We start from the raw sequence: 57,671 nt of genomic DNA on the forward strand, positions 1-57,671 counted from the left end.
TCATCTGCTTCTATGTATAGCACCCTTACTTTCCTCTTTTCTTTTACTTCCCTTTTTACTTCTACTTCTCCTACCTGTCTTATTGCATTAAATACTGTCTGTCTACTTAGTTTCTCCGGACATGTTATTTTACTACTCTCCTCATAGGACATATTAATTGCGTTCTCCACCAGCTTTATCTTTACTTCTTTATCTACCTTCTCATGTTTGCTTATCCCTATAATTTCATCAAGTAAATATCTATATTCCCCATTCTTCTTAGATTTGTAATACGTTCTTGCATATTCTATTTCGCCTAGCATTGTTACAATCTTTTTCTTGTCTTTCCTTTCTACTACCCATCCCTTTTTCCTTTTTTCATCTTCTTTAATCGTTTTATCTAATTCTTCTAAAAAGTCCTTTATTATGTTTGCTCCTAATTCATCAGTCATTTTTTTAACTACATCAACAAGTTTTGTTAAATCCCATTCTTTTGATATAGTTTCTTCAACATTTTTTATTAATTTAGTAGTGAAATTTATTAAATGTTGTTGTATAATATTATTCAAAAGAGACACCCCCTTATTGGTTTGTGTGTTTTTTTTCACTTTTATTTTATCACAGGGGTTGTCTCTTTTAAATTTTTTGTCTTTTTTCGTCCTACAATAATTTTACACTATGTTTACAAAATGTCGAATAAAGTCTAAAATAATAGAGGTGTGGAAGTCATTACGTAAGGTTTATAATAAATCACCTCTAAGTATCCTCCGAAAAGGAGGATATTTTTTTTTATTTGTTTTATAATATAATTGAAAAGAAATTTGAGGTGATGGTATGGAAGCCTTAGAAAAATCCTATGGATTTGTTCTTAAGCATATTTTAAAAGCTGTAAATCCCATTAAAAAGAAGATAATTAAAACGGAATGTAAGGTCCACAAGTTTATAAATAATCAAGCTATAGAAATATTAAAAAATGATGGTAATGAAGAAGCTTATGATTTTCTATCTAAATATATGAGGGATATAAATTCAGGGGTTGTTTGGGCAGACCAGGATTTTAAAAGCAGCAATCATTTTTATAATCCTGAAAAAAATAGGGGCCTTTACGGTGCAAGCAACGCCCTAAAGGAGGCAACCTATTATTATACCAAGGCAATTAATTTATATAAGGAAGGGAAAATAAATGCTTCTGCCTTTTATCTTGGATCTTCTTGTCACATCATTCAGGATATGACGGTTCCTCAGCATGTCAATATTAAGCTCTTGGACAGCCATAGAAAATATGAGCTTTGGGTAATAAAGACATTTCTTATGCATGATTCCTTTAAAATTGAAAAAGGCGGGATATATTTAAATTCCATTAAGGATTTTATTGAAGAAAATGCGAAGATAGCAATAGAAGCCTATTTAAAATATAAACATTTACAGAATAAAGAAGAAAGATATTTTAAAATAACAGAAAAAATTTTAACCCAGGCACAGAAAACGACGGCAGGAATGATGTTGAAATATTTTAATGATGTGACTAAAATAAATAATATAAATTAGCAGAAGGAGGAAAGATATGCCAAAGATTACTTGGAAACCAGGGACTATGCTCTATCCTGTGCCTGCCGCCCTTATAACATCTAAATATGAGGATAAAGAGAATATAATTACAATATCCTGGATAGGAACCGTGTGTTCTGATCCTCCAATGCTTTCAATCTCGATAAGGCCTGAAAGATATAGTTATGAGCTTATTAAAAATTCAGGGGAATTTGTTGTCAATATCCCAAATAGGGACTTGGCCTATGCAACGGATTTCTGTGGGGTAAGGTCAGGAAGGGATGTAGATAAATTTGAATTTTTAAATCTAACAAAGGAAAAGTCAAGCGTAGTATCTGCCAGCATAATAAAGGAATGCCCTTTGGCGCTGGAGTGTAGGGTAAGGCAAATAATAGAACTTGGAAGCCATCACATGTTTATTGCTGAAGTTGTAGCCGTAAATGTAGAAGAAAAGTTAATAGATGAAACAGGGAAGCTGCACCTTGATAAGGCAAAACTTTTAATGTATAACCATGGTAAATATTGTGTAGCAGGAGAACACATTGGGAAGTTTGGCTTTTCGGTAGAAAAGAAAAAGAAAAAAAGGTGATATTATGGGGGATAAACAATATCTTATTGATATTAGCCGCAAGGAATTTAAGGGGGATATTTTGGATATAAGCTATGAAGGTGCAAATTTGATTATTCAAAATGTTAATGAGGAGTATGAAAAGGATTTTAAGACAGTTAAAGATATTAATGCTGAGCTTGGCAAGTTTGATACGGTGCTATTTTTTCTATCTATTAATAAATATGGAAGAAAAAATTTAAAAAGGCTTTTAAATAATCTTAAAAATAATCTTAATGATGAAGCAAGGATAATGATTTGGGATATTAATTATAGAAGAATATCTCCCTTTGATACATTAAAAATCAAGGTGATTAAAAAAAATAATAAAATAGAAACTTTAAGTGAAACCTTTAGATTTAAAATATTTTCTTTAAATTCAAAATATGTTGAAAAGATTCTGTTTAAAAATGGATACAAAATTTTAAAATTAGAAGATGATGGGATTCTATATTACATAGAGGCAACTTACGGAGGATAGAAATGAAGGTATTGTTGATTGCGTTAAATTCAAAGTATGTTCATTCAAATTTAGCAATAAGATATTTAAGGGCCTATGTAAATGAGTTTGATGTAGAAATATTTGAAGGAACAATTAATGAAAATCCGTTTAATTTAGCCCTTGAAATAGCAAGAAAAAAACCTGATGTAGTGGCCTTTTCCTGTTACATATGGAATATTGAAAATATCTTAAAGATATGCGGCATATTAAAGGAAATAAATAAAGATATAACTATAATATTAGGTGGGCCAGAGGTTTCATATGATCCAAAAAATATACTTCAGTTAAATGAGTATATTGATTACATAATATTTGGCGAAGGTGAAGAAACCTTCAAGGAACTTTTAGAGTATTTATCTAGACAGGGAAAGAGGAAGGATTTGAAGTCTATGAAGGGTCTGGCCTTTAGATTGGGTGAAGAGATAATTGTAAATGAAGAAAGGCCCTTGATTACAAATTTAGATACCATTCCTTTCCCGTATGATTTGGAAATTCCTTCAAAAATAGTATATTATGAAGCTTCAAGGGGATGTCCTTTTAGCTGCAAATATTGTCTTTCATCAACAATAAAGGGTGTCCGCTTTTTTAGTTTGGAAAGGATTAAAAGAGATTTAAAATATTTAATAGACAATGATGTTAAACTTGTTAAATTTGTAGACAGAACCTTTAATGCAAATAAAAGAATGGCTATTGAAATTTGGGAATTTCTAATTCAAAACTCAAAGGGAACAAAGTTTCATTTTGAAATAGCAGCGGATCTTTTGGATGAGGATTGCTTTGAAGTTTTAAAAAGGGCACCAAAGGATCTTTTTCAATTTGAGATAGGTGTGCAAACTACCAATGAAACTGTTTTAAAAAATATAAATAGGATAATGGATTTCGAAAGAGTAAAAAATAATGTAAAAAGGGTTATGAGTATGGGAAATATCCATTGTCATTTGGATCTTATTGTTGGACTTCCGGGAGAGGATTTTAGTTCCTTTAGAAGGTCCTTTGAGGATGTAATGGATATAAAACCGGATGTTTTGCAAATTGGTTTTTTAAAGGTGCTGAAGGGGTCACCGATTAGCTTTGAGGCAGAGGAGTATGGAATCAAATATTCACCCTATCCCCCTTATCAGGTATTAAAGACAAAGGATTTAAGTTTTGAAGAAGTTGTATTTCTTTTAAAATTTGAAGAGGTTTTTGAAACATTTTATAATTCCCATATATTTAATAATACAATCAGATACTTTTTAAACAAGTTAAATAGCTATGAATTTTTCAGTAAGCTTACTATCTTTTTAGAGGAAAATAATTTCTTTAAATTGAATTTTGATCTTAATGGAAAAACAAAGCTTTTGCTTGAATTTTTAAAAAAATATGAGGATGAGGATATAGTAAAGAGCCTTTTGATTCATGATTATTTGTTTACTACAAAGAAAGGGTATCTTCCAGAATTTTTTAAAAGTAATGATGAGATAAACATAAAAGATGTTTTAGCTGAGAATAAGGAAATTATATATGAAAAATTACGTGTTAAAGATTTCAAATCTGTTTTTGCTGTAAAGGTAAAGGTTGATATAAAGGAAGATTACATATATGGAAATTACATCCTTGTAATTAATTTACTAGATAAGCGATTTTTTTACATCAATATGTAATATTTAAAAATTACAAGAAAATTCGATAAATTAATACTTTAACAATCGATTTATGTAATTTTTTAAAAAATATCAATATTAATAAATTTCTCTATTAAAAAAAATTATAGTATAATGTAATTTGTAAATTATTTATTAATTTTTATCAAAATAAAAGGTGGTGATAACTTGGCACTTGAAGTTGTTAAGCAGGTGGCTGAAATTGAAAGGCAGGCTGATGAGATAATTAAATCAGCACAGCAGAAGGCAAATGGTATATTAAAGGCTGCAAAGGAAAAGTATGATTTATTGATCAAGGAAGCAAACCTTAAGGGTAATGAAATTTATAGGGAAACTATAAATAGGTTTGAGGAGGAAGGCAAAGAAGAGGCAAGGCCTATTTATGAGGAGGCAAATAGGACGATAGAAAATATAAAAAACATACCTAATGAAAAGATAGAAAAGGCAATTAATATGGTTATTGAGAGGATAGTGAATAGCCATGGCGATAGTTAAAATGAAAAAATTGAACTTAGCTTGTGCTAAGGAAGACAAGGAAAAAATATTAAAACTTCTGCAAAAATTAGGCGTAGTTCAGATAGTAGATTTAAAGGATAAACTAGAAGATACTGATTATGAAAAAGAAAAGCCCTCAAACGAAGTAGAATATGAATTTGCAAAAGTTAAGTTTACCTATGAATTCTTAAAGCAATATTCAGAGGAGAAAAAAGGAATTTTTACTCCTAAAAATGTATTAAGCTTTGAGGAATTTGAAAGGCTTGATTCCCATTTAGATTGGGAGGAATATTATAAGGCAGCAAAATTCATCGAGGAATCGATGAATACAAACAGGACAAAAAAAGGAAAAGTGTTGTCTTTGATCGATCAATATTCAAACTGGGTTAATCTTGACGTCTCAGAAGCTGAATTAAAATCGCTAAAAAATGTTGCTTATTTTATAGGGACGGTAAATAAAAAATATAAAGAACAGCTATTAATAGAGCTTAATGAGACCTTTAAAGAAATTTATATCGAAACAATATTTGAAAAGCAAAATGATGTAAATATATTAGTTCTTGCACATAAAGATAAGTTTAATGAAGTATCAGAAGTTCTTAAAAAATACGGGTTTGCAAAGACTAATTTAGAATTTGATAAAACACCAAAGGAAAAGATATTAGAGCTAAATAAAGAAATCGAAAGTTTAGAAGAAGAATATCAAAAGTTAATAGAAAGGGCAAAGGAAGCTGCAAAAAATATCGAAGATGTTGAAAAAATTTACGATTATTTCTATTCTAAACTTCAGCTTGAGCAGGCAAAATCAAAGCTTGTTTTAACCAAAAAGACAGCGGTTTTAACAGGATGGATTCCAGAAGACAAAGTTGATGTAGTAAAAGAAAATGTTCAAAATAAATTTAAACATGTATTCATTGAAGTTGAGGATGCAGAATTTGAAAATGCACCAGTTTTATTAAAAAACAACTGGCTGTCAGAACCCTTTGAGGTTGTAACTTCTATGTATGCACTACCAAAGCCAACAGAGATAGATCCAACACCAATTCTTACGCCGTTTTTCCTTTTATTCTTTGGAATGATGATGGCGGATGTTGGATATGGTATTTTGATGTTTTTGGTAGGAATTTTAGGCCTTAAGTTTACAAACATTGAGGGGGATCTTAAAAAGCTACTAAAGCTTATACTATATTGCAGCATTCCAACAATAGCATTTGGTTTGTTATATGGCAGTTTCTTTGGAGGAATAATTAAACTTAAACCACTATGGGTTGATCCTGTAAATGAACCTATGGAGATTTTAAAATGGTCTATAATTTTTGGTATAGTTCATCTTTATGTTGGGCTTGGAACAAAGGCATATATGTTGATTAAGAACGGAAAAGTTTTAGATGCCTTCTTTGATGTTGGAGCATGGTATTTACTACTTTCAGGGCTTATATGGATGTTCCTCGGCGGAGGAACTATAGCGAAGGTTCTTGCAATATTAGGCGCATTAATAATACTTCTAACCCATGGAAGAGAAAACAAAACCATAGTTGGTAAGTTTTTTGGTGGATTTTACTCATTATATGGTGTTACAGGATATTTAGGTGATGCTCTATCCTACTCGCGCCTTTTAGCTCTTGGTCTTGCATCGGGGCTAATTGGATGGTCCTTTAATCTTCTTATAAGCCTTTTAGGAAAAGGTGTAGTAGTTTATATCTTTGGACCACTGATATTTATAGCAGGACATACATTTAACTTTCTTATAGGAATTTTAGGAACGTATGTCCATACATCAAGATTGCAGTATCTTGAATTCTTCGGCAAATTCTATGAAGGTGGCGGAAAGGCCTTTGAGCCTTTAAAAATAAAAACAAAATTTATAAAAGTAGAATAAGGGAGGAGTTAATATGGAAAACTTTACAACATTCGTTGAATTTTTAAGAGCTTATGGTGGAGCAACTTTAGCATTATTAGGAGCTGCCCTTGCAGCATTAATGGCGGGCATTGGTTCAGCAAGAGGTGTTGGTATCGTAGGTCAAAGTGCTGCAGGCCTTATTACTGAAGATCCAGAAAAGTTTGGTCAATCACTTATATTACAGGTTATCCCAGGAACACAGGGATTTTATGGTTTTATTACAGCTCTAATTGTTCTTTCAAGAATAGGTTTATTAACAGGAGGATTAAAGCCTTTAACATTAGCTCAAGGATTTTATCTATTAATGGCATGCCTTCCAATGGCCTTTGTTGGATATAGTTCAGCAATATCACAGGGTAAGACTGCAGCGGCAGGTATCCAAATACTTGCAAAGAGACCAGAAAAGATGTTTAATGGTGTTATCTATGCCGTAATGGTTGAAACATATGCCGTAGTTGCTTTGATTACTTCAATATTGATGATCGTTAACATAAAGATATGAGGGAGTGCTTAAAATGGCCGGAATTGAAAATTTAAAGGAAAGGCTCTTATCTGATGCCAATGAAAAGGCAGCTAACATAGAAAATGAAGCATCTATGAAGGCGAATTCAACTTTAGAAGAAGCTAAAAGTAAGGCAGATAAAATAATTGAAGAGTTAAAGGAAAAAGCAGAAAGGGACGGAAGGGAAAGAAAGGAAAGAATAATTTCAAAGGCTAAAATGGAAGCAAGGGATATGGTATTAAAGGCAAAACAAGATGCCATTGATAATGTATTTAGACTTGTTGTTGAAAGAATTAATAACATGGATATTGCTTCATACAGAGATCTTTTTAAAAAGCTTATATTAAATAATGTGGAAACAGGAGATGAAGAAATAGTCCTTTCCGTTAAAGATAAGAATAAATTTGATCAAAACTTTTTGTTCGATATAAACAGGGAACTTATGTCAATGGGTAAGCTCGGCAATCTTAAATTTAGCCAGGAAACCCTAAATATAAGTTCAGGATTTATATTAAGAAGAAGGGGACTTGAGATAAACTGCACAATTGAAGCTTTAATTAGGAATTTAAGAGATGAGCTAGAGGCTGAACTAGCAAAACAACTTTTCTAGTTCCTCCATTTAACAAGATAGGAGGGGAAGCAATGGATTTAACTTATTTTGCACAGAGCATTGCAAGGGTTAAGGCTATGGAAACAAAAATGCTCGATAAGGCTAAATTTGAAGCCCTTATTGAGGCAAAGGATTTTAACGAAGCAGTAAGGATGCTTCAGGATACAGTGTATTCTAATTATGATATGAGGGATTTTGAAGTAGGATTAAAGAAGGCCTTAGAGGATCTTTATTCCGAAATGGGGAAAATAAGTCCTTCAAAGGAAGTTGTAGACTTTTTAGCGGCAAGATATGATGCTCATAATATTAAGACATTAATCAAGGCTAAATTCTCAAGCTTTGAGTATGAAAGGCTTCTTTATAACATTGGAACTATTCCTTTAGATTCTCTAAAGTTAATGATCAAGGATGAAAATTTTAGAGATCTTCCATCTACATTGAGAAATTGTATTGAAGGTGCAATTGGGGAATATAAAGCCAATAAAAATCCCCAAGGGATAGATATTACAATTGATAAAGGGATAATAAAATATATGTTTGAAATAGCTGAAAAATCAAAGCTTGAGTATTTGATAAAGATAATAAAGATTATAATAGACATGACTAATATAAAGGCCTTTATAAGAATAAGAGTTCAGGATAGAGAAAGGGAACTTTTTAGAAAAGTGTTTATCGAGGGTGGCAATATAGATATAGACCATTTCCTCAATAGTTTTAACGATTCCCTTGACTCCTTTGGTAACAAGATAATGCATACTGAACATTTTAAGTGGGTAAAGGGTGGTTTAGAGGAATATTTAAAAACAAACGATCTTGGAAGCCTTGAAAAGTATGGTGATAATTATTTGATCGACTTTATTAAAAATTCTAAGTTTGTCTCCTTTGGGCCGGATCCTCTTATAGCTTACATATTAGCAAAGGAGAACGAAATAAGGCTTTTGAGAATAGTTTTAACGGGCAAAAAGAACAACGTAGCACCCGACGTTATAAGGGAAAGGTTGCGTGATATTTATGTATAAGATTGGAGTTGTCGGGGAAAAGGATGCAGTTATAGCCTTTTTATCCCTTGGTATGACTGTTAAGGGGGTTGAAAATGCAAAGGAAGCCCAAATGGCAATCGATGGTATGGCAAGGGAGGGCTATGGTCTTATATTCGTAACAGAAACTATTGCCAAGGAAATAGATGAAACCATAGAAAGATATAAAAACAGCTTTTTACCTGCAGTTATATTAATTCCAGGCGTTCAAGGTAGTCTTGGAATTGGACTTCAAAAAATAAAAGACAATGTTGAAAAGGCTGTTGGAGTAGATATTTTATCAAAGAAGGAAGGTTGATAGTCTTGAAGGCGGGAAGGATTATAAAAGTTTCAGGACCATTAGTTGTTGCTGAAGGCATGGAGCATGCCAAGATGTTCGATGTTTGTAGAGTTGGTAATAAAAGACTTATAGGCGAAATAATAGAAATGCGTGGAGATAAGGCTTCAATTCAGGTTTACGAGGAAACATCAGGTCTTGGTATTGGCGAGCCTGTTGAAACTACTGGTGAGCCATTGAGTGTTGAACTTGGCCCTGGCCTTATCGAAGCGATGTTTGATGGAATTCAAAGGCCTCTTGATAAGATAATGCAGATGGCAGGAGATTTTATAACAAGGGGTATTGACGTTCCAGCCCTAGATAGGGAAAAGAAATGGCACTTTGTTCCTAAAAAATCAGTAGGAGACTATGTTCAACCTGGAGACATATTTGGAACTGTTCAAGAAACAACTTTAATAGAACATAGAATAATGGTTCCATATAATGTTGAGGGAGAAATTGTAGAGATATTAGAAGGAGATTTCACGGTTTTAGATACTGTTGCTAAGGTTAAAAACAAAGATGGCGAAATTGTAAATCTTACAATGATGCAAAAGTGGCCTGTAAGAAAGGGAAGACCATATAAATCAAAGATAACGCCAGAGGAACCACTAATTACTGGACAAAGAATAATAGATACCTTCTTCCCAGTTGCAAAGGGAGGAACAGCTTGTGTTCCAGGTCCCTTTGGAAGTGGAAAGACAGTAGTTCAGCACCAGCTTGCTAAATGGGCGGATGCGGAGATAGTTGTATACATCGGCTGCGGTGAACGTGGCAATGAGATGACTGATGTTTTAATGGAATTCCCAGAACTTAAGGACCCAAAATCAGGGGAGCCATTAATGAAAAGAACTGTTCTTATTGCTAACACATCAAACATGCCTGTTGCTGCAAGAGAGGCTTCTATTTATACTGGTATTACAATTGCAGAATACTTTAGAGATATGGGATATTCAGTTGCAATGATGGCAGATTCAACTTCAAGATGGGCAGAGGCTCTTAGAGAGATGTCAGGACGTCTTGAAGAAATGCCTGGTGAAGAAGGATATCCAGCTTACCTTGCATCCCGTGCAGCACAATTTTATGAAAGAGCAGGAAAGGTTTACTGCTTAGGATCAGATGAAAGAATAGGTGCCTTGACAGTTATAGGTGCAGTATCTCCTCCAGGTGGAGACCTTTCAGAACCTGTAACTCAGGCTACATTAAAAATAGTTAAGGTATTCTGGGGACTTGATGCAAATCTTGCCTATAGAAGACACTTCCCAGCTATAAACTGGCTTTTAAGTTATTCATTATACATGGAAAAAATCGCACCGTATATTGAAAGAATGGGCTTTGAAGGCTGGGGCGAGATGGTTAGAGAAGCCATGAAGATATTACAGGAAGAAGATGAATTGCAGGAAATCGTAAGACTTGTAGGTATAGATGCTTTATCAGAAAAGGATAGACTAACTTTAGAGGCAGCAAAGTCTTTAAGGGAGGACTATCTACATCAAAATGCCTTCCATGAGGTTGATACCTATACTTCACTAAATAAGCAATATAAAATGTTAAAACTAATTTTGGAATTCTACCATCAATCTCAAAGGGCATTAGATGCAGGGGTTTACCTTAGCAGGATATCAAACCTTCCCGTAAGAGAAAAAATAGCAAGAGCAAAGTATGTTCCAGAAAGTGAAATAAACAAGGTGGATGAAATATTCGTAGAACTTAAGGAGCAGATAGAAACTCTTATATCGGAGGGAGGGTTTGTAAATGCTTAGAGAGTATAGAACTATAAGGGAAGTTGCAGGACCATTGATGCTTGTTGATGAGGTTGAAGGAGCACTTTACGATGAAATAGTTGAAATTGAAACCCAAAGTGGAGAAATAAGAAGGGGAAAGGTTCTTGAAATAAATGGAAATAAAGCCTTGATTCAGCTGTTTGAAAGTTCTGCAGGTATAAATCTTCAGGGAAGTAAAGTAAGGTTTTTGGGTAAAACACTTGAGCTTGGCGTATCAATGGATATGCTTGGAAGAGTATTTGATGGTCTTGGAAGACCAAAAGATGGAGGACCTAAAATAATTCCTGAAAAGAAGCTTGACATTAATGGTAACCCATTAAACCCTGTTGCAAGGGACTATCCGTCAGAATTTATTCAAACGGGTATCTCAGCAATAGATGGACTTAACACCCTTGTTAGAGGGCAAAAGCTTCCCATATTCTCAGGTTCAGGTCTTCCCCATGCAAGGCTTGCAGCTCAAATTGCAAGACAGGCAAAGGTTCTAAGTGCTGATAGCAAATTTGCAGTTGTATTTGCTGCAATGGGTATAACATTTGAAGAGGCTGAATTCTTTATATCAGATTTTAAAAAGACTGGTGCTATAGACAGGGCAGTTCTTTTCATAAATCTTGCAAACGACCCACCAATCGAAAGAATTGCAACTCCAAGAATGGCACTAACTACGGCAGAGTATTTGGCCTTTGAAAAGGGAATGCACGTTCTTGTTATAATGACGGACATGACAAACTACTGTGAAGCCCTAAGAGAAATTTCAGCTGCAAGAAAGGAAGTTCCAGGACGCCGAGGATATCCAGGTTATCTATATACTGACCTTTCAACCCTTTATGAAAGGGCAGGAAAAATAAGGGGCAAGGAAGGTTCAATTACACAAATTCCAATCCTTACAATGCCAGAAGATGATAAGACTCACCCAATTCCTGACCTTACAGGATATATAACAGAGGGTCAGATAATTCTTAGCAGAGAGCTTTACAGAAAGGGTGTTAATCCTCCAATAGATGTTTTACCATCCCTATCAAGACTTAAGGACAAAGGAATTGGTAAAGGTAAGACGAGGGAAGACCATGCAGATACGATGAACCAGCTTTTTGCTGCCTATGCACAAGGTAAGCAGGCAAAGGAACTTGCAGTAATCCTTGGTGAGGCTGCACTTTCAGATACAGATAAGCTTTATGCTAAATTCGCTGAGGAATTTGAAAAAAGATATGTAAGCCAAGGGGAATATGAAAATAGAAGCATTGAAGAAACACTAACAATAGGATGGGAGCTCCTATCGATACTTCCAAGAACTGAGCTTAAGAGAATTAGAGAGGAATACATCGAAAAGTACTTGCCCAAAAAAGGGGATGAAATTTAATGAGATTAAATGTCAATCCAACGAGAATGGAGCTTAGCCGTCTTAAAAAGAGGTTAAAGGTTGCTGTAAGAGGTCATAAACTTTTAAAGGATAAACAGGATGAACTTATGAAAAAGTTTATTGACCTTATAAAGAAAAACAATGAATTGAGACTAAAGGTTGAGGAAGAACTTACGAAATCCCTTAAGGATTTTATGATGGCAAGGGCAGTAATGGGGACGGAAGCGTTAGAAGAGGCGATTGCAATGCCGGCTGAAACTATAAAGCTTGATGTAACAAAAAAGAATATAATGAGCGTTAATGTTCCCATTATGAACTTTGTAAGAGAAGGTAGCGAAAATGCAAGCATATATCCTTATGGTTTCTTTGCAACAACTGGGGAGCTTGATGCTGCTATTAAAAAATTATATGATATTATGCCGCATCTTTTAGAGCTTGCAGAGGTTGAAAAGTCCTGTCAGCTTATGGCAGATGAGATTGAAAAGACAAGAAGAAGGGTTAACGCCCTTGAATATGTTATGATTCCACAGCTTAAGGAAACAATAAAATATATTACAATGAAGCTTGATGAAAACGAGCGTGGAACTTTAACAAGACTTATGAAGATAAAGAGTATGATGCAAAAATAAAGGTGGCAAATTGCCACCTTTATTTTATCCGCCACCAATATATGGATAAAATCCAACTGTATCTCCATCCTTTAGTTTTGTGTTAAAATCAGCGTTTTGACCATTAATAGTGCAGTTGAAAACTTCATTTAAAGGCAAGGCTAATTTTTTTATTAAATCATTAACTGTTGCACCTTGAGGAATTTCAATTGTTAAAGTAGAACTACCTGCATATTTAGAGAGCATGGCAAATAATTTGACCGTAACCTTCATGCTTTCACTCCTTAGAACACGACGGACAATCCTTTTGTTTTTCTACATCGATTGTTTCAAAGATATCGTTTTCAATATCTATAAAATAAACTTTGTTTGAAATTTTGCTATTTACATAGTTGTAAATCAAATTAACTGCAAGTCCGGATAAAATTTTAGAAAGATGATTAAGGGCAAAATTGTCTTTATCAAGATTTTTTGATGTTATTATGTCCTTTATACAGTTTATGCAGTGATTTTTATAAGGCGAAACTAGTGTTACAATTCCTGATGTAGAGTTATGATGAACAAATACCATTACTTTTTTGTTTTTTAAACAATAATCATTGATTAAAAGGCTGGTATTAAAATTTGAAGTAGTGTCAACGATAACATTGCAGTCTGAGCAGTAGGCATGGATGTTATGTTCATCTATTCTATCTATGTATCCTTGTAAAAGAACCTCTGAATCTATCTTTTCTAATTTTTCAAAGGCAGCTTCGACCTTAAGGCGGCCAATGTCATTTTCGTCAAATATAGAATGGGTGAAAACATCGGCTTCATTGATTTCGGCATCGTCTATAAATGAAATATTTTTCATCCCCAATCTTGATAAGGAGTCGATTATTGAAGTCCCAACTGAACCGCATCCTATTACGCATATTTTAAAATCGTTACTTATTTTATCGTTCATCTAAAGACCCCCATTTATTCAATTTCAATTCCTTTATAATTAAAAAATGATCCTAAAAGTGGTAAAGAGGCTTTTAAACTAAGTTCAATCCTTTCGCCAATCTTTATCCCTTTTTGAATAAAAATCTTTATATCTTTATAATCAAACACATCATATTTTTCTTCATTTAAAACTACCTTTTTTGCCTCAATCCAAAGGCTTTTTACTTGAGGCCCACCTCATCCACAGCTAGTTTTGATTATTTTAATTTCCAGCTTACCACCTTTATTTAAAATGTAGTTATAAGTTTTATCGTTCATTACAATCTCCATAAAAAGCCTCCTTCCTTATTATTATTTTATCATTACATAATTTTTTTACAACATTAAATTATTTTAAAAGGCACCTCACGGTGCCTTCAGACTGTTGAAAAAGTTATTTTTGATAAGCCCTGTGAAGGATTTCCCTGGCATTCGCTCATTTCGCTAAGCAATTCTAAGCTTTTCTTTGTTTCCAAAAGTCCTACCCTCGTGAGCCGACATCCGTGTCGGCCACTCGGCTCTGCACGTCCGTGTGCAGAATTACGGACTTTTGAAAAGTCGAAAAGCAAGAATTGCTAAAGCTCATGAGAGATGCCTTTTCTAATCCTTCCAGGGCTCTTGCAAAGTCTGAAAACCAAAGAGGGTTTGTCTACAATCTGAAGGCACCTCACGGTGCCTTAGTTTTCTATTTTTTTGAATTCATTTATTGCAGCTTTTACAAGTTCAATATCATATCCCCAGGACTTTATTGCATGAATCTTGAAGGATGCTGTATATTTAGTAAGCTCCTGCATTAAAATTTCCTCCTCATAGCCACATCCGCTGCTTGCTAAATTAACAAATAGAATTTCTGATATGCTTTGAGATTTATAATAATCAAAGGAGAATTTTAAATCTTTAGATATTAATATTCCGCTTTCTATAAAACCATACTTTACAAGTCGATCCTTTAACTTTTCTGATGTATTTGTTTTATCATCATATATTAGTATTCCTTTAAATCTTTTAGGAAGGTTATTAATTTTATTAACATAATAGTTAATGAAGATATCTGAGGCGTAGATAGGTCTTGTAAATTTTATTGTTATTCCCCTATCCCTCAAAAATTCTAAATCTACTTCTTTATTTATTTTTGAGTCTATCTCCCTTGAGGTATAGTTGACTATATATATGGTTTTACATCCATCTTTAATGGCAGAATTAATTGCATCTTGAATTTTGGGAACATATCCTTCAAAGGCAATATAAAAGTAGTAGGGTTTATAATTAAGAAGAGATTTTTTAAGTTCTCTTGCCACCTTTAATAATTCATCATTTTTATAATTGGTTCCTATCTTATAGTAAAATCTTTTAATTTTGTAACAAAGAAAGGGTTTTGATAATAAATTTATATTCTTTAAAAAATAATTGGCATAAAAAGGAGTATATTTTTCCATTTCTCCTTCGCTATAGAAAATTACAGCCTTTTTTAGATTATCTAGGTTTGAAAAATTCGGATAAGAACTTTTTTTAGGCATAAATACAAAATAACTGCATAAAGCATAGGAGAAAAAGAAAAATATCATTGCGGCTGGAATATATTTTATATTTATAGTAAAATATTTTCTAGAGAAAACAAATATCAAAATTGAAAATACAAAAATTGCAAATAATAATGGATAATAGGATGTAGGTGATATCAAAATTAAAGTAAAAAGTATCCCCCATAAAATGGAAAATAGTAAAACAACCAAATTTTCACCCCCAAAAATAAACCTCAATTAATTATATGAGTTTGTTTATAAAATTTACTACAATGAGGACTGTAAAATATTAATATTTTAAATATTTAGGAGGTGCATTTATGCAGGCAGTAGAAATTAAAAAAGATGTTTATTGGGTTGGTGCTAAAAATCCAGATCTTAGAGTTTTTGATATCATAATGACAACAAAAAAGGGGACTACATATAATTCATATTTAATTGTTGATGAAAAAGTTGCGCTTATCGATACAGTTAAGGATGGATTTTTTGATGAATTTATAAACAGGATAAAATCTGTAATTGGCGACAGAAAAGTAGATTATTTAATAGTAAATCATACAGAGCCTGACCATAGCGGTTCTATAAAGTCGATTTTGAGTGAATATCCTGATATTAAAATATATGGTTCAAAGGCAGCTTTAATGTATATTAAGAATATAATAAACAGGGACTTCGATGGAACAGAAGCGAAAGATGAACTAAGTTTAGGAAAAAGAACATTAAAGTTTATCTCAGCCCCTTTTTTGCATTGGCCGGATACGATATTTACTTATGATGAATTTGATAAAATACTTTTTACCTGTGACTTCTTAGGATCCCATTATTGTGATGACAGTATTTTTGATGATGAGGTTGGAGATTTTTATGATGAGTTTAAATACTACTATGATGTTATAATGGGACCTTTCAAAAAGCATGTTTTATCTGCAATTGAAAAGATAAAGCCCCTTCAATTTGATCTAATTGGAACAAGTCATGGTCCGGTTTTAAGAAAGGATTTGCAAAAATATATAGATAAATACTATGAATGGAGTAAACCAGTTTTAGACATTCCAAAGGATAAATATGCCCTAATCGCCTATGTTTCTGCCTACGGATATACAAAGGAAATTGCGATGGCCATTAAAGAAGGATTAAAGGATGTAGGCTGTGAAGTTGATGTTCATGACATTACTGAACTTCCTTTAGAAAAGCTTGTTGAAAAGGCAGATAAAGCAAAGGCAGTTTTTGTTGGCTCACCAACTATAAACCAGGATGCAGTAAAACCCGTTTGGGATTTTCTTTCATTAGTAAGCCCCATAATCAATAGAGGCAAAATTGCCATGGCCTTTGGCTCCTATGGATGGAGCGGCGAAGGAGTTCAATTGATTACTGATAGGTTAAAGGGATTGAAGTTCAATGTAATTGAGCCAGGATTTAAAGTATGCTTTAAACCAAGTGAAGAGGACTTAAAAAGAGCAAGGGAAATTGGAAGAGAAATAGGAGAAAAGGTATAAGCACCCACAACGGGTGCTTTTATTTTTGTAAAATATTTTAACAATAAGTGAATAATAGAGAAAACTATTAATTTATCTAATAAAACTTTAGCTGTATAATTTGTGACAAAAAATTAAATTTATCAGAAAATTAAGAATATTGACTAATTTGCATAAAGATGCTATATTATTAATTAACAATGCTTTTGGAAAATATACTAATATTAGAAAATAGGAGGATAAAATGTTAAGCGATTTATATACTGAAGCGTGTGAAGATATGGAAGTAGGGAGATATGAAACTGCAGAGATAAAATTCGAAAAATTGTTACAATTGAATAAAAATGATTACAAAATTTTAAATAAATTGGGTGTTCTGTATACATATAAAGGGGAAAAAGAAAAGGCATTAACCTATTTTAACTTGTCTTTAGACAATAACAGTGAATATGCACCTGCATATGTTAATATTGCAAACATATATCAAGAAGAAGGTCAGATGGAATTAGCAGAGGAGTTTTATTTAAAAGCTATTGAAGTTGATCCTGATTATGCATTAGCATATTACAATTTGGGGGTTTTATATAAAAAAAATGGACAAATAGAATTATGGGTTAAAAATTTTAAACAATACAAAAGACTCTTAAAAAGAGAACAATATAACTACACAAATGTAAAAGAAACAAATGTAAATAAAAAGAAATTTTTAATTATATGGCCTATTCTTATGTTTTTAATTGCTTATGTTTTTTTAATGAGTTTAATGAAGTGAGTTATTACAAGTAAATTATTTGAACAGTATTGTAAATATAGCCAAAAGTCTAAAATTGCTTTTGGCTATTTAAATAAAATAAAAAAGGAGGGGAATCTATGAAAAAAGTTTTAAGTAGCCTACTTATGTTGGTTTTAGCTATTTGCTTTGTAGCTTATCCAATTGTAGGCGCAGCAAGCACTCAAAAAAAAGGCTCAACCCGTTAAGGAAGTTGAGTCAGCACTTAAAAAGGGCATTATAGTAGACTTTGGCCCAAACTATGTTGTAATTAAAGAAGCAGGTAAAAATCAAAGATATGCAGTTAATAACAAAACAAAGGTTTATTATCTAGGCAATTTATCAGATATTATGGAAGTAGCTAAAAAAGGTTTAAAGGTTTCATTTAAGGTCTGGCTCAAAAACAATGTTCCGCAATATCTAACGTATTTAGAAATTCCGGCTGCAGGACTAGAAGGACAAGGAATTATAGGAGTGTCATTGATTGACTTTAGAACTAATATAAGCGATGATTCAACTCCACCATCACTAGCTGCACCATCAATTGATGATAGAACTCAATTAGTTAATGGAAATGTTGTTAAAACAACTGATTTAAATCCGGAATTAGAAACACAATTTCAGTTTGTCGATTCGAAAAAATTAAGACTTGGAAGCATAACAGTTATTCCAGGAACATTGAAGGTAAAAGTTGAAGGAAAAGAATATAAACTTATTGATGAAAAGGAAGAATTTACAGCTGATGACCAATATAAGATGGTAGTTAGCAAAGGAGTTACAGATTTAGTATTTAAGGCAGATTTGCCAGCTAAAAATCAATCAGAAGCAGAGACTAAGGTAGAGGTAAGCTATAATAAAAAAGTTTATGAAATAAAAACTGCAGAGATAAACTCATTCCCTATTCATGAAGATGTTTATGTTGAATTGAATGGTAAAGAAACAAGTCTAGCAAAGGCACTTTATAGGGGAACATATTTCTACACCCTTGCAAACGATAATGGAGAAATAGTTTATATAAATGCATTCTACAAGGATGCTGAGGCAGTAGTTAGAAGTATTAAAGGCAACATTATGGAAGTTACTCTAATAAAATATGGAAAAGCTGCATTTGTTGATACAGTTATAATCGAGGATTGGGCAAACATTTCAGACTCAACTGGCGACGTATTAAATCTTAATGATTTAAGAGCTGGAGATAAGATTAAATTCTCAGTTGATCCAGATTCTGGCTATAAAGTTGTTGATATCATAAAAATTAAATAAAAGGGGGGGTAGAAAATGAAAAAAATAAAGCAAGTTATTACTTTACTTTTATTTACTGTAATAATCCTATCAAGCTTTGTTGGAGTAACAAAGGCAAAGTCTGAGCCAATGACAAAAGCAAACACTATTTATTATGCAACCTTCTCAGATCCAATTGATTTAAACCCAGCAATTTCAAGTGATAATGCATCAAGTGAAGTTACAGGCTTCTTGTTTAGAGCACTTTTAAAGAGGGATTGGTCAGGTAAGCTAATACCTGATATGGCAGAGGCTATGCCAACCATTTCAAATGATAATAAAACTATAACCTTTAAGCTCAGGAAAGGAATAAAATGGCATGATGGCACAGAATTAACCTCAGCTGATATTAAATTCTCTTATGAGTTTATTCTTGAACCAAAGGTTGCATCAGTTAGAAGATCCAACTTTATAAATATTGATACAATTGAAACACCAGACAAATATACTGTCGTATTTAAATTAAAGGAACCTGATTCAGCATTATTACCTAATTTTTCATACTATTACATTATTCCAAAGCATATTTGGGAGCCTGAATTACAGAAACTTTTAAACGGAACTTATAAATCAATTAAAGAAAGTAAATATAACAGAGAGCCAATAGGAAACGGACCATATATGTTTGTAGAATGGAAGACAGCAGAAAGAGTAGTATTAAAACGTAATCCAAACTTCTATGATCCACAACCCAAAATCGAGTATATTGTATTTACAATAACACCATCACAGGCAGTTGCGATGGTAAAGACTGAAACTGGTGAAGCTGATTATGTTGTAGTTCCAGAATCAGACGTTGCAAGAATGAGAACAAAATCTAACCTTAATACATTCGTTTACGACAGAGCATCCTTTGACTATATCGTTTATAATTTAAAACACCCGATATTCTCTGATAAGAGAGTAAGACAGGCTATTGCTCACGCATTAAATAAGGAAGCTATGGTAAAGGGTATATATAAAGGTGTTGCAAGCGTAGCTCATAGCTCATACCATCCAAAGCTTTGGGCTTATAATCCTAACGTTAAGCCACTTCAATACAATTTAAACAGAGCAAAGCAGCTTTTAGATCAAGCCGGCTGGAAGGTAGGAAAGGACGGAATAAGAGAAAAGAATGGTCAAAAATTACAGTTTGTTCTCATGACAAACAAAGGAAACATAATGAGAGAAAAGCTTGTAGTTTATATCCAAAATCAATTAAGATTAGTTGGAATAAAAGTTGAACCTAGAATAATTGAATGGAATACCTTCTTAAATAAGTATTACTATGCTGGCAAATATGATGCAGTTCTACTTGGATTTATTACTTCAATCGATGGTGATCAAACTGTTTTATTCCACAGCGATCCTGCAAAGGGAACCTTTAATAGAAATTTCTATAAAAATCCGCAAGTTGATAAACTTTTAGATGATGCAAGAAAAACATTTGATATTAATGAACAGAAAAAATTATATTGGAAGTTACAAGAAATTATAGCTGAAGATCAACCAATAACTTACATTGCATATAGAAAGAACGGATTATCCTTCAATAAGAGGGTAAAGAACGTTAAGGTTGTTGACTTGTTAGGAACCAATGATGGATACATGAGTTGGGAATTACAAAAGTAAAAGAAAATATGTTGTTTTAGTTTAACTATAGATATGGCAAGGTTTCTTGCCATATCTATATTAATGAGAAATGTGGAGGTGGACTATGCTAAAATACGTTGTAAAAAGAATTTTACAGGCTATACCGTTACTTTTCATAATTTCATTAATAACGTTTTTTATAATTAACCTAGCACCGGGCGACCCTATTTATATGTTTATTAATCCAGAGACAGCAAATCCTGTTGATGTAGAAGTTATAAGAAAATCATTAGGTTTGGACAAGCCTATATATATTAGGTATATATTGTGGTTAAAAAATGTTATCCAGGGTGATTTTGGTAAATCATTCCAACATGGCAGACCAGTTCTTGAAATGATTTTAGAAAGATTGCCAAATACTATAACTCTTGCAATTGTATCTACTATTATATCGTTTTTAGTATCAATACCAGTTGGTGTTTATTCAGCAATAAAAAGAAATTCAATTTTGGATTATATGTTTTCAACCTTTGCTTTTATAGGTATATCAATACCGTCTTTTTGGTTCGGACTAATGCTTATTTTATTGTTTAGTTTAAAATTAGGCTGGCTTCCTTCTGGCGGAATGAGGGCAAATTTTGAAGAGTTTGATCTTATTGATCGTTTAAGACACATAATTTTGCCAGCTCTTGTATTGGGTATGGCAAGTATGGCATCGCAAATGAGGCAAATGAGAAGTGCGATGCTTGAAGTTATAAGACAGGATTACATAAGGACTGCAAGAAGTAAAGGTCTTTCTGAAAGGGTAGTAATATTTAAACATGCTTTAAGAAACGCCCTTTTACCGATAATAACAATCATAGGCTTTATTATACCATGGCTCGTAAGCGGTGCAGTTGTTACAGAAACAATTTTTTCTTGGCCAGGTATAGGAAGGCTTTACATTCATGCTACATTTATGAGGGATTATCCTGTAATTATGGGGGTTACTATTATTTCTTCGGTAATGGTAGTAGTAGGTTCAATGGTAGCGGATATATTATATGCATTAGTGGATCCAAGAATAAAATATAACTAAGTGAGGGGATAGAGATGGCAGAAATAAAGCTTAATAATGAAAATAAAAGCGTTGAGCTTGCAGAAAGCTATGAATATAGCGATACCTTTTCAAAAAAGTTTCAAATATTTTGGAGAAGATTTAGAAAAAATAAGATGGCTGTTATAGGACTAACAATATTAATTATTTTATATTCATTAGCAATTTTTGCTCCCTTTATAGCACCTTATGATCCAGCTGGAACAGCGGATGACATTATGTATGTCGATGGTCCGCCAACATTTAGATCATATGTTGGTTATAATGTCAATGGGGAAGAGGTAGTATTTAAACCGAACTTCTTTGGAAGAGATGAGCTAGGAAGAGATGTATTCTCTCGATGCATATATGCAGGAAGAATTTCACTTACGGTTGGTTTTGTTTCAGTAAGTATATATGTTTTGATAGGAACTGTTTGGGGAGCAATTGCCGGCTATTACGGTGGCAAAGTTGATAACATAATGATGAGAATTGTTGATGCCATAATGTCCATTCCTACGATGATGCTTCTTATAACGGTAATGGCAATTTTTAAACCTAATCTTTATAATGTTATGATTGTTATCGGGTTAACGGGATGGACAGGTATCGCAAGATATGTAAGGGCGGAATTTTTAAGTTTAAAAAAGAGGGATTTTGTTGAGGCAGCAAGATGTATAGGAGCAAGTAATACAGCCATAATATTTAGACATATACTTCCAAACGCAATAGCCCCAGTTATAGTTGCAGCTACAATGGGTCTTGCATCAGCAATTTTAACAGAATCTACACTAAGCTTTTTTGGGTTAGGAGTTCAGCCACCGACGCCTTCATGGGGGAATATGCTTACTAACGCACAGGAATTAGAGACAATGGTATCAGCTCCTTGGAAGGCATTTTGGCCGGGGTTATTTATATTCCTCTCTGTATTATCCTTTAATTTCGTTGGTGATGGTCTAAGGGACGCATTAGATCCAAGATTAAAACAGTAAAAATAAGATTAGAGGTGTTGCTATGGAGAAGCTACTTGAAATTAAAAATCTTAGAACATATTTTTATACTGAAGATGGTGTAATTCCAGCTGTTGATGGAGTTGATTTTTATATAAAGCCGGGAGAAACATTAGGCGTTGTTGGTGAATCAGGATGTGGAAAAAGTATAACCTCCATGTCCATAATGAGGCTCATACCAAATCCTCCAGGAAAAATAATGGAGGGTAGCGAAATATGGTTTGATGGCGTTAATTTATTAAACTTACCAGAGAAGGAAATGAGAAGTATAAGAGGAAATAAAATCAGTATGATTTTCCAAGAGCCAATGACATCTTTAAATCCAGTTTACAAGGTTGGGGATCAAATAAGCGAGGCTCTTATACTACATCAAAAGATGTCAAAAAAGGATGCGTGGGAAAAGGCCATTGAGATGCTTAAATTGGTAAACATACCTTCACCGGAAAAGGTAGTAAATGAGTTTCCACACACTTTAAGTGGGGGTATGAGACAAAGAGTAATGATAGCTATGGCCCTTGCTTGTAATCCAAAGCTTTTGATTGCAGATGAACCTACCACAGCATTGGATGTTACAGTTCAAGCACAGATTCTTGATCTTATGAATGAATTAAAAAAGAAGGTTAATGCTGCTGTTATGATGATAACCCATAATTTGGGTGTAGTAGCAGAAACCTGCAATAGAGTAGTTGTAATGTATGCAGGACAGGTTGTAGAAGAGGGCGGCGTAGAAGAAATCTTTGAGAATCCATTACATCCATACACAAAAGGATTGCTAAACTCAATACCTGATGTAAATGGTAAAAAGGGCAAACTAGATGCTATCCCAGGAGTAGTTCCTAATCCATTAAATATGCCAAAAGGCTGTAGATTTGCACCAAGGTGTGATAAGGCAAAGGATATATGTTATAAAGAAAAACCAGAGATCATAAGACTTGGAGAAGAAAGATGTGTAAGATGCTTCTTATATGACGAAAAGGTAGGTGTTAGCAATGGATAAACTAGTTGAAGTATATGGTCTAAAAAAATATTTCCCAATGAAGGGGGGATTTTTTAATAGAACAGTTAATTATTTAAAGGCAGTTGATGGAGTGAGTTTTTTTATAAATAGAGGAGAAGTGCTAGGCGTAGTTGGAGAGTCAGGATGTGGTAAGTCCACCACAGGAAGGACAATATTAAAACTATTAGAACCTACCGATGGAAAGATAGTTTTTGATGGTGAAGATATAACAAAGCTTGAAGGTGAGGCTCTTCGAAAAAAAAGAAAGGAAATGCAGCTTATTTTTCAAGATCCATATTCCTCTTTAAATCCTAGGATGACGGTTGGTGAGATAATTGGCGAACCAATTACCATTCATGAAAAGGTGAGCCGTGCAGAAAAACTTGAAAGGGTTAAGGAATTATTAAATAAGGTTGGCTTAAGCCCTTACCATGTTAGAAGATATCCCCATGAGTTTAGTGGAGGACAAAGACAAAGAATAGGTATTGCAAGAGCTCTTGCCCTTAATCCAAAGTTTATAGTTGCAGATGAGTCGGTTTCAGCCCTTGACGTTTCGATACAGGCACAAGTTATAAATCTATTTGAAGAGTTAAAGGAAGAATTTAAGTTGACTTATATGTTTATTTCTCATGATTTAAGCGTTGTAAGACATATTTCAGATAGAATCTCTGTTATGTATCTTGGAAGAATGGTTGAAATGGCTGAAACTGAGGAACTATTTAATAATCCTATGCATCCTTATACACAGGCATTGCTATCAGCTGTTCCAATTCCCAATCCTAAACTTAAAAAAGATAGGATAATTTTACAAGGGGATGTTCCATCGCCTATAAATGCACCAAAGGGCTGTGTATTCCATACGAGATGTAGATATGCTATGGATGTATGTAAACATTTTGTTCCAGAATTTAAAGAAATCGAAGATGGTCATTTTGTTTCATGTTTTCTTTATGATAAATAGTATAAAAAATGAAAGGAATAAAATTGGACTAGATTGTGATACCCCTTTTAAGTGTTTAACTTTACAAGAGCCCCGGAAGGATTAGAAAAGGTATTGCTCATAAGTTAAAGTATTAGAATTATATAAGTTTATGAGGCAATACCACGAAAGTCCTTTATGGGGCTTTTGTTAATCAAACTTTTTCAACAGGCTGTTTATTTTTTGGTAAATATGAGATAATATAAGTAGATTAATGAAAGGGAGTGTTGATATGATAGACAGAGAAAAGATAATTGAGTTTTTAGAAAATGAAGGACTTAGCGAAATCGATGTTATCGATTATAAGGATGAAGACGTCTTAGTTTTAAACTTCTTCTATACCTTTGATGAGGCAGAGCTTGAAGCTGCAAAGCAGTTTGCAAACGATAATTACGAAGAGGATAATGAGGATGTATGGTATGAAGAATACTTCTTACCATACCTTACTGATATGGCAGCGGATAATATAAGGGACATCGTCGATGATTTAGGAGAAAAGTTTGGGGTTGAAGGTGAATTTGTTCTCTACGAAATGGATAGGGATTATCATAGCGAATGTGAATGCATTTTAGCCCTTGCTGAAAAGGGAAAGGATTTTGACATTGAAGACATTTTAGATGAATTAGAATAAGGCTGCACCTTATAATGTGCAGCCTTATTCTGAAAATTGAAGCTGATAAAGGTTATAATATAGGCCCTTCTTTTCCATTAACTCATCATGGCTTCCTATTTCCCTTATTCTTCCTTTATGCATTACTATTATTCTATCGCAATTTTTTATCGTAGATAATCTGTGGGCTACTATTATGGTTGTTCTGCCATCTGAAATCTTTTTAAGGGCATCCTGGATAAGCCCTTCAGTTTCGGTATCTATATTGGAGGTTGCTTCGTCCAGGACTAAGATTGAAGGATCAAATGCAAGGGCCCTTGCAAAGGCAATAAGCTGCCTTTGACCTTGTGAAAGGGTAGTTCCTCTTTCGTTGACTGGGCTTTCGTATTTTTGGGGCAATCTTTCAATGAACTTATCTGCGTTTACAAATTTGCAAACTTCTATTATTTTTTTATCAGTAATTCTGTTTTCACCAAGTCGTATATTACCTTTTATATCTCCTGTAAATAAAAATACGTCCTGCATAACTGTGGCTATATTTTTCCTTAAGGAATATTTATCATAATCCTTTATATTTATTCCATCTATCAAAATTTCTCCTTTTTGGACATCATATAGCCTGCTTATTAAATTGATTATGGATGTTTTACCAGCACCAGTATGTCCTACTATGGCAATTTTTTCTCCAGGTCTTATTTTAAAGCTTACATCTTTTAGAACATATTCGTCCTTTTTGTAGGCAAACCATACATTTTTGAATTCTATTTCACCTTTAAGCTTTTCAACTTTTATTGCATTTTCTGAATTTGGTATTTTTTCATTCGTATCTAGAAGTGAAAATATTCTTTCGGCGGATGCCATGGCTGATTGGAGTATATCGTATTTTTCGGTTATGTCGTATATTGGTTGGAAAAACTGCTGAACGTATGAAACAAAAACATATAAAACTCCAAAGGGAATAATTTCCTTTAAGACCATTTTACCACCAAACCATACTATTGCTGTTAAGGTCAATGTGGATAAAAAGTCTATGCTAGGCCTGAATATCCCAAAAATTATAATTTGATTTCTTGTTTCTTTGTAATAATCCTTGTTTACTTTTTCAAATTCATCAAAGGTTTTGTCTTCAATATTGAATATTTGGATGGTTTTCATACCTGATATATTTTCGGATAAAAATGCATTTATTTTAGCAAGCTTGGTCCTAACATTTCTATAGGCTTCCCTATCATATTTTCTAAATATAATAGTCAATATAATTATAATAGGAATAAAAAATAGCATAACAAGGGCTAATTTTGCGTTAAGTGTAAACATAGCAATTACTATTCCTGCTAATAGAAAAAAGTCCTTAACAAGATAAACTAAGACTGAGGTATACATTTCGTTTATGGTTTCAACATCATTTGTAACTCTTGTAACAAGGCGCCCGATGGGAGTTTTATCAAAAAATGAAAGGGACAACTCCTCAATGTGTTTAAAAAGTTTTTCCCTAATATTAAATATTATTTTTTGACTTGTTAGATTTAAAATATAAACCTGACCGTAATTAACAAAAAATAATATTAAAGAAACAATAAAAACATATAAAGCTGTTTTGATTATCCCCTTTAAATCATCCTGCCTTATATTTTTTAAATCATTAGATGTTAGCTTTTTTATTTCAAAGGAGTTATTATCCTGATATAATTTATCTTTGATTATAAAACTTTTAGAATAATCGACCTTCCCATAAGCTATGTAATAATCTGTCCCGTCATAAACCAAAGAGACAGTTTTGCCCTTTGGATGAATTCCCTTAAGTATCGTATTATCTTTTATAGTATAATAACTTTTATATCCATTTATATATTGATCAATTGCGTTTTTAATAAGGTATGGTCTTGATAGGTCTAAAAAGACGGCTATAAACATTAATAGAAAAACTAATGCCATTTCTTTTATATAAGGTCTTATGAATTTTAATAATCTTTTCATTAGGACGGAATCATATTCTTTTACAATCGAGTCCTCCAAATTGAATTTATCCATTATTCCGCCTCCTCTAACTTTTCTTCAATCTGCTGTTTTAAATATATTTTCTTATAAAGTCCATCATTTTCTATAAGTTGATTATGGTTCCCGCTCTCTACTATTCTGCCTTCATCTAACACGATTATGTTATCACAATCTTTAATAGCTGAAATTCTGTGTGAAATTACAATTGAAGTTTTTCCTTTCATTACTTCCTTTAAATTTTTTAAAATCCTATTTTCTGTTTTTGCGTCAACTGCTGAAAGACAGTCATCGAAGATAAGGATTTCAGGTTCTTTTATTAGCGCTCTTGCAATTGAAATTCTCTGCTTTTGACCTCCAGATAGGGTTATTCCCCTTTCGCCAACGATTGTTTTGTAACCATCGTTAAAACCTATTATATCCTCATGAACCTCTGCAATTTTGGCATATTTTATTACTTTATCATCGTCAGTCTCATAAAGTGGAAGGGCTATATTTTCTGCAACGCTTTTCGAAAATAAAAAGGATTCCTGAGGAACGAAACCAATTTTTTTTCTTAATATTGAGATTGGAATTTTATTTATGTCGTGCCCGTTTATAAATATTGTTCCATCTTGAACATTATAAAGCCTTATTAAAAGATTAACTAATGTGGATTTTCCACTTCCTGTTTTACCTATAATACCAAGGCTTTCACCTTTTCTTATATGGAGATTTATATTTTTAAGAGCTGGAGACTTAGAGCTTTCATATTGAAAGTTGAGATTATTTATTATTATATCTCCATCTAAAGAGGTAACATTATCAACGTTCTTATCATAAATTTCAATACTTTGATTTAAAACGTTTTCAATTCTTTCCAGGGAAGCATATCCCCTTTGAACTACATTTATGACCCAACCGATTGCCATCATTGGCCATACCAGGCTTCCAAGATACATATTAAAGGCTATAAAATCACCGATAGAAATTATGTTTAAAACAACATAAGAAGCTCCAACGGCAATTAAGATTACAAAGCTCAAATAGGCTAAAAGCTCAGTAAGGGGAAAAAGGATGCCCCAAACCTTAACAAGATTCATATTTGCTTTTAAATATTCCCTATTCTGTTCATTAAACTTTACATATTCATTTGCTTCTTGGGCAAAGGTCTTTATTACTCTAATTCCTGAAAAATTCTCTTGAACGACGTCAGTAAGTTTTGCAAAGACTTCCTGAACCTTTAAAAATCTTTTATGAATGAGTTTACCAAAGTTTGTAGCAACGATAGATACAAGAGGAAGAGGAATTAGTGATATTAAAGTTAGCTTAACATTGATGGACAGCATAATTGATAATGTTATTACCGTAAGGAAAATAGCATCAAACATCATTACTATTCCTTGACCTAAGGACATTCTAAAGGCGTTTAGATCATTTGTAGCAAGAGCCATTAGGTCACCTGTTTTGTTTTTGTTATAGAAATTTATAGAGAGTTTTTCAAGACGAGAGAAAAGCTTATTGCGCAGGTCATATTCTATTTTTCTTGATGTTCCAATAATAAAAATCCTCCAGAAAAATCTTGAAATGGCTATTATAATGGATAATACTATTATTAATAGGAGATTTTTTGCAACTGATATATTGGAAATACTTTTGTTTGCTATACCATCCGATAGTCTACCTAGAATTCGCGGAGGAATAAGCTGCAGAATATCCACAACAAATAGTGCTAAAATGCCAAGGATATATCTTCCTTTATATTTTTTCATATATTTTAACATCATTTTTAATTTTTTCAAATTTATCACCCCCATAAAAGGATTATATAATTATTTTAAGAAAATTTCAAATTTTTTGATTTGGAGGTTCAAAATGAAGGTTTTAGTGTTATTTGGAAGTCCTAGAAAAAAACATACTTATGAACTTACAAAGGCTTTTATAGAGGGATTAGAAAAAGATACTGAAGTTGAATTTATAGATACGCCAAAGCTTAATATATCTCATTGTATGGGATGTAATTATTGCTTAAAGGAAATGAAATGCTTTATAAAAGATGATATGGAGGATATTTTAAATAAAATCGAAGAGGCGGATATAATAGTCCTATCCTCGCCGGTTTACTTTGGAACAGTAACATCATACCTTAAGGTTTTAATCGATAGATGCCAGCCTCTTTATAATAAACGTTTTGTTTTAAAGGTGGAGGATAAGGTGAAAAAGAAGGGGTTTTTAATATTTACAGCTGGAGGAAAAAACAAAAGGATGATCGATTCTATGAATCTTGTCGCAAAATTTTTTATGCTCTCTTGTGGTGCTGAGCTTGTAGATACAATTTATTGTTTAAATACTGATGATAATGGTTTAGATAAGGAAGTTTTACAAAGAGCTCATATGAGTGCAAAGAGCATATTATGAATAAAAAATGGATTTTGTGGATATAATTACATGTAAAATGATTTTTAGGAGGGTTCCATGAAATCCAAAAGATTTTTTAAAAGCGAAATTAAGTTTTTATTGATTTTAATATTGATAATAATCCTTCCTATTATAATAGTAGGCGGAAGTAAATTAAGAAAGAGGGACTTTAAATACTATCTTTTAAATAAAGAATATGATAAATTATATTCCTTTATAAGATATCCATCCTTTACAAAAAAGGTCTTTGAAAAATATATGAGTTATAATTTCAGTGGTGATCTTGAAATTTTAGAGGATAAAAGGGCTAATGGCTATAGATTTATAACTGTTAAAACGGATAAGGGAGAAAAAATTATATCATTGTCTTTAGAGGATGGAAAAGAATACTGGTTTTTCAACGACTATGCAAATGATTTTTCCATTGAAGCACCTCTAAATGCTAAGGTTTTTATAGAAGATATGGTTTATATAAATACAACAGGAAGATTGAAGGTTGAAAAACTTCCTCTTGCCCTTTATGATGTAGAAGCAGTTCTTGAAAATTGCATTCCTTTTAGAAAAAAAATACTTGCAGGACAGAATTTTAAAATTGAGATGAAATTGAAGGAGGAAGCAATAAAGACATGCTTAAAATCCATCGAGGATTACTATAACTTTTATCAAAATAGCATAAATACATTAAAAGTCCAGGATATTTCCGTTTTGGATAAAAATAGCGGACTTTATAAAGAGGTTTTGGATGAAATTGCTTGGAACAAAGATTTAGGAAATAAGGTAAAGAAAAAAATATTAAGTTATGAACTAAAAGAGGCAATTTTGGAAAACGAAAACATAAAATTAAAAATAAAGGAAAAGTGGGAAATAAAAATAGACGATGGGAAAAAGCAGAGTCAAAAATCAGAGGAATATGAAAAATATTATATATTTCCTTATAGCAAACCCAACTTCATTTCCCAAATTATAACAAATAAATAATACTTTTCATGTTTAATATTACAATAATTACACACTCTATATTTAGAATAATTTGAAGGGAGTGTGTAATATGAGAGGAAGATTCATTAGTGGACTTGCGGCAGGAACTATTCTCGGTGCAATAGCAGGAATGATGATGGTTCCTCAAATGGACTATAGAAATAGAAGAAGGATAAATCGTGCAAGTAGAAGAGTAGAGGAGCTATTAAACGAATTAAGACAAAATTTAAGATGAAAAAGCAGGTTTTCCTGCTTTTTCTCTTTTTTTTATTTACTAAATAAGTCGACTTGTGTATAATTTATATAAATAAATTGTTAAAAAAGGGGATGTGCTATGGAAGTTTTAACCTTGGGGGAAAAAATAAAATTAAAAAGAAAAGAAAAAAATTTAACATTAAAGGAACTTGCTGGTGATAGAATAACTCCTGGACAAATAAGCCTTGTAGAATCTGGGAAATCAAATCCAAGCATTGAACTATTAGAATATCTTGCAGAAAGGTTAGAAACAGATATAGAGTATTTTTTAGAAAGCGAAGAAAAACAGGCATCAAGGATATGTGAGTTTTATTCAAATATATGTGAATCAGCGATAATATCTGAAAACTATTTAAGAGCAGAGGAGTTTATAGAAAAGGGACTTTTCTATGCACAAAAGTATAATCTTAATTATTATAAAGCAAAATTTGAATATTTTTATGCAAAGATTATGTTTAAGAAAAATGATTTAGAGGGAGCACAGCTTCACTGCTTAAATGCCAATAGCTTGTTTTTAAAATTGGATAATATAGATTATATAATAAAGAGCTTTTTGTTACTTGGACATATAAGCATTATGATGGGATATATAACTACTGCATTAAATTATTTTATTCAGGCAGATGGTATATTGAATGAACATAATCATATAGATGAAGTTTTAAAGGCAAATATACTTTACAATATCGCAATGTGCTACTATAAGTTAGGTAACAATGAACAGGCAATAGCCTTTGCTTCACTTGCAAAGGACAAGCTTGCAGCGTTAGAAGATAAAAGACAGTATGGAGAAACTTTAATGCTACTTAGTATATCCTATGCAAAGGAAAATAATTTAAACGAGGCGCTAAGATATGCAAAACTTGCAAAAAAGATATTTTCAATAATAGAGGCAAATAGGGAGATTTCTGATATAGAGATGAATTTAGGGATGCTTTTTTCACAAACAGGTGATGTCCAGCAATCCTTTGACCATTTAGAAAGGGCATTAAGGCTCAAAATGGAATATAAGGATGCGTCAGTATATGAGGCTTTATTTATATATTGCGATAATTATATAAAGCTAAAGGATTATAATAAGGCACTAGACCTAGTAAATAGAATTTTAAACGATGCTGGAGACAATGAGAAAATTAGAATAAAAGTATATGAATATTTATATCGAATATATGAAGCAAAGGAAGATTATAAAAATATTGAAATTTCACTGCTTGAAGCCGTTAAATATCTTGAGAATCTAGATTACAAAAAGGAACTTGCAGACTTCTATACTCTTCTTGGAAAGTTTTATATGAAATCAAACGAAAAGGAACTGGCATTGAATTTTATAAATAAAGGATTGGAAATTTACAAAGACTTAGGAATAATTTTGACGTAAACGGGTGGTGGGATCATGATTACTATTGGGGAAAAAATAAGAAAAAGAAGAAAGGAATTAGGTTATACATTAAAGGAAGTTGCAGGGGATAAAGTTACAATTGCCCAATTAAGTTCAATAGAGAACGGTAAGAGCAAACCAAGTAGAAAACTACTTGAATATTTAGCAGAAAAATTAAAAGTAGATGTTGAATATTTTACACTAAATGAAGTAGAAGTAACTCATAGGGATTTTAAAAAAATAATTAAAACTGCTTATAGCTTTTTTAATGAAGCAAAATATGATGAAGCTTTACGAACAATAGAAGATGCCAGATTGATTTTCAATAATCTATTGAACCATGATAGAGGAGATTATTATAAATTTATAGGGGAATGTTACTACAACAAAGGTGAATATGAAAATGCCTTTGAGAATTTCAATAAAGCGTTGATTAATTTTTCTAAAATTTCTGACTACGACAATATGGCAGATTCAAATATAAAAATAGCAAACAGTTTATATATGTCTAAAAAGTTTCAGATGGCCCTTGCTTACTATAAGAGTGCAGAAAATCTTATTCCATTTGTTAAAGATAATTCTATAATTGCAAGAATATACTATGATCTTTCATTATGTTATTATACATTGGATAGATTTAGATTTTCTAAGGAGTATCTTGATAAATGTTTAGATTTCATTAAGGAAAAGGATTTGTCTTCTAAAACAGATCTTATCCCATATATTAATATGATGGCGGGTATTATCGATCTTAAGGTTGAAAATGTAAGGGAGAGTCTTGAAAAGTTTCAGGAGGCCTTCGAAAAATATAAGCTTAATGGCGATATGGTTGGAATGGGAAGGGCTATGAACAATATAGGTATATGTTATATGGAACTTGAAGAATATGATAGGGCTCTTAGCTGCTTTAAGGAAGCCATAGATTATAAAATCATAGGTAACGATGAGGAAATGCTGGATCCTTATTTAAATATGATCGAAATTTATGAGAAAAAAGGGGACAGAGAAAATATTTTAACTGTATTAAATGATGCCGAATCCAATTTAATAAAATTAAACGATATATCAACATTAATAGATGTTTATATTTTAAAAATGGAATATTATATAAAAGAAAAAGATTTTGATAAAGCTGAAATATATGGCTTTTTAGCTCTTGATAATGCAGAAAGAATAAAAAATATAGACAAATTGAATAAAATATATATTGCTTTGTCAAAACTTTATAGAATGATAGGAAATGAAAACCTGTCTATTGAATATATGTTAAAGGTAAAAAAGTAGGCCATTGGCCTTAAGGAGGGATAATATGGATTTTAATGGGTTTGTTGCAGCTGATTTTGATTTTTTTAAAAAGAAGGATAAATTTACAAAGGAGGAGTATGATAAATTTAGAAATGAAATAAAGCTTCATTTTAGAAAGTTTTGCTATGAACTTCAAAAAATTTACCATAAAAATACCGATGGTGTTTTAGAAATTGATAAAGAATTTCATGGATTTTCTAAAAAAAGCGAAGAAATTGCGGCATATAACCTTGTTAAAGATGATATGAGAATAAAATTTTTTTTAAATAGTGAAAACGTTGGAACATGTTTAGAAATAAAAGATGATAATTTAAAGGATTTTTTAACTAAATATAAGGACGTTATAAAACAATTTCTGTTTTCTAATAAACATGCTTTTATAGAGCTTCAAAATTTGGGAAAAGGTGATAAAAAAACAAGGATTCTAGCCTTGGATTATAGCGAAAAGAATTACGAAGGTTTCATTATGGAATCTAGTAAATCCAAAACCCTATTGGTTGGCTTTATATACAACAAAAATGAAGCTATTAAATTAGGAAAGGATATTACAAAACACATACATGAAAATTACTATGAAATAAGCAAAATTAAGGATCTTATGTTGCAAAATAAATAGAAAAGTATATAATAAAGAAATATGGTGTTAATTATTTAACAAACCTACAGGAGGTAAAATTATGCCAAAAGTTCTAAGAGTTGTAGATAGGAGAAGGTGTATTGGTTGTTTATCATGTAGGCAGGCTTGTGCAAGATTAAGGGGAGATTATTCCCCTTCAAATGCAGCATTAGATGTCAAAACTGCTGGCGGAATGTCGGGAGAGTTTATTATAACTATTTGTATGTCATGTGAAGATCCTGCATGTATGGAAGCTTGTAAATTTGGAGCTCTAACAAAAAGAAACGGGGGAGGAGTTGTCTTTCATAAGGATAAATGCACGAAATGTGGTGCCTGTGCAAGGGCTTGTTCTGTAAGTGCTATTAGAATGGATAAGGAAGGGTATCCAATTATATGCACCCACTGTGGTTACTGCACAAGATATTGTCCCCATAGATGTATTGCAACGAAGGAGGTTTAACTATGCTGCATAAAGACTTTATAAGGGTTTTGTATATAGATCTTACTAATGAAGAATATAGGTTTGAAGAACGAAGGGACCTTTTTAAGTATTTAGGTGGAACAGGTGTTGCGGCAAAACTTTTAGAGGAAAATATCAAACCAGAGCTTGATCCCTTAGATCCAGCCCAACCTATTATTTTTGCAAATGGCCCCTTATCCTTTGTTATGCCAGTTTGCACAAAGGTTGTTGCAACGTTTTATTCACCACATACAAGGGAATATGGGGAAAGCCATGCTGGTGGACGTCTTGCAATGGCAATGAGATTTAACAATATTGATGCAATTGTTATTACCGGTAGAGCAAAGCACCCTGAATATCTTGTTATAGATGATAAGGTTCTTTTTAAAGATGCAAGGGCGATGTGGGGGCTTTCAGTTGAGGATACAGGTAAAATTTTAAGACAGCATACTTCAGGAAGCGGTATTAGAAGCTCCATGAGAATTGGACGTTCAGGAGAAAATTTGGTTTCCTATGCTGGGGTTAATGTTGATACCTATAGGCATTTTGGTAGGCTTGGACTTGGTGCAGTATTTGGATCAAAATTGTTAAAAGGTATAGTTATAATTGGGGATGAACCTGTTAAAATACCAAAGGAAAATATGAAAAAATATAGAGAAGTATATGACAGCATTTATGATACCGTAACAAAAACTGATGTTATGGAAAAATATCATGCTGTAGGAACAAGTATAAATGTCCTTCCATTAAATGAGATGAATTCACTTCCATCATTAAACTTACAAACCACAAGATACGAACATGCTGAAAATATTTCAGGCGAAAGATTTGCAAAGGAAGTATTAGTTAGAAAGGTTGCATGCTCAGGATGCCAAATAGGATGTATACATATAGGACAATTCAGAAGAGAGTTTGATGATGGTTATGAATATGAAACTGTTAATGTATCCTATGATCATGAATTGGTTTTCGCCCTTGGTAGTTTTGTTGGGCTCAAAAATCCTGAAGAGGTTTTACAGCTTATCGATGTTGTTGAAAGGGAAGGATTAGATGCAATTTCAACAGGAGTAGCTTTAGGATGGGCAACTGAAGCTTATAAGAGAGGGATAATCACAATTGATGATACATTAATGCCATTTGAATTTGGAGTGTTACAAAACTATATGGCAGCAGTTCATTATATTGCAACAGGTAAGAATGAATTTTATAAATCCCTTGGAAAGGGTGTTGATTTTGCTTCTAAAAAGTATGGCGGACAGGATTTTGCATGCCATCTTGGAGGAAATGAGATGCCAGGCTATCATACAGGATATGGTAGCATAGTTGGTTTTTCTGTAGGATCAAGACATTCACACCTTGATAATGCAGGTTATTCAATAGACCAGGCAAGAACTAAGGAAGAGGATATAGTTAAAAAGATATTTGAAGAGGAATTAGAAAGAAACATATTAACCAGCCTTGTTATATGTTTATTTGCAAGAAAGGTTTATAACAGGGATACGATAATCAAGGCATTAGATGCAGTAGGTATAACATTAACAAATTCAGAACTTACGGAAATTGCAAAGGAAATTTTAAGAACAAAATATAGAATTAAAGAAAAACTTGGTTATTCGCTTGACCAAATAAAGATACCTAAGAGATTTTTTAAAACTATTACTTTAAATGGAAAGCTTGATGAGGAAAAGGCAAACAATATGGTAAAGGAATATAAAGCCATGATAGATGAGCTAATGAAGTAGCAAAATAAAAATACACTCAAGTTAACGGGGATAAACTTGAGTGTATTTTTATTTTAACTGGTGCTGGTAAGGAGGATTATCTTAGAAAATTTTGTGAATTGTGTTGATAAATCTTACAGTTCCTGTTTTTGCCCTCATAACAACAGATTGGGTCTTTGCTGTATCATTTTGATAGAATACAACTCCCTTCAAAAGGTCACCATTGGTAACTCCAGTTGCTGCAAAATAGACCTCATCGCCTTTAACTATATCATCTATATATAATATTTTGCTAACATCCTCAATTCCCATTTTTATACATCTTTCTTTTTCAGCATCATTGGTTGGATAAAGCCTTGCTTGAAAATCACCACCAAGGCATTTTAACGCAGCTGCAGCTATAACACCCTCAGGAGCACCGCCAATTCCTACCATAATGTCTACACCAGTATCTTCAAACCCGGTTGCGATGGCTGCTGCAATATCTCCATCGGTTATAAGTTTCATTCTGGCACCGACTTTTCTAACTTCATCCATAAGATGATTATGCCTTTCTCTATCGAGCATTATAACTGTAACTTCATCTATATCTTTATTGAGAGCTTTAGCCACGTTTTTAATATTTTCACTTAAGGGAGCATCTAAGCTAACAACTCCCTTTGCCTTTGGACCAACTGCAATTTTTTCCATATACATATCCGGTGCATGAAGAAGATTTCCCTTTTCAGCAACAGCGACTACAGATAGAGCACCAGGTAACCCCTTAGCGATAAGATTTGTCCCATCTAAAGGATCTACGGCTATGTCAAGCTCTATGCTTGTGTCATCACCACAGCCTAATTTTTCGCCTATGTAGAGCATAGGAGCTTCATCCATTTCACCTTCACCTATAACAACAGTTCCCCTAACAGGCAAAAGGTCGAACATCCTTCTCATACCATCGACAGCAGCACCGTCTGCTGCGTTTTTGTCACCTCTTCCAAGGTAAATAGCAGACTTTAATGCTGCAGCTTCAGTAACTCTAATAAGTCCTAAGGCTAAATCTATATCTAACATCATTACCTCCTAAAATGATATACTATTTACACTAATATTATATACTAATTAAACATATAATGTCAATTTATTTATCATAAAAAATGAACAGATTATCGTAAAGATAATCTGTTCATTTAATTCTTCCATCCTAAAAATTTATTTTCCAGTGATGCTACAAGAATATACATTATATATGCTGCGATGGATAGGATTATTATGCTGAGCATAACCATATCAAGTTGAGCAACCTGACCACCAAAAACTATTAAAAACCCTAGTCCTTCCTTGGCTACTAAAAATTCACCAACTATTACTCCAACCCAGGAAAGACCAACATTTATCTTGAGGGCGGATATTATAGTTGGAACGCTGGAGGGTAATACAACATATCTTAAAATTTGAAATTTGGTTGCACCAAAGGTTTTTAAAAGTTTGATTTTATCCTCATCAACCTCTTTAAATCCTGCATGGACAGAAATTATAGTAACAATTAAAGAGATCATGAGGGCGATAATGATTATTGCTGGTCTTCCATTTCCTACCCAAAATATAATTATAGGACCAAGGGCTATTTTAGGCAGGGCGTTTAAAACAACAAGGTAGGGCTCTAATACTTTGCTAAGAAAATCCCACCACCAGAGAATAACAGCAAAAATTGTTCCTATAAGTGTGCCAAGAACAAATCCAATGATGGTTTCATAGCAGGTTACAAATATATGTCTAAAGAGCTCTCCATTTTGATAAAGTTTTATTAAGAATTTTATCATCCTTGTTGGCTGGCTTACTAAAAATGGATCGATTATCTTTAATCTTGCTGTTATTTCCCATTGTGCAAAGAATAAAACTAAAATTAGAATCTGAGTAAATATTATTAATGCCTTTCTTTTTTTCACATTCTTTAGGAATATTTCATGTTCCTTCGAATATTCTATTTTATTTTCATTCAACATGAATATCCAGCTCCTTCCATATAAGGTTGAAATAGTCCTTAAATTCAGGAGCTTCCCTAACCTTAATAGGAGTTCTATCTTTTATTGAAAATTTAATTTCCAATATATCCTTAATCCTTGCAGGCCTTTTAGATAAAACTACAACTCTGTCGCTAAGGCTGACTGCTTCAGAAATATCATGGGTAACCATTATTACTGTTTTACCTTCATTTTTAATAATTCTATAAATATCGTCGGATACTGCAAGTCTTGTTTGATAGTCAAGGGCGGCAAAGGGTTCATCTAAGAGCAATATATCAGGATTTAGGGCTAAAGTTCTTATGAGGGCAGCCCTTTGCCTCATTCCTCCAGATAATTGACGGGGATAATAGTTTTTAAAGCTTGAAAGGCCATATTTTTGAAGCATATATTCTACCATTTTTAAGTTATCTCCATTGAGCCTTTTTTGGATCTCAAGTCCAAGGACAATATTTTTATATATGGTTCTCCATTCAAATAGATAGTCCCTTTGAAACATATAGCCAATCTTATTTGAAGGTTTTGTTATTTCTTCATTGTCAATAAATATTTTCCCACTAGAAGGTTTAACAAGGCCTGCTATTACATTTAGAAATGTTGATTTTCCGCATCCCGATGGTCCTACAAGACATAAAAATTCGCCTTCTTTAACATCAAGATTTAAGTTTTTAATGGCCTCTGTTTCACCATCTAGGGTATGATAAATGACGCTAATGTCTTTAGCCCTTAGCTTTATCACTATTATCCCCTCCTGATATTACTATTTAATGTTTTCAAGTGCCTTTTCAGCAAATTCAGTGGTAACTATTTTTTCATAGGATGGACGCATTGGAATAAGCTCTCTATTATAGCTTTGAATTATATCCATTAATCTTGATAGAGCTTCCTCTTTTAATATTGGGTCCTTTGACCATGTGTCTTGAGCCTTATATCTTTCAACAACTGTAGTAAGAAGGTCTAAATCTGAGCCTGGGAAAAAGCTTATAACAGCTTCTGCAATTTCCTTAGAAGTATGCTTTTGAACCCAAATTTGTCCTTTATATATTGCGTTGGTGAACTTTTGAATTATTTCTGGATTTTTTTCCATATAAGATTTAGTTGCAAAGAAACAGGTGTATGGGATTTCACCGGATGCTTTACCTATTGAAGCTACTATATAACCGCCGCCTTCCTTTTGAAGCATACTTGCTGTTGGTTCAAATAGGGCAACATAATCCCCTGTCCCTGATTTAAAGGCCTGTGCAGTTGCGGTAAAGGCGATATTTGTTATGATGTTTACTTCTTTATGGGGAGTAAGACCATGGTTTCTGATTACATATTCTAAAGTCATCTCAGGAACTCCACCAGGTCTTCCGCCGATAATTGTTTTACCCTTTAGGTTTTCCCATTTAAAATCCTCTTCCTTTTGCCTTCCTACTAAGAAGGAACCGTCCCTTTTAGTAAGTTGTGCAAAAAGAATGGCATAGTCTTCCCTTCCTTGATTGTAAAGATATATAACTTGTTCAGGACCGCAAAAGCCTATGTCGGCATTTCCTGATAAAACCTGTTGCATTGTTTTGTCTGCACCTTGACCGGTTGAAAGTTCAATCTCTAAGCCTTCCTCTTCAAAAAATCCTTTGTTTATAGCAACATACATTGGTGCATAGAAGATGGATCTTACAACCTCGTTTAACCTGATCTTTGTAAGTTCCTGAGGCTTTTTTTGCCCACAGGAGGCAAAGATGAGAGTAAAACTTAATAAAATTGAAAGAAGGCTGAAAAGCTTTTTCATGTAACCCTCCGTAATTTATTTTTGATATTTTATAATATGAATAGAGTAGTTACTTTGACACAATAAAAAACCACCAAGGAAAAGTCTTGGTGGTTTTAAAACTTAACTATTTAATATATTTAAATCGATTTCCTTTTCGCTTGAAGCTACAACTAAGGCAGAAACCGATGCACCCGTAACGTTTGTCATAGTCCTTGCCATATCTACTATGACGTCAACTCCAAGGAGCATTGCAAGGCCTTCAATAGGCAAACCTAATGAGGCTAATACTACTGTTGCTGCTAAAGATGCCGTCCCAGGAACGCCAGCAATTCCTATCGATGATAATGTTGTAGTTGCAATTAAGATTAAATAATGATTGATAGATAAGTCTTTATTAAACATATTCGCAACGAATATCGCAACCAAAGCAGGATAAATTCCTCCACAAGCGTTCATCCCCGCAGTAGCTCCTATTGGCGCTACAAAATTAGCGATCTTTTCGGATATTCCTACACCTTCTGTTAAAGACTTTATTGTTACTGGTAAAGTTCCAAAGCTGCTTTGTGTTGAGAAGGCAACAACTTGGGCAGGATATATCTTTTTAAAGAACTTTAATGGATTTACTTTAGCAACAAAGGCTACAATTCCTGTATGGACAATTGCTATTTGCAGTAGGCAGGCTACATATACTGCTATAATAAATCTTATCAGAGGAAGAAGAGTAGCAATGCCGTATTGGGTAGAAATAGAAGCAATTAATCCATAAACTCCATAAGGTGTTAGTGAGATAACTATTTTAGTTAATCTTGAAATCACACGATTAAGTTGTATAAAGAATTCACGGACAATTTTTATTGAATCCATATTTTTTTCGCCTTCAATTGCTAAAGAAATTGCAATTAAAATTGAAAAAATTATTACAGGAATAATCTTTCCATTTGCCATTTCATTTACTGGATTTTTAGGAATCATATCTAGGAAAACTTGCGTAAATTTAGGTATTTCCCTTGCCTTAAATTCTGGAACATTGATAAAATTATACCCTGCTCCAATATTTAAGATATTTCCAACTAAAAGGCCTATGAAGGTTGCAATTGCTGTGGTTAACATTAAAATTGAGATAGCTTTAATAGCGATTCTTTTTAAATCATCTGTATTTGAAAATTTATTAATGCTTGTAATAATTGATGTAATAATAAGTGGTAAAACCAGCATTTTAATTAAGCTTATATATGTTTGTCCAATTAAACTAAATACGTTTTCTTCATTTTTTAGAACTATTCCCGAAATTAATCCTAATGTCAATGCTATTAATGATATAAGAGAAAAGGATACTTTTTGTTTTTTACAAATTTGATTATGCTAAAGGAAATTGTTGTTAATATCAAGGCAAATACAGTTGACATATTTATTAATACCTCCTTAAAGTTTTTATTTTTAACTGCGCGCAGTTTTTAACAATAAAAAAACCTTCTGCCTCTTAATCAGAGGCAGAAGGTTATCTTCCGCGGTTCCACTCTGCTTAGGGACAAAAAGCCCCTATCTCGTTTTCAGGTGCTAACACACCATATCTCTATAACGGGAGAACCCGTCACGGCCTACTATAAACTTCGACCTAACACTCATAGGGGCACTTCAGTTATACTATATCATAGGATTCTCTCAGCCAAGGAATCCCTCTCTGTATGACTTGTATAACCTACTTTCCCTAATCATCGTGTTTAAATCATACTATTTTACTCAATTTTATTTTAATTATAAATGGTATTTATTCTAAAATCAATAAATATTGATGTTTTGAATAAATAGACCGACATCTATAGAAAAAATAAATATGTTGGTTTAGTTTAGATATTTAACAAAAAGGTCTTTATTTTCCTATCTTGTTTGTTATGGTAAAATAATAAAAGCAAAATATAATGGTTAAAAATAGGAGGGTTGATATGAAGGTATTCAGATGGGTGTATGTAATTTTAGGTATATTAATTTTTTTATGTCTAGGGACTGTATATTCATGGAGTATATTTAGAAAACCCTTAGAGGAGGCTTTAAAACTATCATCAACACAAAGCGGATTACCTTTCATGGTGTTTCTTGCCTTTTATGCTCTTTTAATGCCCTTTGGTGGCAAATTAATCGATAGGTATCATCCTAGGAATGTTCTTATTTTCGGAGGAGTTTTAGTTGGCTTAGGTTGGATACTTTCCTCGTGGGCAAAGAATATTTGGTTTTTGGTTTTTACTTATGGTATTATTGCAGGAAGTGGTGTCGGAATAGCTTATGGTGTCCCAATTAGTGTTGTTTCCCGATGGTTTTATGACAAAAAGGGGCTTGCATTAGGAGTGTTGCTTTCAGGTTTTGGGCTTTCACCATTTATAACTGCTCCCATCGCTAAAAGACTTATAGACCTGAATGGAGTATTTACAACGTTTAAAATATTAGGTGTTGCCTTTTTAATTATTGTTATATTATTGGCATTGCCCTTTAAATTTCCAGATGAATTAAAAGTTGAAAAAATTGAAGACGGCATATCAATAACTCCAAAGGAAATGTTAAAAACTTCAAAATTTTATGCGCTGTGGTTTTGTTTTATGGTAGCAACACTAGTAGGTCTTATGATTATTGGGATAACAGGGCCGGTTGGAGAAGACATTATAAAAATTGATAGTAAAAAAATCGCCATCTTTATTTCAGTTTTTTCTGCATTTAATGGGATTGGAAGGCCCTCCTTTGGATGGCTAACTGATTTGTTAAGTCCCATTAGGGTTATTTCATTATCTTATGTTTTGATAATTTTGTCGGCTATTTTATTTATAATATTTAAAGAAGGTTCTGTTGTGCTATTTATTGTATCATTTGCTTTGTTTTGGATGAACTTTGGAGGATGGCTTGCTATAGCACCAGCATTAACATCAAAATTTTTTGGAAGTAGGTTTTATAGCCAAAATTATGGTATTGTTTTTACGGCTTATGGTTTTGGTGCTATAATAGGAAACTTATTGTCAGGAATGCTGAAGGATTTTTTAGGAAGTTACAAATATGTAGCTTATCCTATAATTGCATTTGTAATCATCGCTTTAATAGTTGCTAATGTTTATTTAAAAAGGGAGGACTAAGGGGATAAATGAAAAAATATATCGTTACAACTATTTATATATTTATATTCATGACTTTTATTGGTTTTTCTGAAAATATGAGGGGTCTTTTTATTCCGATATTTAAGGAAGAATTTAGGATAAACAATAGCATGATTGGAGTAATGCTAACGGTTTCATCATTAGCATATATAATTTTTCAATACATAGGAGGAATATTAATACAAAGGCACGGTCATAAAAGGATTTATTTATCGAGTTTGATTCTAATAATACTTTCATTTTTGATGATATGGAAATCGGGAAGTTTTTATATATTACTTTTGGCCATGTTTATATTTAATGTTGGGGTATCCCTATTTTCTATATCTACCAATTCTCTTATACCAGTTTTGTTTATAGGCTATCAGGCAATTCTAATGAATCTAACTCACTTTTGCTATGGGCTTGGAACTTCAGCAGGGCAAAGAACTGTTGGGATACTACTAAAAAGAGGGCTAAATTGGAGGGAAGCTTATCTTGGTAGTGCGCTAGTGTTTTTTATTCTTTTACTTATTTTCTTTTTTATTAAATTTCCGCAGGTTGATGTTGATAAAGCAGATAAAGGGGTTAAATTTTTAGATGCAATAAAGGACAAAAGGATTCTTTTATTTGTTGCGGCATTAGGCCTTTATGTTTTTTCTGAGCTTTCGGTTGCCAATTGGTTCGCTAATTTTATGATAACCGGATATTCCCTTGATGGTTTAACTGCATCCTACTATCTTTCTTTATTCTTCTTTATATTTACGATTGGAAGATTTTTAGGGGGATTTGTAGTAGAAAAGATAGGCCGTTTTAATGCATTATTTTTATATTTTTCAATGGCTACTATTTTATTTACCGTGGGACTTGTTTTAGGTGAAAAATATTTAATTTTGATTTCAGCTTCAGGCTTCTTTTTTTCAATAGGTTTTCCAACCATAGTTCTCCTTGTTAGCAATACCTTTCAAAAAAATAGAACATATATATTAGGATTGGTTATTGCCCTTACATCGACGGTAAATATGATATTAAATTTTCTTGTGGGTTTTTTGAATGACACCATTGGAGTTTATTATACATTCTTTTTGATTCCTATTGCTCTTTTAGTTTCTTTGACGATACTGATTTATATAAAATTAAAAGTTTGGGAAAATAGTTGAATATATAGATAAATGTGGTAATATTGAATTAGAGATGTTTTGGGGTGATGGGGATGAAGAAAAAATTATTACTGGGGTATTTAATTATTGCTGTTTTAGCTATTTTTATGCATTATAAAACTATTTATGACGAGATTATAAAGCCGCCGTCTGACAAATGGTCTAAGGAAGTAGAAATTTCTAAGGCAAAGTCAAAGAGCTATCCTAAAGTTTTAAAAATGGGAGAAAATTATTTAATTGCCTTTGATGATGGGCAAAATATAAATCTTGTTACTATAGATAAATTAGGTAATAAGATAAAAGAAAAAAGCATAGATGCAATGGATGAAATGGTAAGAAGTTTAAGCCTTATTACCGATGGAAAAAATATTTACTTAAGCTGGATAATTTCTAACTCAGGAGTTAAAAGTTTAATTCAGGCTAAGCTCGATGGCAATCTTAATGTTTTAAATACCAATCAATATTTTAATGTTTACGATAGTGCTCAAATTGGCGATAATGCTATTGCTATATCAACTATTGATAGAATTGAAATTTTAGATGTAAAAAATAATAAAAAATATACTATCAATGAAAACAGAGCAACTCATCTTGCTGGAGCGGAAGCAAACGGAAAAATTATGATTTCATATCTTATAGGTGAAAATGAATTCAAATATGCAACGATTGATGATGGAGAAGTAAAAGCCGAGTATATAGGAACTGTTGGTAAGGGCGTTTTTGATAGTTTTGGAGATGTAGCTTTATCCTTTGACAAAAATTATGGATATTTGCTTGTTGAGAACAAGGTTAAAGGACAATTTGGCAATATAATTGCTATAGTATTTAATTTAGATGGAAGCAATTATAATATATCAAAATTGAAAGTAGGATATATAAGATATCTTTATAACCCACAAACTGTATCGGCAGGTGAAGGGGCTGTTTTTGTAGCAGGGTCTGAAAGAAAGGTTGGGAAAAAGGATGAGCAGTATGACATAGTTGAATTTTTAATGGATGGAGAGGAGATTAAGGAATATAATTATATTTCAAAGACGTCAAAACCATCCATGATGCCCTATTATTATGATAATTATGTAGCCTTTGCAGAATATTTAGGTGATGGAGTATATAAGATAAATTTAACATCTAGCACAGATGAATTTAAAGGAATACACAACAGAGTAAGGCCAATAGAAAGGTTAGAAGCTTTTTATAAAACCGTTATAACAATTATAAATAGCCTTCTTTATATCTTTATATACGGAATTTCGTGGATATTTGTTGGTTTATTGTTGGTTTCCATTTTTATGTTTTTCCAATATTCTTTAAAGGATTCAAAAAAACTTTTAACCTTTATCCTTATTTATTTAATAACTTTCATTGCTAAAATATATACCGTATATAGGATATCCTATATAACATTTGGAAATTTATTACCATCATATATGGCAAATATTCTAATAGGCATTTTGATTAATATAATAATAAGCCTACTTACATTGAAACATGGTTACGATGATTATAAAAACAATATTTTTGAATCGCCATTTATGCCATTTTCAAAGGCGTTAGTTATCGATACATTCTTAACGCAACTTATTTTTGTTCCATTTATAATTTAGATTGACAAAAAGAGAATATTAAGTATAAAATAAAAAATAAAAACTTAAAGGCTGTGAAAAAGAGGAGTAGGCAGTCAAAACTTACAGAGAGGAAGGTCCAGAGGTTGAGAGGCCTTCTAAGTCCCTTGCTGCTGAAGGTAGCTTTGGAGCCTTCCACCTGAAATAAAGTAGGGTGGAACGGGAGACCGTTATCTAAATGAGTGCCAGGTTTTCTGGAATAAAGGTGGTACCGCGGTCCCTCGCCCTTTTTTGGGTGGGGGATTTTTTATTGGGGGTGTCTATGAAAATGGGAATTTTTTTAATGATCATTGGGGCAATTTTAGTTTATGGGGCAAACTTTATAGTTAGCATTTTCAGAGTCAGAAATGATTATAAAAATATTTTGCTTATTAAAACAGTAGGTTTAACCATAGCTGTTATAGGCATTTTAAAAATATTTGAGATAATATAGGAGGGATATTATGGAGGATATGAATTTAGCAAAAACCTATAACCCTAAGGATTTTGAAGAAAGATTATATAACGAATGGCTTCATAAGGGATATTTTACCCCAAAGATTGACAAGTCAAAAGAGCCCTTTACAATAATGATTCCGCCACCAAACATAACAGGACAGCTTCACATGGGTCATGCCCTTGACAACACTTTGCAGGATGTCCTAATTAGATGGAAGAGAATGCAAGGGTATCCAACCCTTTGGCTTCCTGGTGAAGATCATGCAAGCATTGCAACAGAAGTTAAGGTTGAGGCAGAACTTGAAAAGCAGGGAATCTATAAAAAGCAAATCGGAAGGGAAAAATTCCTTGAAAAGGTTTGGGAGTGGACACATAAATATAGGGCAAGAATTAGAGAACAGCTTATGAAAATGGGTGCCTCCTGCGACTGGACAAGAGAAAGATTTACGATGGATGAAGGATTAAATAGAGCTATAAGGGAAGTTTTCGTAAGACTTTATGAAAAGGGACTTATTTATCAAGGAAATAGAATAATAAACTGGTGTCCTAAATGTATGACTGCCCTTTCAGATGCTGAAATTGAATACGAAGAAAAAGAAGGAAGGCTTTATCATATAAAATATCCTGTTAAGGATTCTGATGAGTATGTTATTGTTGCAACAACAAGGCCGGAAACGATGCTTGGCGACGTTGCGGTTGCAGTTAATCCAAATGATGAAAGATACAAACATCTTATAGGAAAAACTTTGATACTACCTTTAGTTGATAGGGAAATTCCTGTAATTGCAGATGAATATGTTGACATGGAATTTGGAACAGGATGCGTAAAGATAACTCCTGCCCATGATCCAAACGACTTTGAGGTAGGGCAAAGGCATAACCTTCCTCAAATAGTTGTTATGAATGAAGATGGAAGGATGAATAGCCTTGCAGGAAAATACGAAGGGCTTGAAAGATATGAGGCTAGAAAACAAGTTCTTAAGGATCTTGAGGAAAAGGGATTACTTCTTAAAGTAGAAGAACATAACCACAATGTTGGAACCCATGATAGATGTAAAACTGTTGTTGAGCCACTTTTATCGAAGCAATGGTTTGTAAAAATGAAGCCTTTGGCTGAACCTGCAATAAAGGCTGTTAAAGAAGGAAAGGTTCAATTTATTCCAGAAAGATTTGCAAAGGTTTATTTTAATTGGATGGAAAATATTCAAGATTGGTGTATATCAAGACAGCTCTGGTGGGGACATAGAATTCCTGTATGGTATTGTGATGATTGTGGAAGGCTTACTGTTCAGGTTGAGGATGCAACTAAGTGTGCCCACTGCGGTTCAACTAACATCCATCAGGATGAGGATGTATTAGATACATGGTTTAGTTCAGCTCTCTGGCCCTTCTCAACTTTAGGATGGCCGGAAAAAACAGAAGATCTTGAATATTTCTATCCAACTAGCGTTTTAGTGACTGGATATGACATAATATTCTTCTGGGTTGCAAGGATGATATTCTCAGGAATAGAACATATGGGGGAAGTTCCGTTTAAATATGTTTTAATTCATGGAATAGTTAGGGATTCACAAGGAAGAAAGATGTCAAAGTCCTTAGGAAACGGAATTGATCCCCTTGAAATAATCGACCAATACGGTGCAGATGCTTTAAGATTTACTTTAGTTACAGGAAATTCACCTGGAAACGATATGAGATTCTACATGGAAAGGGTAGAGGCTGCAAGAAACTTTGCTAACAAAATATGGAATGCAGCAAGATTTGCCCTTATGAACTTGGATGATGAAGTATTAAAGTCCTTTGATGAAACTTACTTAAATACAGCAGACAAATGGATACTTAGCAGATTAAATAAGGTTGTAGGAGAGGTTACAGAAAATCTTAATAAATTTGAACTTGGAATTGCCCTTCAAAAGATATATGATTTTATATGGTCTGAGGTTTGTGACTGGTATATTGAGCTTATAAAACCAAGGCTTTATGGAGATGATGTTAAAGATAAGGCTGCAGCCCAAAGGGTATTAAAGGAAGTTTTAGTAGACAGCTTAAAACTTTTACATCCCTTCATGCCGTTTATAACTGAGGAAATATATAAACACCTTACAGATGAGTCGCCTTCCATAACTATTGCAAGATGGCCTGAATATAGAGAAGATAGAGTATTCGAAAAAGAAGAAGCAAATATGAACCATGTTATAGATGCAATAAGGGCAGTGAGAAATATAAGAACTGAAATGAATGTTCCAAATTCAAGAAGGGCAAAGGTTATGATTTTACCTGCAAGTATAGATATAAAAGGTGCCTTTGAGGAAGGAAGAATATATTTTGAAAAGCTAGCCTATGCTTCAGAAGTAATTTTCCCTGACAAGGAAGAAATTCCAAAGGATGCTGTATCAAAGGTTATTCCAGGTGGAGAAATATTCCTACCCCTTGAAGACCTTATAGACAGGGAAAAGGAAATTGAAAGACTTTCAAAGGAAAAAGAAAAATTAGAAAAGGAAGTTGAAAGGGTAAACAATAAGCTTTCAAATCAAGGATTTATAAACAAGGCACCACAAAAGGTTGTTGATGAGGAAAAGGCAAAGAAGAAAATGTATGAGGATATGTTAAGAAAAGTTATAGAAAGATTAGAGGCATTAAAAAAATAATGTAAGGCACCATTAATGGTGCCTTACGCTTTAACAATGATCCTTGTGGTCTTCTTTATCTTCTAAGAAAGTTCTAATAACCTTTTGACAATCAGTGATTACTTCGCATATACAATCGATGTCGATGAATTTAATTGGGCAGTGGCACTTTTTGTCTGGGAATTCAGCTATAAGAATGTTACCGCATACTGCAAGAACTTTAACCCATTCTTCGCAGCAGCCCTTTAGAACGATTATAACCTTTTCGCCCTTAAGAGCTTCGAGTATATTTTTTATTGTGCAAAATTGATGTGGATGGAATGGCCCTGGAATTGAACCCATCATAATTTTCCCTCCTTTAAAATTTTTTCTACTATAACTTATGACAATTAGTGACAAAGTGTTACAAAATATGATAATTTTTTTAGGGGAGATAAACATGAATTACAAAGAGGCTTTAAATTACATTGAAAGCATAGGGAAATTCGGAATGAATTTAGGCCTTGATAGGATTAAAAAAATATGTGGCCTTATGGATAATCCAGAGGATAAATTAAAGGTTATTCATATTGCAGGAACTAATGGAAAGGGATCGACGACCACATTTATATCCTCTATTTTAAAGGAACAAGGTTATAGGGTAGGGATATACACATCACCTTATATAGAAAGGTTTACCGAAAGGATAAAGATAAACGATGAGGAAATAAAGGAGGAGGAAGTGGCTGAATATTTAGATTACTTGATCCCTTTAATTGAAAGGGTAGAAAAGGAAGGCTATGGAAAGCCTACTGAGTTTGAGATAATTACGGCAATGGCCTTTAAATATTTTTATGACAAAAATGTCGATTATGTTGTTTTAGAGGTTGGACTGGGGGGAAGGTTTGATGCAACAAATGTTGTTGATCCTATTCTTACGGTTATAACAACAATAAGCTATGATCACATGAATGTTCTTGGAAATACATTGTCAAAAATTGCCTATGAAAAGGCAGGAATAATAAAAGAAGGGGTTCCGCTGGTTCTTTATCCTCAAGAAAAGGAAGCCTATGAGGTTATAAAGCAGGTTGCAAAGGAAAAGGGCGCAAAAATATATCATGTTGAGGATTTGAAATATAATCTTAAAGAGAACACTGTAGATGGAATAATATTTGATGTTGAAGGTTACAAAAATTATAGGGATATAAAAATAAATCTTTTAGGACTACATCAAATAAACAACGCCTTAACAAGCATTATGGCTGTTGAGGTTTTAAGGGAGCTTGGGGTTGAAGTTAGTAATGATGCTCTATATAAAGGCCTAAAGGAAGCAAAATGGCCGGGAAGATTTGAAATTTTAAAGAAAAATCCATATATGGTTTTAGATGGTGGACATAATATTCAGGGTATTAATGCACTAGTGGATTCTATGAAACATTATTTTAATAACAAAAAAACATTAATAGTAACAGGAATGCTAAGGGATAAGGATTATGAAAATATGCTTGAGAAGCTCTTTGAGATAAGCAGTGATTTTGTAACGGTTACGCCGAATAGTCCAAGGGCTCTATCAGAGGAAGAATTAAAAAATATAATTATTGCTAAAGGGAAAAGGGCTGAGGCTAAAAAAAATATAGCTGATGCGGTAAATTTGGCTATAGAACGTTCCAGAGAATTCGATGTAATTTTATTTTGCGGATCCCTTTATATGATTGGCGAAGCAAGAACCATACTAAAATCATTATTATAGGTTTAACATCATATATTTATATATAGCGATTTTTTGAGGTTAACGTTTTGAGTGAACTGGAGAAAATTGAAATGGCGTATAAATTATATTATCTTGCTAATAAGCTTCAGGATAAAGTTCCCAAACCCATCCTCGAGTTTTCAAAGAAGATTTGCAATGAATATGTCAAGATGGCTAAGGAAAATGGGATTAAAAGTGATTTAAGGAATATATTAAAATAAATCCGGGTTTCCCCGGATTATTCTTTTAAAAGATCTATTATTTTTTCATATAAAGTAACATAATTTCTTTCCCAATTTTCGCATATGGATGTTGCCTTTTCTAATGAGGATGTCCTTAGCCTAAGGTCAAATATTATTTTCTCATTTTCAAGAAGTTTGATATCCACAAAGTATTCATTCCCAATAGCTTCATATCTTGAAATGGTAGTGTATTTGTTTTCAGGTTCTATATTTTGATCCTTTAAATAATCATCTATTACCTTCAGCTTTTTTTCAGGGATTCTGTCTATAAAAAATTCTAAAGTTCTTTTTCCCTTTAATGAAATTCTTAATAATTGCTTGTTTATTTCTTTATTTATTTCTATAAATCCGCTTTCAATAAGTTCTGATATGTATTGCTGCAATGAAAAATAGTTTATTAAATTGTTTTCAAGAACTATTTGTGTAAGGGAAGAGTTTGTGATTGGGGTATCGATTTTATTTAGGATATATAATATAAGCAATTTATTTTCAGCAAGTTCAGTCGTATCTCTATACATTATATCCCTCCAAAAAAATAATTAGGGCATTACATTTTATATTATAACAGCATTTAATATAAATTTTCAATAAAAATGCTCCCTTTCGGGAGCTTTAAGATCATATTTTATCCGGCATTTTTCCGTTTAATATTTCCTTTTCAGCCATTGCAATTAATCTTTTAACTATGGTTCCTCCGACTCTACCACAATCTCTAGATGAAATGTTGCCCCAATAATCTTCAGAACCTTGATATACAGGTATTCCAAGTTCTGATGCGATTTCATACTTCATATTATCAAGAGCCTTGTGAACCTCAGGAACCAGTTGGCTTCTTCCATGATATTCTTGTCCTGCTGCCATTTTATAACCTCCTTTTTAGAATATGTAATATTGTTTCCTTATGGGGGTGATGAATAAGAATGTATCTTATTAATAATTTGTGTAATTTTGGGTCGAATATACAAGAAATTTCTGGTTATTAGTTAAAAAAGTGCGGCCTTTGCCGCACTTTAGGTCAATTTATCCTTTATAGGGATTTTGTAGTTTTTTCTAGGCCCATGCTTGTGAGCACTTTTTAATTGAGCTTTTTGGGATTTGGCTTCTCTATGATAGTGCCTATCCTGACCTAGGAGGTTTTCAGATGCAAATTCAGTTTGGTGACCAAACAGATTTGTAAATCTAGCTCTTCGCATGGTCATACAAAACCCCTCCTTTTAATTGACCTATAATTAGTTTTTACAAAAAAAAGATAATTATTATATTTCTGGTGCAGGCATATTTTTATGCCTGCATATAATATTTTTTGTGTAAAAATAATAAATATTTATTGTAATAAAATTTTGGAGGGAATCGGGTGAAGGTTATAGTTATATCAAAAAAAGCAGTAGCGAAATCAATGATAGTTATGTTTATTTTTTTATTTTCCATTCTTTATGCTGCAACAGGGAGGTATGAACTTTTAAATGTGTTTTTGAATACTCAAAGGGAACTCCCAATTTACTGTGTGGAAACTGATGAAAAAAAGATTGCAATAACCTTTGATGCAGCTTGGGGAAATGAATATACAGATGAAATATTAGATATATTAGAAAAAAATGGAGTAAGGGCTACCTTTTTCTTAGTAGGAAGTTGGGTGGATAAATATCCTGAGACGGTTAAAAAGATTTTTGAAAAGGGACATGAAATAGGGAATCATTCAACTACTCATCCTCATTTTTCTCAGATAACCCCGGATAAAATGAAGGAGGAGATATTTAAAACCAGCGACAAAATAAAGAGGATTACAGGGAAAGGGACTAATCTTTTTAGACCTCCCTTTGGAGATTATAATAGCCTGGTGGTAAAAACGGTAAAGGAAACCGGACATTTCTGCATACAATGGGATGTGGATTCAATCGACTGGAAGGATCCAGGTGAAGATGTTATATATAGTAGGGTTGTTAGTAGGGTTACAAATGGCTCTATAATACTTTTCCATAATTACGCCAAGCAAACTCCTAAGGTTTTAGACGGAATTTTAAAGGAGCTAAAAAGAAAAGGATATGAATTTGTAACTGTATCGGAGCTTATTTATAAGGAAAATTATTATATTGATCATACAGGGAGGCAGAAACCCATTAAGAATAACTAACGAAGAATTAGACAAAATAAATAACAGAAGATAAAACGGGGTGATGCAATGCTAGTTATTGGAATATTAGGAAGCAGAGGCAAGTCTAAAGTTTTAGAAATTATTTATGAGGAACTTAAAGAACATGGCAAAGAAGTTGTATGCATAGGAACCCACGACAATTCTAATGAGGCTTTTGAAAAAATATTATTTAAAGAAGTTGAATATGTTCTTATTGCCATATCAAGGGAGGATTTAATAGAAGATAGGATATCCAAAATAAAATTTGATGTGATTATTAATCTTGGCTTTGATGCAATGGAAGATTTAAATGATAAGATAGCAGAGGTTGTTGAAAATATAAAGGAAGAAGGTTATTATATATTCAATTCAGATTTTAATTTTCCTATAAATCTTAATCATTCAAATATTTATGTCATATCCTATGGTCTTAACGATAAATCAACAGTTACAGCAACAAGTATAGATGATCTAACTTGCCTTTGCTTTAGCTTTTGCCTGCAAAGGGCTATTGTAAATATCAATGGAGACCTTATTCAACCCTTTGAAAAGCCTTATGAAGTTATAGGCAAATACCATGATGTTTATTATTATCTTGCTGCTTTAACTTGTTTGATGATTTTTGGAATTATTTAGTAATAATGTTTTTGGAATTTGAATATTTATATTTTAGATATAAAACACGAAGGGAGAGGGATGGGGATGCAAAATTTATTTTTGACAAACAAAGCCTATGTTGAGGGGAAAATAGTTTCACCTCTAACCTTTAGCCATGAAATGTATGGTGAGGGCTTTTACAACTTTTTCATTGAAGTTCCAAGATTAAGCCAAACTGTTGACGTTTTGCCGGTTACTGTATCGGAGAGGCTTATAGCCAACCTTGATATGTCCCAGGGAAATTTAATTTCTATAGAGGGTCAGATAAGATCCTATAATAGAGTGGTTGACGGGGCAAGTAGACTCCTTCTTACCATTTTTGCAAGGGATATAAAAAGAATTGATACAATTTCAGACAAGCCTAATGAAATAAGCCTCGATGGTTACATATGCAAGCAGCCTGTTTATAGAACAACTCCCCTTGGGAGGGAAATTACCGACATATTGATAGCTGTAAATAGGGCATACAACAAATCCGATTATGTTCCAGCTATTGCATGGGGTAGGAATGCCAGATTTTCTAGCAAGTTCGAAGTAGGGACCCATGTGAAGATTTGGGGCAGAATGCAGAGCAGGGAATATGAAAAGAAACTATCAGATGACAACATAGTAAAAAGGATTGCCTATGAAGTTTCAATCTCAAAACTTGAAAAGATAGAGGATGAATAAAGGAAGTAGCATTGACTACTTCCTTAAATCGTCTAATAGCTTTGTTTTTTCCTTTGTTTTGTCGTCAACCCTTTTTATAACCTTTGCAGGAACTCCAGCTACAACAACTCCGCTTTCAACATCGTGGGTTACAACTGAGCCTGCAGCAACAACTGAACCTTTTCCAACTTTAACTCCTTCTAAGATTACAGCGTTTGCCCCTATTAGAACATCATCCTCAATTATAACAGGATCTTTGCTTGGAGGTTCTAATACACCTGCTATTACTGCACCTGCACCAACATGAACATTTTTACCAATTTTACCCCTTGCACCTATTACAGCATTCATGTCGATCATTGAATTTTCCCCGATTTCAGCACCTATATTTATAACAGCTCCCATCATTATAACAGCATGATCTCCGATTGTAACTCCTTCTCTTATTATTGCTCCAGGTTCAATCCTTGCATTAACATGTCTTATGTCCATCATCGGGATTGCTGAATTTCTTCTATCCCATTCAATTCTATATTTTTTAATTTTATCTTTATTCTCTTCTAAAAATTTTTCCACAACATCGTTTTCACCAAATAATATATAAAAATTATCTTTACCGTAAATATCGATATTTTCAGGGCATAATCCTTCAAGGTTTCCATCTACATAAACCTTAACAGGAGTTGTCTTTTTAGCTTCCTTTATGTATCTTGCTATTTCATATGGATCAGTTAAATCATATTGCCTTTGTTCCAACTTTATCACCTCTACCTTTAATTTAAAGTTTACTATGACTTTGCTTAATAATATATCATTTAATAATTATTTTTGTCAATTAATAGAAGGAGATTATTACAATTTATGTTATAATTATAATTGAATTATTATTGAAAGGGGTAGTAATATGGGTAAGCTTACTAAGGGATGTATTCAGGTTTATACAGGCGATGGAAAAGGTAAAACTACTGCAGCAATTGGGCAGGGAGTTAGGGCAGCAGGAAATGAACTTAGGGTTTACATGGTGCAGTTTTTAAAGGGATCGGAAACAGGTGAATTAAAAAGTATAGAAAAATTAGATCCATATTTTAAAATATTTAGATTTGAAAAGAAAAGGGGCTTTTTTTGGACGCTAAGCGATGAAGAAAAGGCAGAATTAAAAAAGGAAATAGAAGAAGCCTTTGAGTTTTGTAAAAAGGTATTGAAAAATAAAGAATGCGACGTTTTAATATTGGATGAGATTATGGGGGTATTACATAACAAGCTTTTATCAGTTGAAGAAGTTGTAGAATTTTTAAAATCTAAGCCTGAAGATATGGAAATTATTTTAACTGGCAGAAATGTTCCAAAGGAAATCATGGAAATTGCTGATTTGGTTACTGAAATGAAAGAAATAAAACATTATTTTGAGAAGGGAGTTCCCGCAAGAAAAGGAATTGAATTTTAATATTATTGTAACCTAAATTGAAAAAGTGAATATTGTAATATTAACAAGCAATTTTTTGAAGGGAACTTTATGCTACAAATCACAGCCCTACATTATATTTACCTTATCTTTATTTTACTTGTAATTACCTTTATGGTTTATAAGAAGGATACGAGTTTAATATGCATCATTGGAATTTTTGTTTTAGGGTTAGTTGCTACGGGTTCAGTTTATCAATCGATTATGGCTGTATTTAATGGATTAGCCTATGCAATCAAGGAACTTTTAGGAACTATTTTGATTATTTCCATAATCGTTGGCATGGGAAGTGTTCTAGAAAAAACGGGTATAAATCAAGAGATGGTTAGGCCATTTTTAAAATTAATTAAAACACCAAGCTTAGCCTACTGGATAATAGGTCTTGTAATGATGATTATTTCCTGGTTTTTCTGGCCATCACCAGCAGTTGCTTTAATTGGAGCTATATTTGCACCGGTTGCAATTAAAGCTGGGCTTCCGGCCCTTGCTGTAGCAATGGCTATGAACCTATTCGGACATGGAATTGCCCTTTCAAGCGACCTTGTAATTCAAGGTGCACCGAAACTTACTGCAGGTGGTGCTGGAATTGAAGTGGCTGAGGTTATAAGGGCAAGTATTCCCCTCACAATTGTAATGGGACTTGTTACCACTGTTACAGCCTTCATTTTAATTAATAAAGACATGAAAAGAGGAATTTTAAAGGTTAAAGAACAAATTAAAGAGGATAATATAAAAAAGGAGTCCCCGCTTTCACTATATTATAGAAAACTATTTGCAGTTTTAATTCCTATAGTTTTTGCATTAGATATAGTTATAATGCAAGCCTACAAACTTCAAGGTGGGGACGCAACGGCTTTAATTGGAGGAACGGCTCTGTTTATCCTTATATTAATACTTCTTTTTTCATCAAAAACAAAGGCGATTGATGAGGTTATAAATTACTTGATCGAAGGGTTACAATTTGGATTTAAAGTATTTGGTCCTGTAATTCCGATTGCAGCATTTTTCTACTTAGGAGATGAAGGATTTTTAAAGATTATTGGGGAATTTCTTCCTAAAAATTCAACTGGGCTTGTAAATGATTTAGGACTTGCTCTATCTCAGATAGTTCCAGTAAACAGGGTTCTTAGCGCTGCATCCCTAACAACCGTTGGTGCTATAACCGGGCTTGATGGTTCAGGATTTTCGGGAATAAGCCTTGCCGGAACTGTTGCCAAAATATTTGGAACAGCATTAGGAAGAGGCACCGCCACATTAACTGCCCTTGGTCAACAGGCAGCTATTTGGGTAGGTGGAGGAACGTTAATTCCTTGGGCTGTTATCCCAGTTGCAGCAATTTGTAAGGTTAGCCCCTTTGATCTTGCAAGAAAGAATTTGATCCCTGTTGTTATAGGGCTTGTTGTTACAACTATATTTGCAATGTTTATTATATAAAAGGGACTGCTAACGCAGTCCCTTCAGATTGTAGACAACCTCTCATTGGTGTTTAGACTTTGCAAGAGCCCCGTGAATGGATTTCAAAAAGGCATCTCTCATGAGTTCTAGCAATTCTTGCTTTTCGACTTTTCAAAAGTCCGTAATTCTGCACACGGACGTGCAGAGCCGAGTGGCCGACACGGGTGTCGGCTCACGAGGGTAGGACTTTTGAAAACAAAGAAAAGCTTAGAATTGCTTAGCGAAATGAGCGAATGCCAGGGAAATCCTTCACGGGGCTTATCAAAAAACAACTTTTTCAACAGTCTGAAGAGACTGCTAACGCAGTCCCTTTTTGTGACAACATTAGACATTATTGCATAACATATATTAGAAAATAAAAGAGGTGGAGATTAT

Annotated in this window: 57 protein-coding genes and 2 other annotated features; of the genes, 42 read left to right on the plus strand and 15 right to left on the minus strand. The window is 33.0% G+C overall.

Annotated elements, in window-relative coordinates; all coding sequences use genetic code 11:
- On the minus strand, positions 1–548 hold a 548-nt coding region (locus tag CAAU_RS02090), incomplete at its 3' end, for a UPF0236 family transposase-like protein (RefSeq protein ID WP_192811166.1).
- Positions 549–813: 265 nt separating this feature from the next.
- Here CAAU_RS02090 and CAAU_RS02095 point away from each other — a divergent pair.
- From CAAU_RS02095 to CAAU_RS02155, 13 genes are all read left to right on the plus strand, one after another.
- Positions 814–1,527 carry a zinc dependent phospholipase C family protein gene (locus tag CAAU_RS02095; RefSeq protein WP_008907782.1) on the plus strand — a complete coding sequence of 238 codons (714 nt, stop codon included), beginning with the start codon at positions 814–816 and terminating at the stop codon, positions 1,525–1,527.
- 16 nt (positions 1,528–1,543) lie between these two features.
- Positions 1,544–2,116 (plus strand): flavin reductase family protein, encoded by a 573-nt coding sequence (locus CAAU_RS02100; RefSeq protein WP_008907783.1) that lies wholly within the window; start codon positions 1,544–1,546, stop codon positions 2,114–2,116.
- A 4-nt stretch (positions 2,117–2,120) separates the two neighbouring features.
- Positions 2,121–2,615: a hypothetical protein gene (locus tag CAAU_RS02105; RefSeq protein ID WP_008907784.1), complete on the plus strand. Its 495-nt coding sequence runs from the start codon at positions 2,121–2,123 to the stop codon at positions 2,613–2,615.
- Positions 2,616–2,617: 2 nt separating this feature from the next.
- Entirely contained in the window at positions 2,618–4,279 is a 1,662-nt protein-coding gene (locus tag CAAU_RS02110) for a B12-binding domain-containing radical SAM protein (RefSeq protein ID WP_008907785.1), read from the plus strand.
- A gap of 168 nt (positions 4,280–4,447) precedes the next feature.
- The gene (locus CAAU_RS02115) at positions 4,448–4,774 is read left to right on the plus strand and encodes a V-type ATPase subunit subunit G family protein (protein ID WP_008907786.1); all 327 of its coding nucleotides are present in this window, start codon (positions 4,448–4,450) and stop codon (positions 4,772–4,774) included.
- Entirely contained in the window at positions 4,761–6,653 is a 1,893-nt protein-coding gene (locus tag CAAU_RS02120) for a V-type ATP synthase subunit I (protein ID WP_008907787.1), read from the plus strand. The genes CAAU_RS02115 and CAAU_RS02120 overlap by 14 nt, the downstream gene beginning before the upstream one ends.
- 13 nt (positions 6,654–6,666) lie before the next feature.
- Positions 6,667–7,176, plus strand: coding sequence for a V-type ATP synthase subunit K (locus tag CAAU_RS02125; protein WP_008907788.1), 510 nt, complete (start codon positions 6,667–6,669; stop codon positions 7,174–7,176).
- A 13-nt stretch (positions 7,177–7,189) separates the two neighbouring features.
- The gene (locus CAAU_RS02130; RefSeq protein ID WP_008907789.1) at positions 7,190–7,786 is read left to right on the plus strand and encodes a V-type ATP synthase subunit E; all 597 of its coding nucleotides are present in this window, start codon (positions 7,190–7,192) and stop codon (positions 7,784–7,786) included.
- Positions 7,787–7,818: 32 nt separating this feature from the next.
- A complete protein-coding gene (locus tag CAAU_RS02135) occupies positions 7,819–8,805 on the plus strand; it encodes a V-type ATP synthase subunit C (RefSeq protein WP_008907790.1) in 987 nt (328 codons plus the stop codon).
- On the plus strand, positions 8,798–9,121 hold the full coding sequence (locus tag CAAU_RS02140) for a V-type ATP synthase subunit F (protein ID WP_008907791.1): 324 nt from the start codon (positions 8,798–8,800) through the stop codon (positions 9,119–9,121). Before CAAU_RS02135 ends, CAAU_RS02140 begins: the two co-directional genes overlap by 8 nt.
- 5 nt (positions 9,122–9,126) lie before the next feature.
- The gene (locus CAAU_RS02145; protein WP_479722817.1) at positions 9,127–10,902 is read left to right on the plus strand and encodes a V-type ATP synthase subunit A; all 1,776 of its coding nucleotides are present in this window, start codon (positions 9,127–9,129) and stop codon (positions 10,900–10,902) included.
- Positions 10,895–12,280: a V-type ATP synthase subunit B gene (locus CAAU_RS02150; RefSeq protein WP_008907793.1), complete on the plus strand. Its 1,386-nt coding sequence runs from the start codon at positions 10,895–10,897 to the stop codon at positions 12,278–12,280. The genes CAAU_RS02145 and CAAU_RS02150 overlap by 8 nt, the downstream gene beginning before the upstream one ends.
- Entirely contained in the window at positions 12,280–12,909 is a 630-nt protein-coding gene (locus tag CAAU_RS02155) for a V-type ATP synthase subunit D (RefSeq protein ID WP_008907794.1), read from the plus strand. Before CAAU_RS02150 ends, CAAU_RS02155 begins: the two co-directional genes overlap by 1 nt.
- 24 nt (positions 12,910–12,933) lie before the next feature.
- Here CAAU_RS02155 and CAAU_RS02160 read toward each other — a convergent pair whose 3' ends face one another.
- From CAAU_RS02160 to CAAU_RS02170, 3 genes are all read right to left on the minus strand, one after another.
- Positions 12,934–13,161 (minus strand): MoaD/ThiS family protein, encoded by a 228-nt coding sequence (locus CAAU_RS02160; RefSeq protein ID WP_008907795.1) that lies wholly within the window; start codon positions 13,159–13,161, stop codon positions 12,934–12,936.
- A 4-nt stretch (positions 13,162–13,165) separates the two neighbouring features.
- Complete coding sequence (locus CAAU_RS02165) at positions 13,166–13,834, minus strand: HesA/MoeB/ThiF family protein (protein ID WP_008907796.1); 669 nt, start codon at positions 13,832–13,834, stop codon at positions 13,166–13,168.
- A gap of 697 nt (positions 13,835–14,531) precedes the next feature.
- On the minus strand, positions 14,532–15,587 hold the full coding sequence (locus CAAU_RS02170) for a hypothetical protein (RefSeq protein WP_008907798.1): 1,056 nt from the start codon (positions 15,585–15,587) through the stop codon (positions 14,532–14,534).
- 110 nt (positions 15,588–15,697) lie between these two features.
- Here CAAU_RS02170 and CAAU_RS02175 point away from each other — a divergent pair, with 110 nt between their 5' ends.
- The 9 genes from CAAU_RS02175 to CAAU_RS02215 all read left to right on the plus strand — a co-directional run bounded on the left by CAAU_RS02175 (position 15,698) and on the right by CAAU_RS02215 (position 25,166).
- The gene (locus CAAU_RS02175; RefSeq protein WP_008907799.1) at positions 15,698–16,873 is read left to right on the plus strand and encodes an FprA family A-type flavoprotein; all 1,176 of its coding nucleotides are present in this window, start codon (positions 15,698–15,700) and stop codon (positions 16,871–16,873) included.
- 223 nt (positions 16,874–17,096) lie between these two features.
- Complete coding sequence (locus tag CAAU_RS02180) at positions 17,097–17,624, plus strand: tetratricopeptide repeat protein (RefSeq protein WP_008907800.1); 528 nt, start codon at positions 17,097–17,099, stop codon at positions 17,622–17,624.
- Between the two features lie 348 nt (positions 17,625–17,972).
- Positions 17,973–18,884, plus strand: coding sequence for a hypothetical protein (locus tag CAAU_RS02185; RefSeq protein ID WP_008907801.1), 912 nt, complete (start codon positions 17,973–17,975; stop codon positions 18,882–18,884).
- Positions 18,885–18,899: 15 nt separating this feature from the next.
- Complete coding sequence (locus CAAU_RS02190) at positions 18,900–20,513, plus strand: peptide-binding protein (RefSeq protein ID WP_008907802.1); 1,614 nt, start codon at positions 18,900–18,902, stop codon at positions 20,511–20,513.
- A gap of 85 nt (positions 20,514–20,598) precedes the next feature.
- Complete coding sequence (locus CAAU_RS02195) at positions 20,599–21,552, plus strand: ABC transporter permease (RefSeq protein WP_008907803.1); 954 nt, start codon at positions 20,599–20,601, stop codon at positions 21,550–21,552.
- A gap of 14 nt (positions 21,553–21,566) precedes the next feature.
- On the plus strand, positions 21,567–22,541 hold the full coding sequence (opp4C, locus tag CAAU_RS02200; protein WP_008907804.1) for an oligopeptide ABC transporter permease: 975 nt from the start codon (positions 21,567–21,569) through the stop codon (positions 22,539–22,541).
- Positions 22,542–22,563: 22 nt separating this feature from the next.
- Positions 22,564–23,556: an ABC transporter ATP-binding protein gene (locus CAAU_RS02205; protein WP_008907805.1), complete on the plus strand. Its 993-nt coding sequence runs from the start codon at positions 22,564–22,566 to the stop codon at positions 23,554–23,556.
- Positions 23,549–24,517, plus strand: a complete 969-nt coding sequence (locus tag CAAU_RS02210; RefSeq protein WP_008907806.1) for an ABC transporter ATP-binding protein — start codon at positions 23,549–23,551, stop codon at positions 24,515–24,517. Before CAAU_RS02205 ends, CAAU_RS02210 begins: the two co-directional genes overlap by 8 nt.
- A gap of 250 nt (positions 24,518–24,767) precedes the next feature.
- Positions 24,768–25,166 carry a hypothetical protein gene (locus tag CAAU_RS02215; RefSeq protein WP_008907807.1) on the plus strand — a complete coding sequence of 133 codons (399 nt, stop codon included), beginning with the start codon at positions 24,768–24,770 and terminating at the stop codon, positions 25,164–25,166.
- 24 nt (positions 25,167–25,190) lie between these two features.
- Here CAAU_RS02215 and CAAU_RS02220 read toward each other — a convergent pair whose 3' ends face one another.
- Both CAAU_RS02220 and CAAU_RS02225 read right to left on the minus strand, forming a co-directional pair.
- Positions 25,191–27,176, minus strand: coding sequence for an ABC transporter ATP-binding protein (locus CAAU_RS02220; protein ID WP_008907808.1), 1,986 nt, complete (start codon positions 27,174–27,176; stop codon positions 25,191–25,193).
- A complete protein-coding gene (locus tag CAAU_RS02225; RefSeq protein WP_242822554.1) occupies positions 27,176–28,921 on the minus strand; it encodes an ABC transporter ATP-binding protein in 1,746 nt (581 codons plus the stop codon). Before CAAU_RS02225 ends, CAAU_RS02220 begins: the two co-directional genes overlap by 1 nt.
- 73 nt (positions 28,922–28,994) lie before the next feature.
- On the opposite strand from CAAU_RS02225, the gene CAAU_RS02230 reads away from it, so the two are divergent.
- The 8 genes from CAAU_RS02230 (at position 28,995) to CAAU_RS02260 (ending at position 36,271) form a co-directional block, all read left to right on the plus strand.
- Positions 28,995–29,537 (plus strand): flavodoxin family protein, encoded by a 543-nt coding sequence (locus CAAU_RS02230; protein WP_008907810.1) that lies wholly within the window; start codon positions 28,995–28,997, stop codon positions 29,535–29,537.
- Positions 29,538–29,594: 57 nt separating this feature from the next.
- Positions 29,595–30,515 carry a hypothetical protein gene (locus tag CAAU_RS02235; protein WP_008907811.1) on the plus strand — a complete coding sequence of 307 codons (921 nt, stop codon included), beginning with the start codon at positions 29,595–29,597 and terminating at the stop codon, positions 30,513–30,515.
- Positions 30,516–30,585: 70 nt separating this feature from the next.
- Positions 30,586–30,750 carry a hypothetical protein gene (locus CAAU_RS14475; protein ID WP_008907812.1) on the plus strand — a complete coding sequence of 55 codons (165 nt, stop codon included), beginning with the start codon at positions 30,586–30,588 and terminating at the stop codon, positions 30,748–30,750.
- Between the two features lie 99 nt (positions 30,751–30,849).
- Complete coding sequence (locus CAAU_RS02240) at positions 30,850–32,148, plus strand: helix-turn-helix domain-containing protein (protein ID WP_008907813.1); 1,299 nt, start codon at positions 30,850–30,852, stop codon at positions 32,146–32,148.
- 15 nt (positions 32,149–32,163) lie between these two features.
- Positions 32,164–33,432, plus strand: a complete 1,269-nt coding sequence (locus tag CAAU_RS02245; RefSeq protein ID WP_008907814.1) for a tetratricopeptide repeat protein — start codon at positions 32,164–32,166, stop codon at positions 33,430–33,432.
- 25 nt (positions 33,433–33,457) lie between these two features.
- Entirely contained in the window at positions 33,458–34,069 is a 612-nt protein-coding gene (locus tag CAAU_RS02250) for a hypothetical protein (RefSeq protein WP_008907815.1), read from the plus strand.
- 61 nt (positions 34,070–34,130) lie between these two features.
- Positions 34,131–34,529 carry a 4Fe-4S binding protein gene (locus tag CAAU_RS02255; RefSeq protein ID WP_008907816.1) on the plus strand — a complete coding sequence of 133 codons (399 nt, stop codon included), beginning with the start codon at positions 34,131–34,133 and terminating at the stop codon, positions 34,527–34,529.
- 2 nt (positions 34,530–34,531) lie between these two features.
- Positions 34,532–36,271 (plus strand): aldehyde ferredoxin oxidoreductase N-terminal domain-containing protein, encoded by a 1,740-nt coding sequence (locus CAAU_RS02260; protein ID WP_008907817.1) that lies wholly within the window; start codon positions 34,532–34,534, stop codon positions 36,269–36,271.
- Positions 36,272–36,352: 81 nt separating this feature from the next.
- Here the strand turns inward: CAAU_RS02260 and glpX are convergent, their stop codons facing one another.
- The 5 genes from glpX to CAAU_RS02285 form a co-directional block, all read right to left on the minus strand.
- Positions 36,353–37,306, minus strand: coding sequence for a class II fructose-bisphosphatase (glpX, locus tag CAAU_RS02265; RefSeq protein WP_008907818.1), 954 nt, complete (start codon positions 37,304–37,306; stop codon positions 36,353–36,355).
- Positions 37,307–37,422: 116 nt separating this feature from the next.
- Positions 37,423–38,238, minus strand: a complete 816-nt coding sequence (locus CAAU_RS02270) for an ABC transporter permease (RefSeq protein WP_008907819.1) — start codon at positions 38,236–38,238, stop codon at positions 37,423–37,425.
- The gene (locus CAAU_RS02275; protein ID WP_008907820.1) at positions 38,228–38,995 is read right to left on the minus strand and encodes an ABC transporter ATP-binding protein; all 768 of its coding nucleotides are present in this window, start codon (positions 38,993–38,995) and stop codon (positions 38,228–38,230) included. Before CAAU_RS02275 ends, CAAU_RS02270 begins: the two co-directional genes overlap by 11 nt.
- 21 nt (positions 38,996–39,016) lie before the next feature.
- Positions 39,017–40,027, minus strand: a complete 1,011-nt coding sequence (locus tag CAAU_RS02280; RefSeq protein WP_008907821.1) for an ABC transporter substrate-binding protein — start codon at positions 40,025–40,027, stop codon at positions 39,017–39,019.
- Between the two features lie 102 nt (positions 40,028–40,129).
- Positions 40,130–41,314 carry a dicarboxylate/amino acid:cation symporter gene (locus tag CAAU_RS02285; protein ID WP_083852772.1) on the minus strand — a complete coding sequence of 395 codons (1,185 nt, stop codon included), beginning with the start codon at positions 41,312–41,314 and terminating at the stop codon, positions 40,130–40,132.
- A gap of 178 nt (positions 41,315–41,492) precedes the next feature.
- Positions 41,493–41,734 (minus strand) — a binding site (T-box leader).
- A 218-nt stretch (positions 41,735–41,952) separates the two neighbouring features.
- Between CAAU_RS02285 and CAAU_RS02290 the strand changes: the two genes are divergently transcribed.
- The 5 genes from CAAU_RS02290 to CAAU_RS02305 all read left to right on the plus strand — a co-directional run bounded on the left by CAAU_RS02290 (position 41,953) and on the right by CAAU_RS02305 (position 48,993).
- Complete coding sequence (locus CAAU_RS02290; protein WP_008907824.1) at positions 41,953–43,125, plus strand: L-lactate MFS transporter; 1,173 nt, start codon at positions 41,953–41,955, stop codon at positions 43,123–43,125.
- An 8-nt stretch (positions 43,126–43,133) separates the two neighbouring features.
- Positions 43,134–44,285, plus strand: coding sequence for an MFS transporter (locus CAAU_RS02295; RefSeq protein ID WP_008907825.1), 1,152 nt, complete (start codon positions 43,134–43,136; stop codon positions 44,283–44,285).
- A 53-nt stretch (positions 44,286–44,338) separates the two neighbouring features.
- Positions 44,339–45,889: a hypothetical protein gene (locus CAAU_RS02300; RefSeq protein ID WP_008907826.1), complete on the plus strand. Its 1,551-nt coding sequence runs from the start codon at positions 44,339–44,341 to the stop codon at positions 45,887–45,889.
- 44 nt (positions 45,890–45,933) lie between these two features.
- Positions 45,934–46,139, plus strand: a binding site (T-box leader).
- A 30-nt stretch (positions 46,140–46,169) separates the two neighbouring features.
- Positions 46,170–46,340 carry a hypothetical protein gene (locus CAAU_RS14480; protein ID WP_008907827.1) on the plus strand — a complete coding sequence of 57 codons (171 nt, stop codon included), beginning with the start codon at positions 46,170–46,172 and terminating at the stop codon, positions 46,338–46,340.
- 10 nt (positions 46,341–46,350) lie between these two features.
- Positions 46,351–48,993, plus strand: a complete 2,643-nt coding sequence (locus CAAU_RS02305) for a valine--tRNA ligase (protein ID WP_008907828.1) — start codon at positions 46,351–46,353, stop codon at positions 48,991–48,993.
- Between the two features lie 30 nt (positions 48,994–49,023).
- Here the strand turns inward: CAAU_RS02305 and CAAU_RS02310 are convergent, their stop codons facing one another.
- Positions 49,024–49,317, minus strand: a complete 294-nt coding sequence (locus CAAU_RS02310) for a hypothetical protein (RefSeq protein ID WP_040305688.1) — start codon at positions 49,315–49,317, stop codon at positions 49,024–49,026.
- A gap of 94 nt (positions 49,318–49,411) precedes the next feature.
- Between CAAU_RS02310 and CAAU_RS02315 the strand changes: the two genes are divergently transcribed.
- Both CAAU_RS02315 and CAAU_RS14485 read left to right on the plus strand, forming a co-directional pair.
- On the plus strand, positions 49,412–50,701 hold the full coding sequence (locus tag CAAU_RS02315) for a bifunctional folylpolyglutamate synthase/dihydrofolate synthase (protein WP_008907830.1): 1,290 nt from the start codon (positions 49,412–49,414) through the stop codon (positions 50,699–50,701).
- A 47-nt stretch (positions 50,702–50,748) separates the two neighbouring features.
- Positions 50,749–50,922, plus strand: a complete 174-nt coding sequence (locus CAAU_RS14485; RefSeq protein ID WP_156792021.1) for a hypothetical protein — start codon at positions 50,749–50,751, stop codon at positions 50,920–50,922.
- Positions 50,923–50,939: 17 nt separating this feature from the next.
- Here the strand turns inward: CAAU_RS14485 and CAAU_RS02320 are convergent, their stop codons facing one another.
- Both CAAU_RS02320 and CAAU_RS02325 read right to left on the minus strand, forming a co-directional pair.
- Complete coding sequence (locus tag CAAU_RS02320; RefSeq protein ID WP_008907832.1) at positions 50,940–51,461, minus strand: DUF4364 family protein; 522 nt, start codon at positions 51,459–51,461, stop codon at positions 50,940–50,942.
- Positions 51,462–51,561: 100 nt separating this feature from the next.
- Positions 51,562–51,804 (minus strand): alpha/beta-type small acid-soluble spore protein, encoded by a 243-nt coding sequence (locus CAAU_RS02325; protein WP_008907833.1) that lies wholly within the window; start codon positions 51,802–51,804, stop codon positions 51,562–51,564.
- Between the two features lie 493 nt (positions 51,805–52,297).
- On the opposite strand from CAAU_RS02325, the gene pdaB reads away from it, so the two are divergent.
- The 3 genes from pdaB to CAAU_RS02345 all read left to right on the plus strand — a co-directional run bounded on the left by pdaB (position 52,298) and on the right by CAAU_RS02345 (position 54,400).
- A complete protein-coding gene (pdaB, locus tag CAAU_RS02335; RefSeq protein WP_008907834.1) occupies positions 52,298–53,074 on the plus strand; it encodes a polysaccharide deacetylase family sporulation protein PdaB in 777 nt (258 codons plus the stop codon).
- 48 nt (positions 53,075–53,122) lie between these two features.
- Positions 53,123–53,710, plus strand: a complete 588-nt coding sequence (locus CAAU_RS02340) for a Mur ligase family protein (RefSeq protein ID WP_008907835.1) — start codon at positions 53,123–53,125, stop codon at positions 53,708–53,710.
- Positions 53,711–53,776: 66 nt separating this feature from the next.
- The gene (locus CAAU_RS02345; RefSeq protein WP_008907836.1) at positions 53,777–54,400 is read left to right on the plus strand and encodes a single-stranded DNA-binding protein; all 624 of its coding nucleotides are present in this window, start codon (positions 53,777–53,779) and stop codon (positions 54,398–54,400) included.
- A gap of 15 nt (positions 54,401–54,415) precedes the next feature.
- On the opposite strand, the gene dapD is transcribed toward CAAU_RS02345, so the two are convergent.
- Entirely contained in the window at positions 54,416–55,135 is a 720-nt protein-coding gene (gene dapD, locus CAAU_RS02350; protein ID WP_008907837.1) for a 2,3,4,5-tetrahydropyridine-2,6-dicarboxylate N-acetyltransferase, read from the minus strand.
- 148 nt (positions 55,136–55,283) lie between these two features.
- Between dapD and CAAU_RS02355 the strand changes: the two genes are divergently transcribed.
- A complete protein-coding gene (locus CAAU_RS02355; protein WP_008907838.1) occupies positions 55,284–55,823 on the plus strand; it encodes a cob(I)yrinic acid a,c-diamide adenosyltransferase in 540 nt (179 codons plus the stop codon).
- A 69-nt stretch (positions 55,824–55,892) separates the two neighbouring features.
- Positions 55,893–57,275 carry a hypothetical protein gene (locus CAAU_RS02360; protein ID WP_008907839.1) on the plus strand — a complete coding sequence of 461 codons (1,383 nt, stop codon included), beginning with the start codon at positions 55,893–55,895 and terminating at the stop codon, positions 57,273–57,275.
- The last annotated feature ends 396 nt before the right edge of the window (positions 57,276–57,671 follow it).

This window comes from Caloramator australicus RC3 (assembly GCF_000297115.1).
GTDB classification, from domain to species: Bacteria; Bacillota; Clostridia; order Clostridiales; family Caloramatoraceae; genus Caloramator; species Caloramator australicus.

Excerpts from the sequence above, each read along its gene's own strand:
- CAAU_RS02320 (WP_008907832.1), bottom strand. The coding sequence starts at position 51,461 with ATGTATAGAGATACGACTGAACTTGCTGAAAATAAATTGCTTATATTA.
- CAAU_RS02250 (WP_008907815.1), top strand. The coding sequence starts at position 33,458 with ATGGATTTTAATGGGTTTGTTGCAGCTGATTTTGATTTTTTTAAAAAG.
- CAAU_RS02355 (WP_008907838.1), top strand. The coding sequence starts at position 55,284 with ATGGGTAAGCTTACTAAGGGATGTATTCAGGTTTATACAGGCGATGGA.
- CAAU_RS14480 (WP_008907827.1), top strand. The coding sequence starts at position 46,170 with ATGAAAATGGGAATTTTTTTAATGATCATTGGGGCAATTTTAGTTTAT.
- CAAU_RS02210 (WP_008907806.1), top strand. The coding sequence starts at position 23,549 with ATGGATAAACTAGTTGAAGTATATGGTCTAAAAAAATATTTCCCAATG.
- CAAU_RS02280 (WP_008907821.1), bottom strand. The coding sequence starts at position 40,027 with ATGAAAAAGCTTTTCAGCCTTCTTTCAATTTTATTAAGTTTTACTCTC.
- CAAU_RS02205 (WP_008907805.1), top strand. The coding sequence starts at position 22,564 with ATGGAGAAGCTACTTGAAATTAAAAATCTTAGAACATATTTTTATACT.
- CAAU_RS02300 (WP_008907826.1), top strand. The coding sequence starts at position 44,339 with ATGAAGAAAAAATTATTACTGGGGTATTTAATTATTGCTGTTTTAGCT.
- CAAU_RS02340 (WP_008907835.1), top strand. The coding sequence starts at position 53,123 with ATGCTAGTTATTGGAATATTAGGAAGCAGAGGCAAGTCTAAAGTTTTA.
- CAAU_RS02195 (WP_008907803.1), top strand. The coding sequence starts at position 20,599 with ATGCTAAAATACGTTGTAAAAAGAATTTTACAGGCTATACCGTTACTT.
- CAAU_RS02140 (WP_008907791.1), top strand. The coding sequence starts at position 8,798 with ATGTATAAGATTGGAGTTGTCGGGGAAAAGGATGCAGTTATAGCCTTT.
- CAAU_RS02185 (WP_008907801.1), top strand. The coding sequence starts at position 17,973 with ATGGAAGTAGCTAAAAAAGGTTTAAAGGTTTCATTTAAGGTCTGGCTC.
- CAAU_RS02260 (WP_008907817.1), top strand. The coding sequence starts at position 34,532 with ATGCTGCATAAAGACTTTATAAGGGTTTTGTATATAGATCTTACTAAT.
- CAAU_RS02165 (WP_008907796.1), bottom strand. The coding sequence starts at position 13,834 with ATGAACGATAAAATAAGTAACGATTTTAAAATATGCGTAATAGGATGC.
- CAAU_RS02175 (WP_008907799.1), top strand. The coding sequence starts at position 15,698 with ATGCAGGCAGTAGAAATTAAAAAAGATGTTTATTGGGTTGGTGCTAAA.
- CAAU_RS02360 (WP_008907839.1), top strand. The coding sequence starts at position 55,893 with ATGCTACAAATCACAGCCCTACATTATATTTACCTTATCTTTATTTTA.
- CAAU_RS02305 (WP_008907828.1), top strand. The coding sequence starts at position 46,351 with ATGGAGGATATGAATTTAGCAAAAACCTATAACCCTAAGGATTTTGAA.
- CAAU_RS02110 (WP_008907785.1), top strand. The coding sequence starts at position 2,618 with ATGAAGGTATTGTTGATTGCGTTAAATTCAAAGTATGTTCATTCAAAT.
- glpX (WP_008907818.1), bottom strand. The coding sequence starts at position 37,306 with ATGTTAGATATAGATTTAGCCTTAGGACTTATTAGAGTTACTGAAGCT.
- CAAU_RS02315 (WP_008907830.1), top strand. The coding sequence starts at position 49,412 with ATGAATTACAAAGAGGCTTTAAATTACATTGAAAGCATAGGGAAATTC.
- CAAU_RS02180 (WP_008907800.1), top strand. The coding sequence starts at position 17,097 with ATGTTAAGCGATTTATATACTGAAGCGTGTGAAGATATGGAAGTAGGG.
- CAAU_RS02095 (WP_008907782.1), top strand. The coding sequence starts at position 814 with ATGGAAGCCTTAGAAAAATCCTATGGATTTGTTCTTAAGCATATTTTA.
- CAAU_RS02215 (WP_008907807.1), top strand. The coding sequence starts at position 24,768 with ATGATAGACAGAGAAAAGATAATTGAGTTTTTAGAAAATGAAGGACTT.
- CAAU_RS02230 (WP_008907810.1), top strand. The coding sequence starts at position 28,995 with ATGAAGGTTTTAGTGTTATTTGGAAGTCCTAGAAAAAAACATACTTAT.
- CAAU_RS02220 (WP_008907808.1), bottom strand. The coding sequence starts at position 27,176 with ATGGATAAATTCAATTTGGAGGACTCGATTGTAAAAGAATATGATTCC.
- CAAU_RS02290 (WP_008907824.1), top strand. The coding sequence starts at position 41,953 with ATGAAGGTATTCAGATGGGTGTATGTAATTTTAGGTATATTAATTTTT.
- CAAU_RS02325 (WP_008907833.1), bottom strand. The coding sequence starts at position 51,804 with ATGGCAGCAGGACAAGAATATCATGGAAGAAGCCAACTGGTTCCTGAG.
- CAAU_RS02295 (WP_008907825.1), top strand. The coding sequence starts at position 43,134 with ATGAAAAAATATATCGTTACAACTATTTATATATTTATATTCATGACT.
- CAAU_RS02155 (WP_008907794.1), top strand. The coding sequence starts at position 12,280 with ATGAGATTAAATGTCAATCCAACGAGAATGGAGCTTAGCCGTCTTAAA.
- opp4C (WP_008907804.1), top strand. The coding sequence starts at position 21,567 with ATGGCAGAAATAAAGCTTAATAATGAAAATAAAAGCGTTGAGCTTGCA.
- CAAU_RS02160 (WP_008907795.1), bottom strand. The coding sequence starts at position 13,161 with ATGAAGGTTACGGTCAAATTATTTGCCATGCTCTCTAAATATGCAGGT.
- CAAU_RS02130 (WP_008907789.1), top strand. The coding sequence starts at position 7,190 with ATGGCCGGAATTGAAAATTTAAAGGAAAGGCTCTTATCTGATGCCAAT.
- CAAU_RS02150 (WP_008907793.1), top strand. The coding sequence starts at position 10,895 with ATGCTTAGAGAGTATAGAACTATAAGGGAAGTTGCAGGACCATTGATG.
- CAAU_RS02125 (WP_008907788.1), top strand. The coding sequence starts at position 6,667 with ATGGAAAACTTTACAACATTCGTTGAATTTTTAAGAGCTTATGGTGGA.
- CAAU_RS02245 (WP_008907814.1), top strand. The coding sequence starts at position 32,164 with ATGATTACTATTGGGGAAAAAATAAGAAAAAGAAGAAAGGAATTAGGT.
- CAAU_RS02345 (WP_008907836.1), top strand. The coding sequence starts at position 53,777 with ATGCAAAATTTATTTTTGACAAACAAAGCCTATGTTGAGGGGAAAATA.
- CAAU_RS02310 (WP_040305688.1), bottom strand. The coding sequence starts at position 49,317 with ATGATGGGTTCAATTCCAGGGCCATTCCATCCACATCAATTTTGCACA.
- CAAU_RS14475 (WP_008907812.1), top strand. The coding sequence starts at position 30,586 with ATGAGAGGAAGATTCATTAGTGGACTTGCGGCAGGAACTATTCTCGGT.
- CAAU_RS02255 (WP_008907816.1), top strand. The coding sequence starts at position 34,131 with ATGCCAAAAGTTCTAAGAGTTGTAGATAGGAGAAGGTGTATTGGTTGT.
- CAAU_RS02120 (WP_008907787.1), top strand. The coding sequence starts at position 4,761 with ATGGCGATAGTTAAAATGAAAAAATTGAACTTAGCTTGTGCTAAGGAA.
- CAAU_RS02105 (WP_008907784.1), top strand. The coding sequence starts at position 2,121 with ATGGGGGATAAACAATATCTTATTGATATTAGCCGCAAGGAATTTAAG.
- CAAU_RS02235 (WP_008907811.1), top strand. The coding sequence starts at position 29,595 with ATGAAATCCAAAAGATTTTTTAAAAGCGAAATTAAGTTTTTATTGATT.
- CAAU_RS02270 (WP_008907819.1), bottom strand. The coding sequence starts at position 38,238 with ATGTTGAATGAAAATAAAATAGAATATTCGAAGGAACATGAAATATTC.
- CAAU_RS02240 (WP_008907813.1), top strand. The coding sequence starts at position 30,850 with ATGGAAGTTTTAACCTTGGGGGAAAAAATAAAATTAAAAAGAAAAGAA.
- CAAU_RS02190 (WP_008907802.1), top strand. The coding sequence starts at position 18,900 with ATGAAAAAAATAAAGCAAGTTATTACTTTACTTTTATTTACTGTAATA.
- CAAU_RS02135 (WP_008907790.1), top strand. The coding sequence starts at position 7,819 with ATGGATTTAACTTATTTTGCACAGAGCATTGCAAGGGTTAAGGCTATG.
- CAAU_RS02100 (WP_008907783.1), top strand. The coding sequence starts at position 1,544 with ATGCCAAAGATTACTTGGAAACCAGGGACTATGCTCTATCCTGTGCCT.